This window comes from Sphingobium sp. ZW T5_29 (assembly GCF_044987515.1).
Lineage (GTDB): Bacteria > Pseudomonadota > Alphaproteobacteria > Sphingomonadales > Sphingomonadaceae > Sphingobium.
The window spans coordinates 54,810-99,152 of record NZ_JBJDRM010000015.1; the positions used below are offsets into that span (position 1 = coordinate 54,810).

Consider the following 44,343-nt stretch of genomic DNA (forward strand, 5'->3'; position numbering starts at 1 on the left):
CGCTGTTCAACACCAGCGGCCCGGTGAAATATTGGCGGACGATCGGCGACTGGCGCGGCACATCGGACGCGCCCCTCGTGCCGCCGGGTTTGAGTTCGCGCATCTCCAGAAAGGCAAGGCCGATCGGTTCCAGTGCCTGTGCCACTGCGCGCGACAGGCTAGCCGGGTCGCTGTCGTCAGTGCCCTGCGACGCGCCGTTGAGCGACAAGCGCACCGCCGTTCGGTCCGCGCCGATGGCGTCGGCCACCGCCTGGGTAATTTCCCGTAGCAGGCGAACGCGGTTTTCGACGCTGCCGCCGTAACCGTCGTCGCGCTGGTTGACGCCGTTGCGCAGGAATTCATCGATCAGATAGCCATTCGCGGCATGGATCTGCACCCCGTCGAAGCCCGCTGTCCTGGCATTGTGCGCAGCCGTCACATAAGTGGCGATCAGCGCCGGAATTTCCTCCACCGCCAGGGCGCGGGGCTGTTCATAGGGCAGATTGCCTTGGTAGCTATGGGCATGACCGGGCGCAGTGATCGGGCTGGACGACACCGGCTGTTGTCCCGTCACGCTGGAATGGACCAGCCGCCCCATATGCCAAAGCTGGGCGAAGATGCGACCGCCAGCATCATGCACAGCCTGTGTGACCGGCTTCCACGCTTCGACCTGCTGTGTGGACCAGATGCCGGGCGCATAAGGCCAGCCCAGTCCCTGTTGGGACACACCCACGCCCTCGCTGATAATAAGACCGGCGGATGCGCGCTGCCGATAATAATCCGCCATGATCGGTGTTGGTACATGGTTGCGCGTGGCACGGGCGCGCGTCAGCGGCGCCATGAGCACACGGTTGGATGCTGGGACGGCCCCCAGTTGAACGGGATCTAACAAGCTGGCCATATATTCCCCTATCAAGGTTGCAATAAGCAACTGAAATTGGTTGCCGCTGCCAGTTGGGATGCAGTCGACTGCCTTTCAAGCCCACATTATTTTTTGAAGCTTGGTGATGCTTTAAGGCAAGGAGATGGCAGATGCGAATGCACTCGCCAGCGTTGGGGCATCAAGCGTCTCAAGATGTGGCAGGCGGCCCAGGGACCTTACCTTGCCCAATAGTGGGATGATGCGCTCATTTTCCGTGTGCGGCTCGCCGATGAAGGCAATTCCAGAGATCGGCACCCCACGGCTTCGCAGCGCCTCTATGCTGAGCAGGCTGTGGTTGATCGTACCCAGTTCCGTGGGAGCGCACAGGATGACGGGCGCCCCCCAGTGCTGGAAAAGGTCGGCCATCAGCATGGTTTCGCTGACGGGGACAAGGACGCCACCCGCTCCTTCGATCACCAGTGGGCCGTCGACCTGAGGCAAGGCCAGCCGGTCGATTTCGATCTCGACGCCATCCAGGCGCGCGGCAAGGTGAGGGGACGCCGGTGTCACCAGTCGATAGGCTTCGGGCAGGATGTGAGACGCCGGAAGGCCGGACAATCGGGCCACCGTTTCCTTGTCGCCTTCCGGGTCGACACCCGCCTGAATCGGCTTCCAATAATGAGCGCCGAGCGCCCCAGCGAGACCGGCGGCAAAAACGGTCTTGCCGATCCCCGTACCCGTTCCGGTGACGATGAATATACTCACGCCAATATCCTTCGTAATTCGTCGCCCAGTGCCAACACATCCGCCCGTCCCGCATTCAGCGTCAGCGAAATGCGCAGGCGGCTGGTTCCCGGCGGCACTGTTGGCGGCCGGATGCCACGTATGTCGAAGCCTGCCTGCTGCAAGGCGGATGCCGCCGCCATCGCGCGTTTGTCATCGCCCAGGATGACCGGGATGATCTGGCTGCGTGGTTTGGGCAGGCCAAGCGGCGCGCAGATCGCTTCGGCGGCGTCGGTCTGCAACGTGCCAAGGCGCGCGCGCAGATCGTCGGCCTGCTCGATCCGGTCGATCGCCGCAGATGCCGCCACGGCCATCAGCGGTGACGGAGCGGTCGAAAAGATGAAGGCACGCGCTCGATTGATCAGATAATCGATCAGGATCCGCGGCCCGCAGATCAGCGCGCCTTCCACCCCCATCGCCTTGCCGCATGTATGGAGCGTCACGACATTATGAAGCCCGTCCAGGCCTGATGACAGCCCCCTCCCATTAGGTCCGAACACGCCGGTGCCATGCGCTTCGTCCAGGACCAGCATTGCGTCCTGTTTGGCGGCGAGCAAGGCAAGGTCCGCCAGAGGAGCCATGTCGCCATCCATGGAATATAGCGTCTCGACCGCGATCCAGATCCGCCCCTTTCCTCCGTCGGTACGCCAGGTGGCGATATGATCTGCGAAGCTCTGCACATCATTGTGGCGCGCGAAAACAGCCGCGGCTTTTGACATGCGGATGCCGTCGTGGACGCTGGCATGGATCAACTCGTCCGCGACGATCAGGTCGCCACGCTGGGGCAAGGTGGAAAACAGCGCCAGGTTCGCGGCGAAACCATTGGCCATGAACAACGCAGCCTGAGTGCGAAAAAATGCGGCGGCCTTCGCCTCCAACCCTTCATGTTCGGGCGCATTGCCCCGCAGCAGCCGCGACCCGCCCGAACCCACGGGCACGCCACGCGCCACCGCGTCGGCGACCGCTTGACCGATGATCGGGTCGGACGCCAGTCCCAGATAGTCGTTGGAAGCGAAATCTCTACCTGCTCGGGGAGCCAGCGCGCGCAGGCGACCGCGCTGCTCAAGCGATGCAAGTTGCGAGCGGAAGGGTTCGCTGGTCATGGGCGGCGTATAGGCCCGCATTATGGAGCGGGGCAAGCCGTTCGGCCCGCCCCGCCCACCATCTCGTCCCGCCCCGATAGGGGCGAGGTATTGCCCTAGCCCCCGTGCGCCAGTGCGGCCAGCAACAGCAGTGCGACGATGTTCGTGATCTTGATCATCGGATTGACGGCCGGGCCAGCAGTGTCCTTATAGGGATCACCTACCGTGTCGCCCGTCACGGCTGCCTTGTGCGCTTCCGATCCCTTGCCGCCATGGTTGCCGTCCTCGATATATTTCTTGGCATTGTCCCACGCTCCGCCGCCGGATGTCATCGAAAGGGCGACGAACAGGCCCGAAACGATCACCCCAAGCAAAAGAGCGCCCAGGGCGGCAAAGCCATTGGGCGTTCCCGCCACCGCCGATATCGCGAAATAGACGATGATCGGCGCCAGCACCGGCAGCAGGCTGGGTACGATCATCTCCTTGATCGCGGCGCGCGTGACCAGATCCACCGTGCGGGCATAGTCGGGGCGTGATGTCCCTTCCATGATGCCGCTATTGGTGGCGAACTGATCGCGCACATCCTTGACGACGTCGCCAGCCGCCCGACCGACGGCTGTCAGGCCCATTGCCCCGAACAGATAGGGCAGCAGCGCACCCAGCAACAGGCCGACGATGACATAGGGGTTGGACAGGCTGAAATCGACCGGCTCGGTCAGGCCAAGGGCTGAATTATAATATTTCAAATCCTCTGTATAAGCGCCGAACAGCACCAGCGCGGCCAGGCCCGCCGATCCGATGGCATAGCCCTTCGTCACCGCCTTGGTCGTATTGCCCACCGCGTCCAGCGCGTCCGTCTTCCGGCGAACGCTGTCGTCCAGATGCGCCATCTCTGCGATCCCGCCCGCATTGTCGGTCACAGGGCCATAGGCGTCGAGCGCCACGACCATGCCCGCCAGCGCCAGCATGGCGGTCGCTGCGAAGGCGATGCCCATCAGGCCCGCGAGCTGATAGGAAACAATGATGCCGACCACGATCACCAGGGTCGGCAGCGCGGTAGCCTCCAGGCTAACCGCCAGTCCCTGGATCACGTTGGTGCCATGACCGGTTTCCGATGCGCGGGCGATGCTGCGCACCGGGCGATAGTTGGTGCCGGTATAATATTCGGTGATCCACACGATCAGCCCGGTGATAGCCAGGCCGACCATCATCGACCAGAATAGCTGCATCCCGGTATAGCCGCCCATCCCGTCAAGATCGGTGCCGAAACGGGCGTCGATGTCGCCCAGCGTATATGCCGTCGCGGCGTACAGCGCCGGGATGGACAGGATGGCAGTGGTCCAGAAACCCTTGTAAAGAGCGCCCATGATCGACTGGCTCGAACCCAGACGGACCATATAGGTGCCAATAATCGATGTGATGATGCACACCCCGCCCACGATCAGCGGCAGCGCCATCAGCCGTTGCAAAAATTCATTATCCACCCCGCTGACCAGCAGGGCAGTCAGCACCATGGTCGCGCCGACCGTCACCACATAGGTTTCGAACAGATCGGCGGCCATGCCAGCGCAATCGCCGACATTGTCCCCGACATTGTCGGCAATGACGGCGGGATTGCGTGGATCATCCTCTGGTATGCCTGCTTCGACCTTGCCGACCAGATCAGCGCCGACGTCGGCCGCTTTGGTGAAGATGCCGCCGCCCAGGCGCGCGAAAATCGAAATCAGGCTGGCGCCAAAGGCCAGCGCCACCAGGCTGTCGATCACCAGTCGGTCATCGGGCGCATGGCCCGCAGGCCCTGTCAGATACCAGAAAAACAGGCTGATCGCGAGCAGGGCCAGCCCGGCGACCAACATGCCGGTGATGGCGCCGGCGCGAAAGGCGACGGTCAGACCGCTTTGCAGCGTCCCGCGCGCGGCTTCAGCCGTGCGCACATTGGCCCGTACCGAAATGTTCATGCCGACAAAGCCGGCTGCGCCTGACAATATCGCACCGATCAGGAAGCCGACCGCCGACGTTGTCCCTAGAAAGATGAAGACGATCGCCGCGACAACCACCCCGACCACGCCAATGGTCATATATTGGCGGCTCAGATAGGCCTTCGCCCCTTCCTGGATCGCCCCCGCGATCGCTTGCATGGTATCGTTGCCGGCAGAGGTCGCCAGCACCTGACGACTGGTGAATAATCCATAGAGCAGGGCCAGCAGGCCGCACCCTATGGCGATGTAGACAATCTGCATGGATAATCCTCTCCCCCTGTTATCCCTGTCATCGGCCGCTCCGCAGGGAATGACGGGCGGACGAATGGCGCAAAAGCGGGCGGCCGGAATTCATGCATCCGGCATCGGGCACCGCGTCAATCAGCATCGCAGGGGTCCAACACATATGTGGTCCAACCGGCTGAGAATGGGATGAGGGCAAGCTACAGGGCGAACGCCGCGCGTCAAGCCGTTACGGAACTGATGCGAATCAAGGCGTTGGGTGGCAGCTTACCCATGCTCCCAGCCGAGCCGCGCGGGCAGCGGGATGACGACGCCATCAATGCGGAGCGTAAGGCCGGATCCTGCTGCGAACGTCCCGACACGCAAAGCGCGCACTGGTGGCGTGATCCCGGCAGGCAGCGCGAACAGCAGCTCATAGTCGTCGCCCGCGCTGGCGGCGGCGATCTGGACAGCGGTGCTGGCCCCACGCGCAGCCTCTAGCGCGGGCGAAAGAGGGATGTCGTCGATGACCAGCGCCAGGCCACTGGCGTCGGCCATACGGGCCGCATCGATCAACAGTCCGTCGGAAACATCCATCATGGCATTGACCTGCGAAGCCAGCAGCGCGCCTTCGGCAAGGCGCGGGCGGGGACGGCGAAAGGCGTCGACCAGCGGCCCTGTTGCGGTGGGATCGGCGCGCAGCAGATCCAAACCGACGCCAGAATCGCCCACGGGACCTGTCAGGTAAAGCCGATCGCCGGGCTTCGCGCCATCGCGTGCGGGTACGGAGGTTGTCGCTTCGCCGATGGCGGTCAGGCTATAGCTGCGTGCGCTCCCCCTGGGCATTTGGACCGTGTCGCCGCCGACCAGCGGCATGGCATAGCGGCTGAGCGCTTCTCCCAGTCCCTGGAGAAAGGCGGCGTCCCACGCATCGTCGCCGGACAGGGCATAGTTGAGCAGGCAGCCCACTGGCCTTGCCCCCTTTGCCGCAAGATCAGACAGGTTCACCGCCGCCAGTTTCCAGCCGATGTCGGCGGGCGGATCAGCGGCAAGATAGTGAACCCCTTCCACCATGGTATCGCTGGTCAGGATCAGGCGGCTGTCACCTACTTCCAGCACCGCCACATCATCCTGCAGCCCACGGGCGGCAGGATCGTTCGCGAGCAGGCGAAGCAGGGTAAGGAAGCGGGATTCAGCAGACATGGCAGGCGCCGTCCCTTTCAAACCCTCGCGATTCTGCCTTCGCAGGGGCGGTGCGCATCAGGAAGCGATGCCGGACTACTTCCGCACATCCTTCGCCACCGCGTCCAGCAGCCCGTTGACAAAGCCTGCCTCGCGCTTGTCGTAAAAGGCGTGGGCGACATCGACATATTCGCTGATGACGGTGGGGGTGGGCACATCCGGGCGGGCGATCAGTTCATAGCTGCCCGCGCGCAGGATTTGCCGCATCGGCTTGTCCAACCTTTCCAGGCTCCAGCCCTGCGACAGGCGCGCTTTCACCAGGCCGTCAATCTCTTCCCGCCGTTTGTCTACTCCGATGACGAGATCGTCGAAGAAGCTTTCCTCCGCTTCGGCATAGGTGACGTCTTCGATCGTCGCGCCCAGCCTGTGCTGATGGAATTCATGGAGCAGGACACGGATCGGCGTGCCTTCCATCTCCAGCTGATAGAGCGCCTGAACTGCGGCAAGGCGCGCAGCGGAGCGGGATTTGGAGCGTTCGTTCATCGGGATTCCATATAGCCGATCGGGCGGAGCCTGTCGAAGCCCAGTCCTTCTTGAAAGTACAGCCCTTCGACAAGCGCAGGGCGAACGGAAGTTATTTGAGCCGCAATGCCACCGACGCGGCGTGCGCTGGAAGCCCCTCTGCCTCCGCCAGCGCGACCGCAGCCGGGCCGATCGCTCCCATTGCCGCCTTGTCCAGACTCAGAAAGCTGGTCCGCTTCATGAAATCGAGCACGGACAGGCCGGATGAGAAACGAGCGCGGCGGCCAGTGGGTAGAACATGGTTCGGACCGGCAACATAGTCGCCCACCGCTTCGGGCGTCATCCGCCCCAGAAAGATCGAACCGGCGTGCCGCACCTGTTTGAACAGGGCTTCGGGGTCATCGACGGCAAGTTCTAGATGCTCCGCTGCCAGGCGATTGACCAGCGGCATGGCCTCTTCAAAGTCACGGACCAGGACGATCGCACCATTGTTCGCCCAGCTGGTGGCGGCAACGGCCTGCGTCGAAAGTAGCGGCAGCCGCTGGTCGACTGCTCTGGCGACCGCATCTGCGAAGTCGGCGTCATCGGTAAACAGGATCGACTGGCTGGTCGGGTCATGTTCCGACTGGCTGAGCAGGTCGGCGGCGATCCATGCGGGGTCATTTTTCGCGTCGGCGACCACCACGATTTCGGACGGGCCAGCCACCATGTCTATGCCCACCACGCCATAAAGCTGCCGCTTCGCCTCGGCCACCCACGCGTTGCCCGGACCTGTGATGACATCGACCGGCTTGATGGTGTCCGTGCCATAGGCGAGCGCAGCCACGGCTTGCGCGCCGCCGACGCGCCAGATTTCTTCGACCCCGGCGATGCTGGCCGCAGCCAGGACCATTGGGTTGATGTCGCCATTGGGGGTCGGCGTCACCATCGCAATGCGCGAAACACCGGCCACTTTGGCGGGGATGGCATTCATCAGCAGCGAACTGGGATACGCGGCGCGGCCGCCGGGGACATACAGCCCTGCCGCATCGACCGGTCGCCAGCGTGCGCCGAGGCGAACGCCAACCGCATCGACTTCGTCGCTGTCCTGCGGCCTTTGCTTTTCGTGATAGGCGGTGATCCGGGCTGCCGCGAGTTCCAGCGCGTCGCGCAATTCGGTCGAAATACTGTCAAGCGCGGCGCGGCATTCGGCGGCGCTCACCCTCCAACCGCTGGCATTCAGGTCATGGCGGTCGAAGCGACTGGTATAGTCAGCCAGTGCTGCGTCCCCTTCGGAACGGACGCGTTTCAAAATCGCCGCGACATCACGCGACACATCTTCATCCGCTTCCCGCCGTGCATCGACCAAAGCGGTGAAGGCGGCTGCGAAATCGGCGGCGCGGCTGTCCAGCCTAAGCGGCATCCTTGCCTCCCACAGCCTTGCGGAAAGCTTCCACCAGCGGCGTAAGATCTGCCGATCGCATCTTGAAGGCTGCGCGGTTAACGATCAGCCGCGCGGAGACCGGCATGATGACATGCGTCTCAACCAGGCCATTGGCCTTCAGCGTCGCGCCCGACGACACCAGATCGACGATGCGCCGCGACAGGCCTAGCGAAGGCGCCAGTTCCATTGCGCCGTTCAGCTTCACGCATTCGGCCTGGATGCCCCGCGCTTCATAATATTTGCGCGTGAGGTAAGGATATTTGGTGGCGACCCGGACATGGCTCATCGCCGCCTCATCCTCGTCCAAAAGGCCTACTGGCTCTGCGATGGACAGGCGGCAGTGACCGATGTCGAGGTCGACCGGCGCATAAAGTTCGGAATAATCGAACTCTTCCACCACATCCGATCCGACAATGCCGATCTGCGCCGCGCCATGCGCGACGAAAGTGGCTACGTCGAAGGCGCGGACCCGGATGATGAAGATGTCTGGCCGGTTCGTCGCGAAGCGCAGCGCCCGGCTCTTCTTGTCGTGAAACTCCGCCTCCGGCTCGATACCCGCACGCGCGAGCATCGGCAGTGCTTCATCCAGAATGCGGCCCTTGGGAATGGCGAAGGTGATAGGACGAGTCATGACCGGCGGGCCTTACCGGCGCGCGCTGCAAAGGACAAGGATCATGCAGGCAGCGCCATGGCCGCGTGCGTTTCAGCGATCCAGCCGCCGCCCAGTACGCGTTCGCCAGCATAAAGCACTGCCGCCTGCCCCGGCGCGACCCCATATTCGGGCGCGTCGAAAACCAGGCGATCGCCGTCCAGCCGCGCGGGCACTGGCTTTGCCATCGACCGGACCTTTGCGGACAGCGGCCCGGAAAAATCCCCGCCCAGCCAGTTGATGCCGTCAAGGCGCGCCGCCGATACCGCCAGCGCCGCTTTCGGCCCGACGATGACGCGACGCCCTTCCGCATCCAGCCGCACGACATATAGCGGCTCGGCCTGTCCGCCGATCTCCAGCCCCTTTCGCTGGCCTACCGTATAATGGATCAGCCCCTTGTGCGTGCCCAGCAGGCGACCATCGACATGAACGATGTCGCCGCTTTCGTCAGCATCGGGACGCAGTTTGCGCACGATTTTCGCATAGTCGCCGTCGGGGACGAAGCAGATATCCTGGCTGTCTGGCTTTAACGCAACGGCTAGACCAAGTTCGGAAGCGATTTCGCGGACCTGCGGTTTGGGTAGCCCGCCCAGGGGAAAGCGTAGATAATCAAGCTGTTCCTGAGTGGTAGCGAACAGGAAATAGCTCTGGTCCCGCGCTGGATCGGCGGCGCGGTGAAGCTCTGCGCCCTGCGCGCCCTCAACGCGGCGAACATAATGGCCGGTGGCCAGGCAATCCGCGCCCAGATCGCGGGCGATCTGGAACAAGTCGGTGAACTTCACCCCCATATTGCATTTGACGCAGGGAATGGGTGTGCGGCCCGCCATATATTCTTCGGCAAAGTCAGCGATCACGGAATCGCGGAAGCGGCTTTCATAATCGAAGACATAATGCGCGATGCCGATGCGGTCCGCGACCGCGCGGGCGTCGCGGATATCCTGGCCCGCGCAGCAACTGCCTGTCCGGCCAACTGCTGCGCCGTGATCATAGAGCTGTAACGTGACACCGATGGTTTCCGCCCCAGTACGGGCGGCCAAGGCCGCGACGACGCTCGAATCGACGCCGCCCGACATGGCAACGACAATCCGCCGCTGTGAAAGCGGCTCTGACAGTTGGAACTGGGGCTGCATGAACGCGCATATAGGCGCGCGCGCGCCAGCATTCCAGCGGGATTCCGACCGCTCGCCGGTTCAGGCCGGAATGGCAGGTCGAGTTTACCGGACTTTATCCTTTCGCGGCTACACATAACGCCATGGATTTGAGTTTCATCCGGGCAGGCGGCCTGAAACCCGCTTATGCCAGACCGGTCGGCAGGCCGCATGCGCCTGTCTGGCCGATATTGCGTGCTGCGTCAGCGGCGGCGCAGGCGGCAAGTCCGACCGCGCAGGCGGTCGCCGTCGTCCTGCGGGGGCAGGAAAAGCCGGGCGACTGGATCCAGGAACTGGCCGAAATCTTCGCGCCCCGTTCCAGCGGCATGATCGACACCGCGCGGGGGATGGGGAGTTTCAACCCGTTGATCGCAGAGCATTTAAGAGTGGGACAAGGATGATGAAGGGGGCGTTTACCGTGGCGCTTTAGCCGATCTTCAGGGCTGACGCGCATACCGGTTGCCGCTGCTGAATTCGGCAACGCCAGTGCCGCTTTTTGAGGGTGAGAATGATAGAAAATCAAAAAATTCGACCTGCACAGGTCGTCGGGCCGCTTGGAGAACCTCTGACGCTGGATAGCCTGCCGTCTGCGGATACGACTCGCTGGGTCGTGCGTCGCAAGGCCGAGGTAGTCGCTGCCGTGAATGGTGGCCTCTTGACCGTGGATGAAGCCTGCACACGCTATTCGCTGACGCTGGAGGAATTTGCCGGATGGCAGCGTGCGGTGGACCGTTCGGGCATGCACGGACTGCGCGTGACCCGGATCCAATATTACAAATCGCTCTACGAACGGCAGCAGAAATACTGACCCGCTCCAGCGTCGCGCAGGGCGCGTCGAAGTGAAAAAAACAAGCCGCCGGACATGATCCGGCGGCTTTTTCATATCGCGAGCCGCTGTTTTGCGGAATCGTTTCTCATCCAGAAATAATTTTACGGAACGCTAAGCCGACTTCTCCGTTGAACAGGACAGCCACCCGCTGGGGGCGCTTGGTGCAAGGAGAGTGTAAGATGGGTATCATTTTGTGGCTTGTTGTGGGCGGCATTATCGGTTGGCTCGCCAGCATGGTGATGCGTACGGACGCGCAGCAGGGCATCTTGCTGAACATCGTCGTCGGCATCGTCGGGGCCTTCATTGGCGGCCTGATTTTCAGCGGCGGTTCTATCAACGACGGCCTGACGCTTTACAGCTTCCTGGTTTCCCTAGTGGGTGCCATCGTCCTGCTCGCCATCGTCAATCTGGTGCGTCGTGGGTCGATGCGCTAACTGATTGAGCCTTGCTGGCGGGTAACAAGGGCTGCGTCCTCGTGACGCGGCCCTTTTTTACGCGCATTTCGGTCAGGCCCGTCGCGCGAACCAACGATAAAGAGCCAACACCGCTATTGATCCCAGAACTGCCGCAATGAAGCTGGCATTTTCCTCGGGCGCATAAAATCCCAAAAAACGACCGACATAAGCCGCCAGCATCGCCCCCGCTATGCCGAGCAGCAGTGTCACGACACAGCCACCCGGATCACGCCCTGGCATCACCAGTTTGGCGATCGCGCCCGCGAGCAGGCCGACGATGATCCATCCCAGCATTTCCATTGCTTTTCTCCACCCCCTGCTTGGTTCATAGCGCCATAAATGCGCCGAATTGGCAAGGGAATGCGCCGTCTCCGATCAACCGTAACGATCTTGCTCGCCGGGTTGGCAGCATGATATTGAGGGGTTGAGCAGGGTGATATATTTATATAATACAGCTTGGTGTCAGGCAGCGCCGTCTGAAAATGGAAGCAGGATGAATTACGAGACTCATCTCGCCGGGGATATTCCGGCGCACGTTTTCGACGACGATCGGCCACGGTCCGGGCGTCGGCGCGGGCTGATCATCGGTGCTGCGGTCGCCATCCTGTTGATTGCGCTTGCCGCGTGGATGGCCTTCCGGGGAACGGGGCCGGCCCCGGCTGCCGTGGAACAGGCGCCTGTTGTAACCGTGATCGTTCCGGGCCGGTCGATGGTCGACCAGACGGCGAGTAGCACGGGCTCGTTGGCTGCACGGGTCGAAATGCCGGTAGGCGTGGTTGGCGAAGGCGGAGAGGTCAGGCGCGTTCTGGTTCAGCCAGGTGATTGGGTGCGCGCAGGGCAGGTTCTGGCCGTGATCGAACGATCCGTCCAAAGCGAACAGGTCCGCTCGCTCGCCGCTCAAGTGCAGGTTGCCCGTGCCGACGCGAAATTGGCTCAGGCTCAACTCGACCGGGCAAAAGCCCTGGTCGCCCGTGGTTTCATCAGCCAGGCCGACATTGATCAGCGCACAGCGACGCGGGACGCGGCCAACGCACGCGTGAACGTAGCCGTTGCGCAATTGGCCGAACAGCGCGCCCGCACCGGGCGGCTGGACATCCGCGCCCCTGCCGCAGGCCTGGTGCTGACGCGAGATGTGGAGCCTGGTCAGATAGTTGGGTCCGGCAGCGATGTTTTGTTCCGCATGGCTAAGGGTGGCGAGATGGAGATGCTCGCGCAGATCAGCGAGGGCGATCTTGCGACCTTGCGCGTTGGCAACCGCGCCACCGTCACGCCAGTGGGCGGTACGGAGCAAATTGCCGGGCGCGTCTGGCAGGTCTCTCCGGTTGTCGATCCGCAAACCCGGCAGGGCATAGCGCGTATTGCCATTCCCTATAATCGCGCGATCCGGCCTGGCGGTTTTGCATCCGCTACGATCGTCAGCGGGACCGCAACCTCCCCGATGCTGCCTGAATCCGCTGTGCAGACCGACGCGAAGGGGCATTATGTCTATGTCGTTAACGCCGATAATCAGGCGGTTCGACGGGATGTTAAGGTGGGGCAGGTTTCTGGAAAGGGCGTTGCCGTCACCGACGGGTTGACCGGGGCTGAACATGTGGTGCTGTTAGCCGGCGCCTTCCTCGCTCCTGGCCAAAAAGTCAGGCCAGAGCTACGCAAGGCAAGCTGAAGTAAGCGCACCTTCACGTGCGCATGGTGGAACAGGGCGAGGAATCCGTCATGAGTTTTCGCAATATGTCCGCCTGGGCCATCCGTAACCCGGTGTCGCCGCTCGTGCTGTTTATCGCGCTATTGCTGGCGGGCATGGTCAGCTTCATGCGGATGGACGTCAATCAGCAGCCGGACATCAGCTTTCCCGTGGCGCAAGTGATGGTGCTTCAGCCCGGTGCCGCGCCGTCCGAACTCGAAACCCAGGTGACTCAGCGTGTCGAAGCTGCCGTGCGGGGTATCAGCGGCGTCGATGAAATCACTTCCGTCGTGTCGGAAGGACAGTCCATTTCGACAGTCCAGTTCGAGATTGGAACGCCGGTCGATCGCGCCGTTGCTGACGTCAAGAACGCCGTCGACCAGATTCGCAGCGATCTTCCCGAAGGAATATTGGAGCCGCAGGTCACCCGTCTCGATTTTGACGGCACACCGATGGCCTATTTCAGCGCGGAAGCCACCGACATGACGTTGGAGGAATTGTCCTGGTATGTCGACAACACGGTGGCCAAACGGTTGCTGGCGGTGCCTGGCATGGCGGCTGTCACGCGGGGCGGGGGCGTCAGCCGGGAAATCCGCGTCATATTGGATCCGGCAAAGATGCAGTCGCGTGGCATAACGGCCAGCCAGGTCAATCAGCAATTGCAACAGGTGAACGTCAATTCCGCTGGCGGCCGCACTGAAATCGCCGGGGCTGAACAGGCGATCCGCGTACTCGGCAACGCCGCCAGCGCCTATGCCCTGGGACAGACGCAGATCGCCATTCCGGGCGGCCGCACGGTCAAGCTGGCTGACCTGGCTGAAGTCCGCGACATGTATGCCGAACAGCGGTCGCTGGCATTGATGAACGGGCGACAGGTCACCAGCTTCAGCCTTGGAAAGGCGAAGGGCGCGTCGGACGTGACTGTGTTCGAAGAGGCAAAGGTTGTTCTGGACCAGCTGCGCAAGGAAAATCCCAAGGTTCGCTACAAGCAGCTTTTCAGCACTGTCGACTATACCAAGAGCCAATATCATTCGGCGATGGCCGCCATGATCGAAGGTGCGATCCTGGCCGTCGTCGTCGTATTCCTGTTCCTGCGTGATTGGCGAGCGACGATCATCGCCGCCCTCGCCATTCCCCTGTCGGCGATTCCTGCTTTCTGGTTCATGGACATGATGGGCTTCACGCTCAACATGACCTCGCTTCTGGCGCTCAGCCTCGTGGCGGGTGTGTTGGTCGATGATGCGATTGTCGAGATCGAGAATATCGTCCGCCACATGCGCATGGGCAAAACCGCCTATCAGGCCGCGATCGACGCCGCTGACGAAATCGGGCTGGCGGTGCTGGCGACGACGATGGCGATCGTTGCAGTCTTCCTGCCGGTTGGGCTGATGCCTGGCGTGTCGGGTCAGTTCTTCATCCAGTTTGGCATGACCATCGTCGTCGCAGTGCTGCTCAGCCTTGCCGTCGCGCGCCTCATTACTCCCATGGTCGCGGCCTATTTCCTGAAAGCGCACGGCCAGGAAAGCCATGGCGAAGGCTGGCTGATGGACGTCTATATGTCCGTCCTGCGTTGGTCGCTGGATGAACGTCAGGCGATTGCGCATCGGGCACGGGGCGGCCGGGCGCGACTGGGCGCGTGGCTGCGCGATCATCGGATATGGACATTGGGCATGGGCGGGGCTGCGTTTGTTGCGACCCTTTTTGCTTTCGGCACGTTGCCCATGGCTTTTCAGCCGTCAATCGATACCGATTTCAGCCATGTGAAGATCGAAATGGTGCCGGGCAGCACGCTGGAACAGACAACAGGCGTTACCGATAAGATCGCGGATATGCTGGCGGCCGACAATCGGGTGGTTGATTCGGCATTTTCCGACATCTACACCACGGGCGCTGACATTTATCTGACCCTGAAAAAGGACCGGCCCATGTCGTCGGTCGAATGGGAACGAAAAACGGCGCCGAAATTCCAGAAGGTGGCTGACGCCCGCGTCAACTTTCAGTCCCAGTCAGGCGGTGGCTACGGCCGTGACATCATCATCATGTTTGGTGGCGACAAACCTGAATTGCTGGATCAGACGGCAAACCGGCTGGTGGCCGAAATGGCCGGGGTGAAAGAAATCCGCGCGCCTCGTGTGCAGGGCGACATGAGCCGCCCGGAAATCCTTATCAAGCCACGGTTCGACCTTGCTGCCAGCCTGGGTGTCACGACGGCTGCACTCAGCCAGACCATTCGCGTCGCGACAATCGGGGACATCGATCAGAACAGCGCCAAATTCTCCCTGTCGGATCGACAGATCCCGATCCGCGTCGCGGTGGAAGAGGACAGCCGCAGGAGTATCGCAACGATTGAAAATATGCCGGTGCCAACCGTGAACGGTGGGTCCGTCCCGCTAAAGGTCGTCGCCGACATCGAATTCGGAGCGGGGCCGACCCAGATCCGCCGCTACAATCAGGCGCGCCGTATCGTAGTGGGCGCCGATTTCGCACCCGGCATCGTCAGCAGCCAGGCAATGGCCAAAATCAACGCTTTGCCGACGATGAAAGCGGTGGATCAGGGCGCGATCCCTGGCATCCAGAAAATCACCACTGGGGAAACCAAATGGCAGGCGGAGCTGATCAAGAATTTCATCGTCGCCGTCATTTCCGGCATCCTGCTGGTGCTGGCCGTGCTGACGCTGCTGTACAAGCGGCTGATGCCTCCATTCGTCAATCTGGGGTCACTGCTGCTGGCTCCGTTGGGCGGAGCGATAGCACTTCATCTGACCGGCCACCCAATTTCCATGCCGGTGCTGATCGGGCTGCTGATGCTTCTGGGCATCGTCGCCAAAAATTCGATCCTGGTGATCGATTTTGCGCTGGAAGAAATTGAGAAGGGCGTCCCGCGCTTCGATGCGATTGTCGATGCTGGGCATAAGCGGGCGCAGCCGATCGTGATGACGACAGTCGCCATGGTAGCTGGCATGGTGCCCACCGCCCTGTCATTGGGTGGGGACAGCGCCTGGCGCTCCCCCATGGGCATCACGGTGATAGGTGGCTTGCTATTGTCCACCCTGCTGACCCTGGTGATCGTCCCGGCGACCTTCAGTCTGGCGCTGCAGTTTGAAGGATGGATGGGGCCACGCCTCAGCCGCCGCTTGCTGACATATAAGGAAGGCGACGACAGTGCCCACGCAGGCGGTACGCAACCTGCAGAATGACCAGGTTGAATGATTGCGCTGAAAATCGGGTCTTCCCGTGAAAAGAAGTGCTTGCCTGAACGAAACGGCGGCGTAACCGTTGGTCGGCCATGAAGCTGCTTCCCGCATCCCTGCCACCTGTCGGCGGCCCGGCCCACCCGGCTCGGCGGATGCGGATGGTGGCGACGGGCATGCTGCTGGCTATGGCGGCACTGTTCATCGTCGCCCGGTCCACGGTTCACCTTCATCCCGCCATCGGCTTTATTCAGGCGTTCGCTGAAGCCGCAATGGTCGGCGGCCTCGCCGACTGGTTTGCCGTCACCGCGCTTTTTCGCCATCCGCTGGGCCTTCCTATCCCGCATACGGCGATCATCCCGCGCAACAAGGACCGGATCGGCGATACGCTGGCGCTGTTTCTGCGCGATAATTTCCTGACCCCCGCCGTTGTCGCCCGGCGGATGCAGCGGTTGGACGTAGCGGGCGCGGCGGGGCGGTATCTCGCCAGCCCATCGGGCGGCGACGGTCGACTGCGCGAAGGCGCATCGCGGCTCGCCGCCGACATGCTGGAAGCGCTGGACCAGGAACGGCTGGGCGGCATGGTGAAGGGCGCAATCGCACAGCGGCTACGCGTGATGAACCTTGCCCCGCTGATCGGCCAGTCACTGGAGGCGGCAATGCGCGATGGCCGTCATGCGCCGGTCATGGACGGCATCATCCATTGGGCTGACCGCACATTGGAAGCCAACGACCACCTGATCCGCCAGATGGTGCATGAACGGTCCGGCAAGATCTTGCGCTGGACCGGGCTGGACGAAAATGTCGCCAACGCGATCATCGACGGGCTGCGGCGATTGCTGGCCGATATGGCCGATGATCCCGGCCACAGCCTGCGGCTGAAAGCGGAGGAGGGCATGGCGAAGCTGGCCGCCGATCTGCAACATGACCCGGCGATGCAGGCGCGTGTGGCCCGTATCCGCGATGAAATTGTCGACAATCCGGCGATGCAGCGCTGGATCGATGGGTTATGGGAACAGGCGCGATCCGGCCTGCTGCGCGCTGTGCGTGACCCTGGCAAGGCGATGGCGGGACGGCTGGGTGAAGCGTTGCGGCAACTGGGCGGCACGTTGCAGGACGATGCCCGGCTGCGGTTGCTCGTCAACCGTTTCGTGCGTCGGGCCGCAGTGGGCGCGACCGCCGCCTATGGCGATTCGATCGTCACACTGGTCAGCGAAACCGTGCGCGGATGGGACGCCGGGACGATCACCAGCCGTCTGGAAAGCGCGGTAGGCCGCGACCTGCAATATATTCGCGTCAATGGCACATTGGTGGGCGGCCTTGTCGGGTTGGCCATCCATACTGCCGATACGCTGTTTTAGGGCGATCGCGCCTTTCGACGCAATGATATGGACTTCGCCCGCCCTCGCGGGTCAACTCACGCCATCTGGCAAGGCAAGGGACGCTTTCATGAAGATTTTCCTGTTGGGCGCGGCAATATGCGCGCTGACGACCGGCGCTTCCATCGCCCAAGCGGACCCGCAGTCGGCCAAAGCGACCAAACCAACCTATGGCAGCTACGGTTTCGATACGAAGGGCATGGACCCATCGGTCAAGCCGGGCGACGATTTCTATCTCCACGCCAATGGCGGCTGGGCGAAGGCGACGCCGATCCCGCCCGACAAATCCAACTATGGTGCGTTCAACGTGCTGGATGACCTGTCGCGCGAAAGGACGCGCGGCATATTGGAGGCGGCGAGGGCGGATCATTCCAGCAAGATCGGCCTTGCCTATGCAAGCTATCTTGACGCTGCCACGGTTGAAAAGAAGGGGCTGGCGCCGATCAAGCCGTGGATCGCGAAAATCAAGGACATTCGGGACAAGGCGGACTATGCCCAGGTCGCAGCGCAGGCCGCGCGAATGGGGGTTTCAGGGCCTTTCGCCTTCTATGTCGGGCAGGATGACAAGGACCCCGAAAGTTACATATTGAACATGCGCCAGGGTGGCCTGGGTCTTCCCGACCGCGATTTCTACCTTCAATCCGATGACAAGATGGCGGCGATCCGAACCGCCTATGTCGCGCATCTCGAACAGATGCTGACCCTTGCCGGTGAGAGTGATGGTAAAGCGCGTGCCGCCGCACTGATGGCGTTCGAAACTGAATTGGCCAAGGTCCATTGGACCCAGGTCGACAGTCGCGACGCTGACAAGACCTATAACAAGATGACCCTGACCGACCTGCAAAAGGCAGCGCCGGGTTTCGATTTCGCCGCTTATTTTGCCGCCAACCGGCTACAGCCCGCCACTCTGCTCGTCGCGCAACCCAGCGCCGTCACGGGGGAGGCTGCGGCCATCGCGAACGCGCCGATCGGCGTCCTTAAGGATGCGCTGCTGCTGCGTAGCCTGCACGCCTATGCGACCTATCTGCCCGACCGGATCGCGGATGCGGACTTTGCCTTTTACGGCACGGTCCTGTCGGGCACCCCGCAGCGGGAGGAGCGTTGGAAACGCGCCGTCGGCTTCGTCAAGGACAATATGGGCGATGAAGTCGGCCAGGCCTATGTCGCCCGTTATTTCCCCCCGGAAACGAAAGCGGCGATGGATCAACTGGTAAAAAATGTGATCGCCGCCATGGGCCGCCGCATCGACGGACTTGCGTGGATGAGCGACCCCGCCAAGGCACGCGCGCACAAGAAACTGGCCGCCTTCACGCCCAAGATCGGATATCCCAGCAAGTGGCGCGATTATTCCGGGCTGATGATCAGGGCGGATGATCTTTACGGCAATGCGCGACGCGCCAACGCGTATGAGTTCGATTATCAGATGGGTAAGTTGGGCAAACCGATCTACCGCTGGGAATGGCAGATGACGCCGATGGAGATCAACGCTTATGCCGATTTCGGCATGGTGGAAATCGTGTTCCCCGCCGCCATTCTCCAGCCGCCTTTCTTTGATCCCCATGCCGATCCGGCGGTGAATTATGGCGGTATCGGCGCCGTGATCGGGCATGAGTTGAGCCATCATTTCGACGATCAGGGCGCGAAATATGATGAGACCGGAAAACTCAACCAGTGGTGGAGCGATGCCGATGTCGTCGCTTTCAAAGGGCTGACGGACCGGCTGGTAAAGCAATATGACGCCTATGAACCGCTGCCCGGCGCGCATGTGAAGGGCGACTTCACCCTGGGTGAGAATATCGGTGATCTTGCCGGGGTGGCGGTCGCGCTGGACGCTTACCACGCCTCGCTAGGGGGCAGGCCTGCGGCTGTGATCGATGGGACAACGGGCGACCAGCGTTTCTTCCTTGGTTGGGCGCAGGTGTGGCGGCGCAACTATCGTGAACCCAATTTGCGGCAGCGCCTGGTGACTGACCCGCATTCCCCCGCTCAATATCGCGCCGATATCGTCCGCAATTTTGACGAATGGTATGCGGCATTCAAGCCGCAAGCTGGCGAGAAGATGGTCCTGTCGCCACAGGATCGCGTCAAAATCTGGTGACGGGAATCAAGTCTGTTTCCATGCCGCAACGATTCGGCGGCGCGGCGGAATGTGGGCTGGCGAAGACCAGTTGAAATCTCCGGTCTCGCCACCCTCGGAAAGCCACGCTCTGCCGGATCACGCTTTATTCGTCACCATCTCTTTCCCAGCTTGGATGCCGGTAAAGCAAAAAGGAGAAGCATGTTGACGGGTTTCTATTCCCCTAAGTTGTTGAAGGCTGGCCTGGCGTCGGCGGCATTGTTCGCTTCGGCTCCCCTCCTCGCTCAGGAAGCAGCGGCTCCGGCTGCGCCAGCTGCCCCGGCAGCCCCGTCGGCAACCGCGTCGAGCTTTAGTGAAGCCGAAATCAAGCAGTTCGCCGCCGCGGCGGTTGAAGTGACGAAGATTCAATCGGACAGCAGTATCGCTGCCGCCGACAAGCAGCCCAAGATGCTCGCCGCCCTGCAGGCGTCCGGCATGCCGCCTGAAAAGTTCAACGCCATCGGTCAGGCTGCGGCTACCGATCCCGCCTTGCAACAGCGTATTCAGGCCGCAGCCCCGGCCCAGCCCGCGTCACCGGCTGCCCCTGCAAGTCCGGCAGCCCCAGCCCAGCCAGAATAAGCGCGGTTTCGATAGGGGAGGCGCTTGGCCTGTCGCGCTGGCTGTTCTAAGCGTGCGGCCATGACCTCCCCTCTATGGCACCCTTTCACTCAACACGGCCTTGGCGAGCCCATTCCCAAAGTGGTTCGGGCGCAGGGTGCGTTATTGCATCTGGAAGACGGCCGGACCCTGATCGACTGCATATCCAGCTGGTGGGTGACGACCCACGGCCATTGCGATCCCCGTATTGCAGCGGCCATCGGCGCGCAGGCCCAGACGCTCGATCAGTTGATCTTTGCCGCCTACACTCACGATCCTGCCGAAGAAGTGGCGCAAGGCCTGATCGATCTCGCTCCGCGCGCCGATGGCCGCGATCCCTTGTCCCACGTCTTTTTTTCCGACAGCGGATCGACGGCGGTGGAAGTGGCGCTGAAGATGGCGCTGGGCTATTGGCACAATCGCGCTCTTGATGGCCTGTCGGCCCCCCGCCATCATATCCTTGTTCTGGAACATGGCTATCATGGTGACACGATCGGGACGATGTCGATGGGTGAGCGCGGCGTCTACAACGCTGCCTGGACACCGTTGCTGTTCGATGTGGGGACCATAGCCTTTCCGCATCAGGGTCAGGAAGCAAAGACGCTGGCGGCGCTGGACGCCGCCTGCTCTGCCCCGGAAAAGCCCGCCGCCTTCATCGTCGAGCCGCTCATCCTTGGGGCAGGGGGCATGCTCATCTATTCGCCTGCGGTGCTGCGCGAAATGGCGGCGATCTGCGCGCGTCACGACGTTCTTTTCATCGCGGACGAAGTCATGACCGGCTGGGGCCGCACCGGTACGCTGTTCGCGTGCGAGCAGGCCGGGGTCGTGCCCGACATTATGGCCGTGGCGAAGGGGATAACCGGCGGATCGATAGCACTGGCCGCGACGCTGGCGACGCCGCGAATTTTCGACGCGCATCTGTCGACCGATCGCGCACGGCTTTTCTACCATTCGTCCAGCTATACGGCCAACGCCATCGCTTGCGCTGCCGCAGCCGCCAACATTGCCATCTGGCGGGAAGAAGACGTGCTGGGCCGTATCGCAGCATTGTCGCAGGGCCTGGCGCAGCGACTCGCAATTCTGGCGCGGCATCCCGCCTTCGCCAATCCGCGCCAGCTGGGTACGGTGGTCGCGATCGATCTGGTTGCGTCCGACGCTGGCTATCTGTCTGATCTTGCGCCGCGGCTGCGCGCTTTCTTCCTGGATCGCGGTATCTTGCTCAGGCCTTTGGGCAACACCATCTATCTCCTGCCTCCCTATTGCCTCGATTCAGATCAGCTGGATTCGATCTTTGAAGCGCTCGCGCAGGCAGGCGATTTCTTTGCCGGTTCAGCCTGACTTTCAATTTATGCTTTTTGGCGCTATGGCGGCGCGATTTTTCGACTTTCCAGGATATTATGGCAAAAGAAGAACTGCTTGAAATGCGCGGACAGGTTGTGGAGCTTCTCCCCAACGCAATGTTCCGCGTGCGGCTTGAAAATGATCACGAGATCCTCGGCCACACCGCCGGCAAGATGCGCAAGAACCGCATCCGCGTGCTGGTGGGTGACGAAGTGCTCGTGGAACTGACGCCCTACGACCTTACCAAGGGTCGGATCACTTACCGCTTCAAATAGCCGCTTTTCGGATGCGGCTTATCCTTGCTTCGGCTTCTCCCAGACGGTGTGAACTTCTGGGCCAGATCGGCGTGTCGCCTGATGTGGTTGATCCCGCGGATTGCGACGAAACACCCCGGAAAGGCGAGCTGCCGACCTGCTACGCTCAGCGTGTGTCAGCTGAAAAGGCTGCGCTGGTCGCGGCCCGACACCCTGGTGCGCTGGTGCTGGCGGGGGACACGGTCGTGGCTGCCGGTCGGCGTATCCTGCCCAAGGCGGAAACGGAGTCCGACGCGCGTCAGTGTTTGGAACTGCTTTCCGGTCGCCGCCATCGCGTGTTGAGCGCCATCAGCCTGATCGATGGCGATGGAAAGGCACGCCACCGCCTATCGGTCAACATCGTCACCTTCAAGCGGCTGGAGCGTGTCGAAATCGACGCCTACATCGCTGCGGGGGAATGGCGCGGCAAGGCGGGCGGCTATGCGATCCAGGGGCGGGCAGCTGGCCTCATCCGCGCCATTCAGGGCAGCCACAGCGCAATCATGGGGCTTCCCCTTTACGAAACCCGCGCGCTGCTAAAGGCAGCGGGCTATCCATTGGACTGATCTATGGCGCAGTGGCTGTATGAAGAAGGCATCGGCGAATGCCGCGCTGCCAGGATTGAAAAGGGCCGTCTGGTCGAAGCGTTGATCGAGCGCGAAAATGACGCCGCCCGTCCTGGATCGGTGATGCAGGGCAAGCTTGTCCGCACTATCATCCCCAAGCGGCGGGGCATTGCCCGCCTGATCAATGGCGAAGAAGTCCTGGTCGAACCCATCCCGCCCAAAATCGCGGAAGGGGCGAGTGTCTTCATCGAAATCTTGCGCGAAGCAATCCCGGAGGAGGGGCGCGCAAAACTGGCGAAGGGCCGTATCGCCCTGCCCGGAACGAAGGCGCATCCGGCCCCCAGCCTGCTCCAGCGGATACGCGCCACCGGCATCCCCGTCACGCCGTGCCCGGCGCATGAGGAAGACCAGCTGGAAGCGCATGGCTGGAGCGAGTTGATGGAAGAAGCCATGTCGGGCGAAGTGGGGGCAGAAGATGCCGCCCTGCGCATATTCCCGACACCGGCAATGATCCTGATCGACGTGGATGGGTCTCTCCCCCCGGCAAAACTTGGTCCCAAGGGCGCGAAATTGGCGGCGCAGGCGATCCGTCGCATGGGTCTGACGGGATCGATCGGCATCGACCTGCCGACGATGAACAACAAGGATGAGCGCGCCATAGCGTCCGCGCAAATCGACAAATATCTGCCGCTTCCCTTCGAACGCACGGCGGTCAACGGCTTTGGCTTCATTCAGGTCATTCGCCGCCGTGAACGCATGAACCTGATGGAACTGCTGCGCGCCGACCCGGTCGAAACTGCGGCGCTTGGGCTGCTGCGCCGTGCCGAACGGCATGGGCAGGGCGGCGCCGCCGTCATCACCGCTGCCCCGGCGATCATCGACCGGCTGCACAAGGCGAGCGAGTGGATCGAACAGCTCGCCCGTCGTCGTGGAGGCGCAATCAGCTTGAAGGCAGACCCCGGCCTTGGCATATCGGCAGGCCATGTCGCGTAAAGCCTCTACCTGCCCGATCTGCGGCCAGCCTGCCACAGGCGAGGCGCGCCCCTTTTGCGGCAAGGCCTGCCGCGATCGCGATCTTCTGCAGTGGCTGGGTGAGGGCTACAGCGTCCCCGGCGCGCCTGCTGCGGACGAGATGTCAAAAAGCGACGATTATGGGGTGGACAGCACCCCGACTTGATGCCTATAGGCACGCCTCTCGACAGGCCGGAGCCTCTGCCCGGCCACCCTGCCCGGGTAGCTCAGTTGGTAGAGCATGCGACTGAAAATCGCAGTGTCGGCGGTTCGAATCCGTCCCCGGGCACCATTTGTTCTTTTTCTACCATCCAGCAGCATCCAGCCAGGTCCAGAAAATGGCTGAAAACTTGGGTTTTTGACTAACCCATCGTCCCCGCACGTCCCCGGGGGTACACTGGCAGCCACCCCTCGGTGATGGTATTTTGATGGTATTCCGAAAAATACCATCACGGAGATACCATCATGGCGCTCACCGTCACGGCAATAAATGCAGCAAAACCAAGGGATAAGGCCTATAAACTGGCCGATAGTCTGGGGCTGTATCTGCTCGTCGCTCCGTCCGGTGGCCGCCTGTGGCGCATGAATTACCGCTTCCTTGGCCGACAGAAGACCCTCTCCTTCGGGAACTACCCGGACGTGTCTCTCGTAAGGGCCAGGGAGAAGCGGTCGGAAGCCCGGGAGGCGCTGGCCGATGGCCGGGATCCTGCCGAGGTGCGCAAGGAGAAGATCCGCGAGCAGCGGGCCAAGGCGGAGGAAACCTTCCAGGCCATCGCCGATGAATGGTTCGGTCGGCTGGAGCTTGAAGGCAGGGCACCCAAGACCCTCCAGAAGATGCGGTGGCTGCTTGATCTGGCGTACCCGCTCATCGGCAACCGGCCGATCGCGGATATAGCGGCACCGGAACTGCTGGAGGTCCTGCGCAAGGTGGAAGTGCGGGGCCGGTACGAGACAGCGAATCGCCTCCGCAGCACGTTCGGGACGATCTTCCGCTATGCGATCGTCACCGGTCGCGCTCAACGTGACGTTTCGGCAGATCTTCGTGGAGCGTTAATTACCCCCAAAACGCAGCATCGCGCTGCGATACTGGAGCCCAAGGCGTTAGGAGGTCTCCTTCGCGCCGTCGACGCTCATGAGGGCCAGCCCGCGGTTCGAATCGCCCTGAAGATGCTGCCGCACATGTTTCCCCGGCCCGGCGAACTCCGGATGGCCGAATGGAAGGAGTTCGATCTGGAAACAGCGGTCTGGACGATCCCAGCCGAGAAGACGAAAATGCGGCGTCCTCATAAGGTACCTCTCACCGATCAGGTTCTAGCGATGATTGCCGAGCTGGCGCCCATCACTGCCGATGGCAAATTTCTGTTCCCCAGTATCAGGTCTGTCGAACGGCCGATCACGGACAACACCCTGAACGCTGCGCTGCGTCGACTAGGCTTCGGAAAGGAGGAGGTTTCAGCCCACGGGTTCCGCGCCACAGCCAGCACGCTTCTAAATGAGATGGGTAAGTGGCATCCAGATGCTATCGAGCGACAATTGGCCCACGTCGAATCCAACGATGTCCGCCGTGCCTATGCCCGCGGCACCCATTGGGACGAGCGCGTCAAAATGATGCGGCATTGGTCGAATTACCTCGATAGCCTACAGATCGGAGGGACGATCCTGAAGGCAAACTTCAGGCGGAAGTGAGACTACTTCCTGCTACAAATTGCCCCCGCCTGCCTACCACCGCGCCAAGGCGGAGAGGGGAATCATTCCCGGATGAACCGCTGAACGTCGCGTTCCGCTGAAGCCTGCCATTCCCAAGCCGAATTCCGCCACGCATCACTCGCGCCTTCTCTGCCGCTTACCTGCTTGGACGCCGCGCCCATAACCGGACACTCGCTGAAGGCCGTGATCGACCAAGAGGAAAGACCAGGTTTGGGACGAAGCCGCCGTTAGCCGGTGTGACCGCGAACGACAGGTCTTGCCAAAAGCGCACGTCCAAGTGCTGTGGAGGCCCCGGCGCTGATGAAAGCGTGAAGAGACTTCGGGTCCATCCGCCTGAACTATTGGCAGCAATCGTTATTTGCAGTGGAGGTGGGATCGAATCTGACTGGCAGCACGTCAGGTCGGATACCGGGCCTGAAGCTGAGCGAGCGCGGTGTGAACCGAAGTCATCGCGGTGCGGCTGCAAAGCTCGATAGCAATGCCGGTGATCCCGACGTAGCTTGCGCGCACGAACACATCCCGCGGCAAACCCACAGTAAGTCGGACCCCATGTAACCCGCATTCTATAGATCAAGCCTGCATGCGAAAGCGGCTTTTCCGCGATCAAATTGGATATTCATTATCTCCATGCCGAGCCGGGCCGGGCCAAGACCAACAGCCGCTTCCCTGCTGCCGGCTATGCAAACAGGTTAAGAGGCATAGTCAGCAATGCTGAGCGGGAAACCTGCCTCGATGAGATGGCGAGCACCGAAATCCTAAAATCGTGGCTTCAACCTCGACTTAAAACTATGACCCCTGCCTATTTTACACATAACATATCGGGCAGGCTCAGGATGTACGCCCTTGAGCATGTCATCTCACGTCAGTGCGTCAAATTGTTGGAGCGTCGATGTGTTGTTGGCCTGTGGTCGGCTTTGAGACGGGATTGGGTCCATGAAAAGTGGTAGCAAAATGACGACCCGCATCAGCGGTTCCGCAAACCGTAAAAAGAGGTCGATATATCTTTATCGAAAGAGAGTTGAAGGCCCTAATTCTTGCCTCCATGGGGCTGTGAGTTGCCCGAGACGCGGGGCGGCTCAAGCTACGCGAAGCTATGCTTTGGGCGTGGATTCACCGAATATCTGAAGTTCGCTATGCTCGATGCACCGAATATGATGCAAGCATGTCATTTTATTTTCCCCTCCCCCATCAAAACATATGGCAATATAAAATGAAGCCCTGTATATAGTTTTCAGCGAACTTGCCTAAATCCCTATAGGGATGGGCCGGTAATCGGTCGGCAGTCCGAGGTCGATAATGATCGTAAAAAGGGGAGGTATGATGAAATTTCAGGCAAGCAAGATTGCGGTGACGTTGTCGGGCGCGGCGCTATGGGCGCTGGCAACCGCCGCAGCGGCGCAGACGGACAATACAAGCGGAACAGCCGGCGCTGAGGGCCCGGGCGTTTCCGATATTGTGGTCACTGCGACCCGTCGTAGCGAGAATGTCCAAGACATTCCTGTCACGGTAACGGCAATTTCCGGCGCGCAGCTCGAAAATCTACAGATCAAGCAGTTTTCCGATATTCAGATTTTGTCGCCTGGTCTCTCCTTTGAGAATCGCGGTGCTCAGGGCAATGTGACGTCGATGCGCGGTATCAGCAGCACGGTCACGACATCAGCCCCGGCGGCGGTCGTGATCTATTTCAATGAAGTTCCGGTGAACGATTTCGTTGCTTTCCAAAGCATCTACGACGTGGGCCAGATCGAGGTTTTGCGCGGACCGCAGGGCACGTTGCGCGGCGTGGCAGCACCTGTCGGTTCCATCACCATCGGCACGCGTCGACCTGACCTCAACGAAATTGGCGGTACGGTGATCGGAACGGTCACTGATCAGCCGAATTACAACGGCCAATTCGCCGTCAACTTCCCGATCGTCAATGACAAGCTTGCTGTCCGCTTCGCCGGGCTAATGGATCAGAACACGAACGGTTATCTGAAAAACAAGCGTACCGGCGCGGAATCGCGCATTGATACGATGAGCATGCGCGCCTCGCTGCTGTTCAAGCCGATCGAGACGCTGAGCATCTTCGCGTCCTACCAATATCTACATAACGAGTCGGACACGCTGGAGCGCGTGGAAGGTCCGGGCCTCGGATATAACGGACCCGTCATTTCCAGCGGTCGAAAGGATATCGCCGTTCAAGAACGAGCGACCCCGCGCGAATTCACCTCCCACGTCGCGTCGGTTAACGCGCGGCTGGAACTTGGAGATGAAGCGGCGATTAATTATGTTGGCGGATACACGCAGTTCAAGTCGCTGACCCGTTTGCAGGAAGGTGACACGGATGTCGGCAACGCCGTCCTGAATTATTCGGCGCCGCAGCTTTTTTCTGTAGACACCCATTCCTGGAGTCATGAACTGCGCGTGGACTCGTCCGGGCCGGGTCGTTTCCTGGATTATGCGTTCGGCGTTTTCTATCAGAAAGGCTCGCCAGATCAGGTCACGAACGTGGGGGCGAACGGCGGCGCGATTGGCTATGCCAGTCTGAACCCTCCGACCGGTCCTGCAACGTTGCTTGGCAACGACATCCTGCTCCCTGAAACCCGCGTCGAAAAGTCAGCCTTTGCCAGCGCGACCATCCATCTGCCCACACGCACGGACATAACCGTTGGCGCCCGCCGTCTCCAGTTCAAGCGAGACCAGGGCTTTATTCTGACACAGACGACGAACGGTATCCCCAATACGCCGACGCCTTTGTTGAATGAGTCATCCAGCAGAAAATTCAATGAATGGGTATTTGACGCCCGAGTGGTCCAGCATCTCGACGACGACAAGATGGTGTATTTCTCCTACGGTCGTGGTTTCCGTGGTCCCGGCGCCAATCGTGCCGTTCCTATTCCATTGATCGCGGCCTTGCAGACGTTGCCGGCCGAAAAGAGCAATGCCTACGAAGTCGGCTTCAAAGGCGATTTCTTCGATCGTCGGGTGCGGTTCAATTTTGATGTGTTCCAGCAGGATTTCAAAGGCTTCAACGCTGTCGCGGGTGATGTACCTTATTGTCCTTTCTACGCACCGCCACAGGTCATCTGCCAATTTGGGTTGGCGCAGTCTGGCCAGATCGTATTTGGCGGTGATGCCCGTGTTCGTGGATTTGAAGCGGAACTGTCCGCCAATATCAGCGATCGTTGGATGCTTTCTGGTAATGTGAGCTATGCCAATGCGAAGTTCAAAAATGCGCTGGTACCCTATCGACCGGATCTGAACGGCGATGGCATTCCTGACACTAACGCCGAATTCGGTGCCGGTGCGACCGAATCCATCTACTTCGCGCGCTCCAACGGTCCCATTTCGGATGTCCCCAAATGGAATTTCACGGTTCAGTCGGAATATAACCATCCGATCGGAAACGAAGCCCAAGCCTATGTCCGTGGGCTGTTCACGTACAAGGGTAAGCGCGCGGATGTGTCGGGGGCAAACAGCTATGCTGCCGAACCGATTATGAACCTGTATGTGGGCGTTCGGGAATGGATACCGGGCCTCGACATCACGGTATTTGCACGGAACCTCTTCGATACGCGTAAGCGGACTTTCCTCGGGGCGCCGATCAATTTTGGCGAATTGCCTACGGGCTATTCCTCGGTGAATTACACTGCGCCTCGGGAAGTCGGCCTGACCGCTCGCTTCGCCTTCGGCGGCGGCTGATTTCGCTACCAATAAGGAATGGAATAGCGGCTGGATGACGGCCTGATCGCAACACTATCCTCCCTGCCGGGTCCCGTTTGGGCCCGGCATTTTTTTCGCTTCGCAGAGGAAACTTTTTCAGAACCGAGCCGACGAGGAAGCTTTCTATCCCAGAAACCTCAGTCGGCGATCGATCAACATAATGAAAGGAGAGCGTCGTGGCACGTCTGGCAAATAAGATAGCGATCGTTACTGGAGGCGCCCGTGGCATGGGTGAAGCGACGGTGCGTCAGTTCGTTCGGGAGGGCGCCAGGGTCGTGATTGCCGACCTGCTGCCGGATGGCGAGGCGCTGGCCAAAGAACTCGGCGATGCCGCTATTTTCGAACGGGCGGATATATCCCGTGAAGAGGACTGGCAACGCCTCCTATCGGCGAGCGAGAAGGCCTTTGGCACGCCCGACATTCTCGTCAACAATGCTGCCATGCAGCGTTTCCGGTCGATCCTGGAGTGCGATATCGAGGATTTTCGCCAAGTGCTCGACGTCAACCTGATCGGCACCTTTTTAGGCCTCAAAATCGTCGGTGGGGCAATGGTGCGGCAACGGCGCGGATCGATCATCAATATTTCGTCCGTGGACGGCATGCGCGGGGCCAATGGCTATGCTGCTTATTCGACCAGCAAGTGGGGTGTACGCGGCCTGACCAAAGTGGCGGCATTGGAATTCGGGCCGCGCGGTGTCCGAGTGAATTCCGTTCATCCCGGCGGCGTCTACACCGTCATGGGCAATCCGGTGGACACGCCGATCGCCGACATAGACAAGGGGTTCGGCATGGTGCCTGCCCAACGTATCGGGCAGGCGCATGAGATCGCGGCGGCAAGCCTTTTCCTTGCCAGCGACGAAGCCTCCTACATCATGGGGGCGGAGTTGGCGGTCGATGGGGGCTGGGGTGCCGGCTTCTATAATATGATGCTCTCTGGCGCACCGGATGATGTGGAATATGGGTCGCGCACGACGGCGCATGGTACGAACGACTTTCTCGACAACGGGCTGCGCGCCAAGGAAGGTTTAGGAGCATGACCGAACTACAGGCTCTGCTGGACGAACGCGAGATCAGCCGCGCGCTCAGCCGTTTCGCCCGCATTCTTGACGAAAAGCGGTGGGACGACCTGCCCGATGTGTTCGCGACCGATCGGAGCTTCGAATATGGTGGCGGCGAAAAGCAGGGCATGGCTGCGCTCGAAGAGCAAATGCGCCAGTTCCTCGATGTCTGCGGGCCGACCCAACATCTGATAGGCAGCCTGCTGATCGATGTCGATGGCGACCAGGGGACGAGCCGCGCCTATGTGCAGGCCCGCCATCAGCGGCGTGATGATCCAGTGGGCGCGATCTTCGACTCCACCGGTGAATATCGCGATCGTTGGGAACGGCGGCCAGAAGGCTGGCGGATCGTCCGACGTGACGCGATATGGTTCCTCCATTCGGGCGATCCCATGATATTGGCCGTCAAGGATGGTGATCTGGGATGACCGACCCGCAGTCCCTGGCCCCAGATTTTGCGCGACGCTACGGACCGCGCGCACTCATATTGGGCGGTTCGGAGGGTATCGGCCTTGCCTTTGCTGAGCGCCTGGCAGCCGCTGGTCTGGACCTGACACTGATTGCACGATCGGGGGAAAAGCTGGAGGCCGCTGCGAACAGCATCACGGCCAGCCATGCCATTGACGTCCAGACACTTGTGTTGGACCTTACTGGAAGGGATGTTGAAGAACGCGCCGCGGAGATCGTCGCCGCGCAGGATTATGGTCTGGTCATCTACAATGCCGGGGCGACGCACGGGGTTGGTCTGTTTCTGGAACAGCCCGCCGACCGCGCGCTCAATCTCGTCCGGCTGAACTGCGCTACGCCCCTTGCCTTTGCCCATCCGGCATTGTCTGCGATGCGGCGGCGTGGGCGTGGAGGACTGATCCTCATATCCTCCATGTCCGGTATGGCCGGTAGCGGCTATGTCGCCGCTTATGCCGCTTCCAAGTGCTTTGAGATCGTCCTGGCGGAGGGGTTGCATTGGGAAATGGCCCGTGAGGGGGTGGATGTGATGTGCGCCGTCGCAACATTGACCGACACGCCTGCGATGCGGCGATCGGGCATGGTCGAGATCGACGGGCTGGTGCCGATGGAGGCAGATGCGTTTGCCGGCGGCGCACTCGATGCGCTGGGTTCAGCGCCGATATGGTACGCCGTGGGCGAAGCGGCGGCAGATGCGATGCGGGGGAATAGGCGGACTGCAAACACCGCCAACGCTTCGCGCATGTCGGCCCAGCTTTGGGGCATCGACGCCGAGAGGCCTATTCAGGGCTGACCGGACCGTGGCAGCGAGGCAAGCGGTTCGTTATGCGGACCGGCGACTACCGGCCCGCATCACGCGCGCGTTAGAGAGCGTTGCGCCGGGCGATGGCGCCCAGATGGCTGGCGCTCGGCTTGGGCGTACGCTTGAACGTGGTGCGATCGACATCGACCAGGCCGAAGCGCTGCTTGAAGCCTTCATTCCACTCCCAATTGTCGAGCAGGGTCCAGTGGAAATAGCCGCGCACGTCGGCCCCGGCGTCGATGGCAGCCTTCAGGCCGGTGAGCGCGCCATTGATATAGTCGATGCGCCGTGGATCATCGTCGGTAGAGATGCCGTTCTCCGTGACGTAGATTGGCACCTTGACCTGACTGGCGGCGTAGCGAACGATATTGCCGATGGCGGGGGGATAATATTCCCATTTGCTCTTGGTGAATTCGGCGCCCGCATCCGCCTTGCGCGGTCCCTTCGGCCCGATGAGGTAGCGCGTATAGCCCTGCACGCCGAGGAAGTCGCTGCGCCCGGCGGCCGCCAGCCATTGCGAATAGACGTCTTTGCGCTTCTCCGCGACCTTCGCTTCCCCGCCATCGACGGCTTGATCGTCGCCGATCGATACGATCGCGCCGACGGGGAATGTGCCTGGCCCTGCCTTCATCGCTGCCATGGAAAGTTCATGGGCCTTGATCATCGCGGGCACGGCCACGGCGGGATCGCTGAACAGAAAGGACGAAAATTCGTCGCTGCCAACCTTCTTGGCGGCAAGCTTCATCAGTGGCGCAGACATCGATGCCATGTCCATGGGCTGGCCCGTGGCGCTCATCATGTCGGGCGACCATTTGACCACCAACGGCGCATTAGGCTCGTTAAAAGGTACGGCCATGCCGATCAGGTCGCCCATATGCTTGCCCACGCGCTCGGCATAACGTGCGAACAGGTCTGGCGCATCTGGCTTGTTCCATGCTCCCCTGGCGGCGAACCAGCGTGGCGCGGAGAAATGGTTGAGCGTGACGTTGGAGACAATGCCTGCATCACGGCAGGCGGCGATGCAACGCCGATAATGGTCGAGTTCGGCCAGCGAGAAATGCCCTTCCTCCGGTTCGACCCGCGACCATTCGATCGAGAAGCGGTAGGCGTTGAGGCCAAGCGCTTTGAGGATCGCCACATCCTCGTTCCAGCGGTGATAGCTGTCACAGGCGTCACCCGACCTTTCGGCGAACGGTGACGGTTTCATGTTTTCGACGACCCACAGGTCCGCCGCGACATTATTGCCCTCGGTCTGATAGCCGGCGCTGGACGCGCCCCACAAAAAACCTTCCGGGAATTGGTCGCCCGCTTTTGACCCACGCGGCGCCGCACTGGCGCTATTAGCCGCGACCAGACCTGCAGCCGTGGCGCTTGCGCCAACCAGGAGACGCCGCCGATTCAATTCCTGCCCCAGATTCATGTTTTTCTCCTAATATTTGCCTGTGTCAGCATAAAACTGATCATTCATTGATATCTTTCTCGACTCTGCGATCGCAGCGCGTGTTTCTGCCGCGCGACCTCGCCAGCGATCAATTTGGCAATTCAACGTCTGGGTCCGGTCGGTTTTCGAGGCAGGTGGCGCGATTATCGTGATTGACCTTATAGCCAAGAAAATAATATCATATTGTCATTATTGGCAAGGCGCTATCCCTTAAATGCGGGCCGGGGCGATCTGCTGTCGGGGAGGAAATTTATGAAACGCATCTGCAAGTCGCTGCTGCTCGCCGGAGCGGCATTCACCGCTTCATCGGCCATGTCCCAAGATGCTCTCCTCACCGGCTTTCGCGATCCGCCGGCACAGGTTCGCCCGCGTGTGTGGTGGCACTGGTTGAACGGTGCTATCTCCGAAGAGGGCATCAAGCGCGATCTCGACTGGATGAAGCAGTCGGGGATTGGCGGCGTGCAGATCTTTTACGGTGGCATGCCGAACAATAATGGCATCGTCACGCCGCCCGTCCGGTACATGTCTCCCGAATGGAAGAATGCCATGCGGGGTGCGGTTCGGCAGGCTACGGATCAGGATATGGAGGTATCCGTCCCGACCTCAGCGGGGTGGAGCGAAACCGGTGCGCCGTTCGTCAAACCGGCAGATGGTATGAAGAAATTCGTCTGGAGCGAGACCGATATGGCTGGCGGGCGAAGGTTCCTCGGCGCTCTGCCTCGTCCATCCGACGTTCCCGGTCCTATCGGCTCGGTGGATTTTGGCGAAAACATCCTGTTGAACGGCGAGGTCGGTCCCACCCCGCCGCGCCTCTATGTGGACAGCCGCGTTTTTGCCTATCGGGTGCCTGCGGGCGAGAATAGGATGCCGCTGCCAAAGGTCACGACCGCGCAGGGCGCGGTTGCGGTAGCCGCCCTGTTCGATGGCCAGCCGGTCAAGGCGATCGACATCGACCGTCCGACCAAGGCCAAGCCGGCATGGATTCGCTTCGACTATCCTTCGCCCGTCACGGTCAGGTCCCTGACGATCGTTCTGGCCGGTAAGAAGCCGGAGATTGCCGTCTCGACCCAATTGCCCGCGCAGCTTGAGGCCAGCGACGACGGCGTCACTTTCCGCAAAGTCGCCGATATAGTCGCGGGCGCTTTTACCCAGAATACGAACAGCTTCACCCCTGTTACCGGCCGTATCTTTCGCGTGGTCTTCAACGCGCCTCCGGGTGGCTTCCCCGCAATCGACATGGCACCGGGCGCGCTTTTCATGCCGGGGCTGCCAATGGGCGCCCCATCGCCCAAGCTGACGATTTCCGAGATGGCGCTTGGCGCAGAAGCGCGGATTGATCGTTTCGAGGAAAAGGCAGGTTTTGCTTCGGTGGCGGACTATTATGCGGTGCCGACACCCGATGTGGCGCCGAAACTTGTCATTAAGAAAGCCGACATCCTGGATCTGACAGGCCGAATGCATGCCGATGGCACGCTGGACTGGACGCCGCCGCAGGGCCGTTGGCGCGTGGTACGCCTCGGCTATTCGCTGACCGGGCATATGAATAGCCCAACCACTGCCGAGGCCACGGGCCTGGAGGTCGACAAACTCAGTGCGCCGCGCGTGCGCAGCTATATGAACCAGTATCTGGATGAATATCGTTCTGTGTTAGGCGCGGACCTGTTCGGCAAACGCGGCCTGCAAGCGACCGTGAACGACAGCATCGAGTCCGGCTACCAGAACTGGACGGATGACATATTGGAGCAGTTCGCAAAGCGGCGCGGCTATGACGCGGCGGCTTGGCTGCCGGTGCTGACCGGGCGGGTAGTCGAAAGCGCGGCAGCCAGTGACGCGTTCCTTTATGATTTCCGCCGGACGCTCATGGATCTGCTCGCCGAAGCGCATTATGGCACGATCGCAGGTGTCGTGAAGGAACGTGGCCTCATTGCTTATGGCGAGGCGCTGGAGGCGGGCAACCGGCCGTCATTGGGAGACGATCTCGCCATGCGCGCGCACGCCGATATTCCGATGGGCGCGATGTGGATGTTCCGGGCCGACAAGGAGCCGAACCCCGCCCATGTCGCCGATATCAAGGGCGCTGCGTCGGCCGCACATCTTTACGGACGTCCGCATGTCGGCGCGGAATCCCTGTCGTCCATGTTCCAATATTGGTCCTACAGCCCACGCGATCTCAAGCATGTCGCTGATACCGAATTCGCGCTGGGGGTGAATCTCCTGTCGATCCACAGTTCGGTGCATCAGCCGCTGATCGACAAGGCACCGGGCATAACCCTCTGGATCTTCGGCCAGCAGTTCAACCGTCATGAAAGCTGGGCAGGGCAGGCTCGTCCCTGGGTCGACTATCTCGCCCGTACCTCCTGGATGCTGTCGCAAGGGCGCTATGGCGCGGATGTCGCCTATTTCTACGGCGAGGAAGCGCCCATCGTGACGCTGGCGGAGCAGGGCAAGCTGCAGAGCCTCCCGGTCCATTATGGCTATGACTTCGTGAACGCAGATGCGCTCCAGTCGCTGACGTCGGTGCAAGACGGCGCAATCGTGACGCCTTCGGGCATGCGCTATCGCCTGCTGCAACTGGGCGGATCATCACAGCGCATGACCCTGCCGACACTGCGTCGCATCGCGGAACTGGCAGAAGCGGGCGCGACGATCCTGGGCGACAAGCCGTTGTCCTCGCCCAGCCTGGCCGACGACCCCGTAGCCTTCAAGGCGCTGGCGGATCGACTTTGGGCAGGATCAGGAGATACGCCCGTCGGCGCAGGTCGGGTAATGGCGGGTATATCGGCGGAAACGGCGCTGGCCCGAATCGGCGTCGCTCCAGATCAGGAAGTGTTGGGCGTCGCGAATACGTCCGTTCGTTTTCTGCATCGCATATTGGATGACGGCGACCTCTGGTTCGTTGCCAATCCCAAAGCCGGGGCCTTCGCGGCTGATGTCGCCTTTCGGGTGACGGGACGGGAGCCTGAATTGTGGGATGCCGATACCGGAACGAGCCGTCCGCTCTCCTATCGCGTCGAGCAGGGACGCACGATCGTGCCCATAAAACTGGACGGCAGCGGATCGGCGCTGGTCCTGTTCCGCAAGCCCACGACTATCCTGTCTCGCACTGTAGCACCGCCGGTAGAACGCGTGCTGGCACCGGTAGAGGGTGACTGGTCCGTGTCGTTCCAGCCGGATCGCGGCGCGCCTGCTGGCGCTGTCCCCATGTCCACTGGATCATGGACGCAGAGCGACGATCCGGGCATTCGGTATTTTTCGGGCGTCGCGACTTATGCCAAGACGATCCGCGCCCCGCGCGCGGGGCGGGGCAGCCGGATACTTTTGTCCCTTGGTGAGGTCAATGACGTCGCCGAAGTGTGGGTGAATGGCCGCAACATCCGCACTGTCTGGAAGGCGCCTTACCGTGTCGATGTCACTGACGCATTGAAAGCCGGCAACAATATGATCGAGGTAAAGGTTGCCAATCGGTGGGTCAATCGCCTGATCGGTGATGCCCAACCTGGTGCGACGAAGGTCGGTTGGACCGTGACGCCAACATACTCCCCGCGCGCGCCGCTGCTATCCTCAGGCCTGATCGGACCTGTTTCGTTGATCGAGGCAAGCGATAAATAGGTCGCTGCACCATGGGCAATGACTTGGTATTGCCCATGGTGCAATCGTCAGGAGCGCCCTGTCAGCCCGCATCCACACGCAGGCGGGACAGCCGGATTTCAGCGATGCGCCATGCGCCGTCAATACGGACATAACGTTCGTGATAGTGGCCATAGCCGTGCAACCATTTGAACGGCAGTTCCGAGCCTTCCTGCACCCAAAGCTTGTCTTCCATCGCCCAGATGCCTGTAGCGCTGTCAGGGGTCTCGATTATGATCTCGGGCATATGGCCGTGATGGACGGTTTGGATATGCTGCAATATGGGTGCGAGCTTAGACACATAGGCGGCGGCGCCATGCGTCAGCAGACTTTCATCCCGATGGTTGGTCGAATCCCGAAAATCTGCGATCAGATCGGGTGCGAAAGTTGCCTCCAGCCCCGCCCAATCCTTATTGTCCATGGTCCGGAAATAGCGCGCCTTGAGCGCGTGAATCTCAAAAATAGCGGCGATCTTCTCTGCATCTGTCATGATGGGTATGCCTTTTGTCAGGACTGGAATTACCATGTCACCTTGTTAGCCGTCTCGATGGCGGCGTCCACGTCTGCGGTGAGCAGGACACCCCGCTTTTCCGCATCGCGCGCCGACTTCGCGAAACGCTGATGATAGACTTCGGGCGTGCCGTAGAGTTGTTTCAGCCGCTCGGTCGTGAAGGGGAAGGTGCGTCCAGAACCGCCGAAACAATCGCCGCGCCAGTCATAACGCGCAACCGGAACATCGACCCAAGGTGTGCGCAGGCCCCCCTTCACGTTGCCGTTGGCGTCGAAAAAGTCTGCCGGTTCGAGCGCGAATGTCTTTGGTCCCGTAAAGGCGGGTAGCTGCGCGAAGCTTGGGGCGGCCTTGCCGGTCCTGATCCATTTGTCGATCGCGACGATTGCAGCGCCGGACACATATTGCACCGGCAGGTTGTTGGCGAAGTCGGGCGGACAAGTGGCGGTTGCCATGCCGAAATCCCGTTGACTGGCCGCGGCGACGCGAATGGCATAAGGGCCGGTCGTATGGGTACTGCCTGCAGGTGCCCAGAAACGCAGCATCTTGCCCTCCGGTCGCGCCCCCCGCTCGGCAGATGCTGTAGTGGTATTGAGAACGATGACCGGCACCGCAACGTCGGTCCTCACGACCGGCGGCGGCGTCGCGACGCCCGAGAGCTTCAGATGCGCACCCGTGTGCAGGTCCTGGAGAAAGAAGCCATCGAACACTTTGGCGGTGGGCTGGACGGCATTTATGTAGATCGCCAACCGTTCGCCCGCGACGGTGTTCCCGGCGGCCATGATCCGCTGCACCTTCAGCCCCGCGAACGGGTCTGCGCCCCCCTCAAATGTCTGCGTCTTGAGGGCCCGTGCGACCTGCGTCAGTATGTCGTAGGACATGTCGGTCGACGGCACCGACAGGGTGCCGTAACGCGCCGCGTCCCACCGTGCGAGCGTCGTCACCATCGGGAAGGTCCGACCCGCATAGGTAATCGAAGTCGGCTGATTGGCGTCGTCAATCCCCTCATGATGCATGGAGATGCCGACCCAGCCGAAGCCGCTGCGAAGAAGGGTTTCCGCATTCCACCGGTAATTGGTGTCGCGTTCGGTGCCGAAATATTCCTGCATATATTCGACGACGATGGTGCCATTGAACTTGGCGGCGGGCGGCCTGCGCACCAGAATGCGGGTCTTGTAGGATAGATCGTCCCCCGGGGTGACCTGCCAGCGGCCGTTATTGCTCAGCACAGGCGTGGTTGGCTTGAAAGGATGCGCCATGCCCGACACGAAATACTCCGCCTCGGTATAGCCATAAGGTGCCAGATCGACGATCGACTGGGCATAAGGGAAGCCCTTCGTCCCGCCTGTCACCGGCCCCTCAATCGTCACTTGCCGGGCAGCTTGCGCCGGATCGGTCTGTTGCGTGGGCGCGGACATGGCGCTCGAGCCATAGGCTATGGCAGTCACGGAAATGGTAGCGGCAAGCCACGCTGTCTTGAATGTCATATGCTTCTCTCCCTCGTCATTTCTTCTCTGGCAATGCAAAGGCCACGATGCTGTTGCGTCCTTCGGCCATCATGGAACCCGATGTCATCTTGGCGATGGCGGGATCGTAGGATGCCGCAGCAAGCGCGATGAATTGCCGTCCATGCGCTCGATAGATGGCCGGAACACCGCCGGGCACGGAGGGCAAAGGCCCCTGCCACAGGAGCCTGCCGTCCTTCATGTCCCAGGCACGCAGCTTCCGGTCCTGCGTCCCGGCAAACAACAGGCCACCACCAGTCGCCGCCAGCGTCCCACGCGGGAACAGGGTTCCCGAATTGGGCAATCCGGGCAGTTCGCCAAAGGGTACCTGCCACAGCTTGCGGCCAGTGTTCATGTCGTAGGCCGTCATGGTCGACCAAGGCGCGGCGTTTGCCGGCAGCATCTGCTTGCTGAACAGAAAATTATAGCCGGTCTTGAGCTTGATCGGTCCACTTTTGGCGAGGGCACCGGGCGTAGCTGCGCCATCAGGTCCGGCTGCCGGAGCAGACGCGGTCGCACGATCCACATCCAGCTTGGCGAAGCCCAGAAATGCGAGCAAATCCTTCATATCCTGCGGCTTCAGAATGAAGCTGGGCATCGTTGCTCGCCCCCGGCTGATGACGTTCCGAACCGCAGCGGCTGGCAGGCGGGAAGCGATGCCCTTCAGTGCAGGGATGGCGGGTGGCTGGCCTGCACGGTCATCCTTGTGGCAGGCGGCACAATTTTGTGCGTAGACGGCCGCCCCAGGGTTGTCCGCCTCCGCGCCGGTGAAGAAAGAGCGCGGCTTATCCGATGGCGGCTCCATGCGCAGAATGGCCGGCACCTCGATGGAGACGACGAAGAACCGACCTGTACGCGGATCGACCGCGCCGTTACCCCAGTTGGTGCCGCCAGAGCTGCCCGGCATCTGCAACGTGCCCTGCACACTGGGTGGGGTGAATATGCCCTCGTTACGCAGTCCTGCGATCGTGCCTTTGATCCGCTGCCGTTCGGACGGATCGAGATAGGCTGCAAGATCGACGGTGGTCATCCGCTGGCGGGCGAACGGCTCCGGCGCCGTCGGAAAAGGCTGTGTGGGGGACGCCTGCTCACCCGGAATGTCGCTTTTGGGAACAGGCCGTTCCTCGATCGGGAAAACAGGACGGCCCGTGCGTCGTTCGAAGGTGAAGATATAGCCTGTCTTCGTGGCGATTGCGACGGCATCCACTCGCTTACCGTTGCGGTTGAGCGTCAGCAGCTTTGGAGCTTGGGGAAGGTCATAGTCCCACAGATCATGGTGCACAGTCTGGAAATGCCAAAGCCGTCGCCCCGTCCGCACATCGAGCGCCACGAGCGAATTGGCGTAGAGATTGTCCCCGCCGCGGTTGACCCCGTAAAAATTGTAATCGGCCGAGGCGAGCGGCACGAACAAGATGCCGTTGGCCATATCCAGTGTCATCTCGCTCCAGTTGTTGACGCCACCGACCTCTTTCCATGCCTGCTTGGGCCAAGATTCATACCCCGGCTCACCGGGATGCGGAATGGTATGGAACGTCCATCTAAGCTTGCCAGTCCGGACATCGAACGCCCGGATATGTCCTGGAGGACCATTCCATTCGTCCCCGCCAGTGGTTCCCACGATGATAAGATCGTTGAATATTCGGCCCGGAGATTGCGATTCAATGCGCTTGATCGCTGCCGGATCGCGATCGAGCCCCTGCTTGAGATCGATCGATCCCTTCTCGCCAAAGTCTTCCACCGGCTTGCCGGTCACTGCATCGATTGCGAACATGCGATCGTTGCAGTTGTAGAAGATCCGCCGACCACGTCCGTCCGTCCAGCTACTCAGCCCCCGCATCCGTACGCCCGGCGCTTCGACGCGCCAGATTTCCTTCCCGCTGCTGGGGTCAAGCGCCAAAAGGCCGCCACTCCATGGCACGTACAACCGGCCGTCGACTATAAGGGGGTTTCCATTCGACTGGCCATTGCCGGGCAAGGGATAGGTCCATGCCACTTTCAGGCTGGAAACATTGCCCACGGTGATATCGGCAAGAGGGGAATATTGCGCAGAGTCAGGGCCCCCAAGATAATCGGACCACTCCCCTGCGCTGACCTCCGCAGGCGACATATGACATCCGCCAAGCAGCAGCCCTGAGGTAGCGAAGCTTATGAGATAATTGTTGCGCCACGCCGAATATCTCACTGCGCCCCTCCTGAAAATCATATCGCCGGCTTTTGCCGCTGTATTGAACGCCCGTCCCTGATCAAAAAATGCCCGTCAACGGCCACTTAAAGGACCGTTTTGCATGATAAAATGATTAGTACTATCTATTTTATAAATTGCAAGCGTTGTGTTGCGCGAGACGGCATGGCATTGATTTATGCGGCGGTCGCAAAAAGCATGTACGCGACTACATGCCTGAGCAAACGGCCGAAGTAGGCGGCAGATAGGAGTTGATAATTGGTCGCATTGCCCATCGTAGCTCGACCGACCGGTAAGCGGGGAAGGCCGTCTCGCGACGGAGAACGCGCGATAACCGTCTCGATCCTCGACGCGGCACTCAAGCTGTTTCTTGAGTTTGGGTACGGGGCGACATCCATGAAGCGGATCGGCGAGGTCGCGGGCGTCGCGCCCAATACGCTATATGCTCGCTATCCCGACAAGGCAGATCTTTTCAGGGCGATCATCGAATGGAAGGCTGCTCTCTGGAAGGTCACCAATCCGCCGCGCTTCGCCCCTCCAGGATCAACCCTATATGATGTGCTGAAGGTCGCCATAATCGCAATGTTGGAAGCGATGGATCGCGATGACATCAGCGCTATTGGCCTTCTTCTTGCTATGGAGGCAGGGCGCTTTCCCGAACTCGCGCTTATTTATCATGAGGTCGTCACAACGGCAGGCCATTATGGTTTGCCGGAATCCATTCAGTCCTGTGGCGATTGCGATCTCTCTGAACAGGAGGCGGGTGACATTGCGCGGACGGTTATCGAATGCATAGTGGGTCACACCAAGCTTCAGGCCTTTGACGGGACGAATGTCGAGCCTCATCGAAAGGCCGCAGAGCGGATAGCGAGTATTTTTACGAGACGGTGGGGCCAGCCTCGCGACAGGTGACTCCGTCTATCCAGTTCCGCTTCTGCACGCCCTGCCGGATTCTCTTTCCAACATCAGGCCAGGTTTCGCGAGGCTGAAGATCGAGGGCAGCAAAGTTAACGTCACATTCGTAATATGGTTAAAGGATCTGGGCCTCATCTCTTCGTGGCGGCGAGGTAGCTTCTTCGATGACGACATTTGCATGAATATGTTCGGTAAGTGAACTCGATCGTATGTTTTCGCCGCTGCTTCGGTCAAATAAATGAACGAACAACAGGTGCCGGGCTGAAATCCTTGTCGGCTGGACGGGCCATATTGACGCGCAGCGAACTGTCCACCTCTTAGAAGGCGAGCGGCAGGTTTCAGTATTGAATCTGTCCTTCAGAAACTCTCTACCGGATGACGTAAGTTGGTCGACACCTGCCGCACGGCCCTGTCGGAAAACACATGGCGGGCCGCCGCTATCACCTGTTTGTCGTATCTCTGGGAAGATGCGAGTTGGGAGCCTGCCTTCAAAGCCGCTATAATCGACCTTTGTCGGGACATCGCCATCGATGCTGCGACAGCCGAACTAGTCCTGGTTCCGATCGCAACCTGCGTCGTGCCATGCCTTCATTCCGCTGCGATGGAGAATTATGAGCCGCGTGCGGCTATATAAGCGCCGGTTCCTATGACAATGACCGCAAACAGTCTTTCCAGCAGGCCCTTGTTTCGCGCGAGCCGGTGTCCGGACCCGATGCCTGCCACAGCGCCGCCTACACCCCCCGCGATGAGCAGGCCGGAAAGTGGCCAGTCCACATAGCCCGAAAGAGCATAGGACGCAGCCGTCGTCATCCCCAGTGCAGTGACGACGACTAGCGAGGTGCCGACCGCATTGCGCAACGGCATGGCGGTGGCGGCCATCAGGCCCGGAACGATGAGAAATCCCCCGCCGATGCCGAAGAAGCCGGCAGCCGAGCCAACAGCCAGTCCAGTCAGTCCGAGGCGAGGCAGAAGGACTGACGCGGAAGCGAGCGTGAGCCGAACATCGGGGGCCTCGTCTTGCCGCCGCCTGCGCAGCATCGACATGCCCACCCCGATCATCAGCAGGCCGAAAAGCATCAGCAGTTGCTTGCCGTCGAACGCCTTGCCCACTTCCGCACCCAGCGCCGCGCCCATGACGCCGGCGATCGCGAACACGCTGGCGCACCGCCATTTGACCATCCCGGACCGCGCATGCCCGGCAAGGCTGGTGAGGGCATTGACCGTCACTGCCAGCGAAGCGGTGCCGATCGCCGCATGAACCGAAGGGACGCCAACCACATAGATCAGCAGCGGCGCAGCCAGGATTGAGCCGCCACCACCGACCAACCCGAGCACGAGGCCGATCAGCGCGCCAGATCCCAGCGCGGCTATCGTCTGGATATCGGTCATGTCTCGATCAGGCCGATGCACGGTTCCACGGCATAATGCGCAGCAGATTGGCCATGCCGCACCACCCGGTCGCACCAGCCATGAGTAGCCCCGCGCCGACGAACCCAGGCAATGCGAAGAACAGAGGATCGAGCAGCCATCCGAGTGTGGCGCCAAGCAGGATCAACGATCCAGCGGCAAGTTGCACCTGTCGCATCATCTCAAGAGGCCGCCCTTTGTCGCCGGCGGTGCCAAGACCACGACCACGCCAGCCCTCGATCCCGCCCTCAAGCATATAGCATGGCGCGTTGCCCGCCGCTGCCGCCAGCATGGCCGCGTTGGCGCTGGTCCGCATGCCGGTGCGGCAGTGGAAGATCAGCGGCCCCGCTGGCAGGGGCTCCGCCCCCAGCTTGGCGAGCGGCAGATTGACCGCGCCCGCGATCCGCTCACGGGCATATTCGTCGGGATCGCGGATATCGATCAGCGTCGCGCCGCTTACCAGCGCCGACCTGGCACCCTCGGGCGTAATGGATGAAATGGTCATCGGCCTTACTCCTGGCAGTAGAGTTGATAAAGGGTGGCAAGCAGCGTTTCGGCACGCGGATCGGCGATCCGATACCAGAGAGTCTGGCTTTCACGGCGGAAGGTCACGAGGCCCTCGTCGCGCATCCTGGCCAGATGCTGAGACAGCGCGGATTGCGACAGTCCGACATCCTCGGCCAGATCGCCGACCGTTCGCTCGCCATGTTCGACAAGCTTGCACAGCACCATCAGCCGACGGCCGTTGCCGAGCGCCTTCAGCATATCTGCTACTTCAGCCGCCTTGCTCTCGAAGGTGGCGAGATCGATCGGGGCTTTGAGCATCGGACATTCCTCGCATTAGACCTTGCTAATGTATCAGGGTTTGCTACATTAGCAATAGCTAAAGGAGTGTCTATGTCGTCCATGCCGATAATCGAGGCCTTCTTCGATGAGGCCACCAACACAATCAGCTACCTCGTTGCCGACCCCGCCACGAACATGGCTGCGGTGATCGATCCGGTGCTGGATTTTGATGCCGCGAGCGGTGAGGCCGATGTCCGGTCGGCGCGGCGCATTCTCGATCACGCCGCCGCTAAGGGTTGGCGGATCGCGATGGTGCTGGAAACCCATGTCCATGCCGATCACCTGTCCGCCGCGCCGTTCATCAAGGCGCAGACCGGCGCATGGATCGGCATCGGTGAACATATCCGCGACGTGCAGCGCATCTTCCGCCCGGTGTTCGCACTGGACGATCTGGTTGCGGACGGCTCGGATTTCGATCGCCTGTTCACCGATGGCGAGCGCTTTGTGCTCGGCAACCTCGTGATCGAGGTGATGCATGTGCCCGGCCATACGCCTGCCGACATCGCCTATCGCATCGGCAAGATGGCGTTCGTCGGCGATACGCTGTTCATGCCGGACTATGGGACCGCGCGCGCGGATTTCCCCGGAGGCGATGCCCGCGCGCTCTACCGCTCGATCCGGCGTGTGCTGAGCCTTCCTGCGGAAACGAGGCTGTTCCTGTGCCACGACTACAAGGCGCCGGGGCGTGATGACTATCGCTGGGAGACCACGGTCGACGAGCAGCGCCGGCACAGCGTTCATGTCCATGACGGGATCACCGTAAGCGCTAAAACACCCCCACTCGGCGGCATTCAGGCGGCCTGATCGATGACGGCGCTGGCGGCGGCGCGGCTATCGACCCAGTTGTAGGGGAGCAGATCATCGATCGGATCTGCGTCGCCGCGC

The 44,343-nt window shown here is 61.1% G+C and carries 38 protein-coding genes and 1 tRNA gene (1 of these 39 cut by a window edge); 22 read left to right on the plus strand and 17 right to left on the minus strand.

The features are described 5' to 3' along the window. The 9 genes from ACI3KQ_RS13515 to mnmA all read right to left on the minus strand — a co-directional run. A protein-coding gene (locus tag ACI3KQ_RS13515; RefSeq protein WP_404958436.1) for an alkene reductase crosses the window boundary here: on the minus strand, window positions 1–880 show its 5' portion. It extends 203 nt beyond the left edge of the window; the window shows 880 of its 1,083 coding nt (coding positions 1–880); its start codon is at window positions 878–880; its stop codon lies off the left edge, out of view. A 111-nt stretch (window positions 881–991) separates the two neighbouring features. Then, a complete protein-coding gene (bioD, locus tag ACI3KQ_RS13520; protein ID WP_404958438.1) occupies window positions 992–1,606 on the minus strand; it encodes a dethiobiotin synthase in 615 nt (204 codons plus the stop codon). Continuing rightward, window positions 1,603–2,727 carry an 8-amino-7-oxononanoate synthase gene (locus ACI3KQ_RS13525; RefSeq protein WP_404958440.1) on the minus strand — a complete coding sequence of 375 codons (1,125 nt, stop codon included), beginning with the start codon at window positions 2,725–2,727 and terminating at the stop codon, window positions 1,603–1,605. Before ACI3KQ_RS13525 ends, bioD begins: the two co-directional genes overlap by 4 nt. A gap of 95 nt (window positions 2,728–2,822) precedes the next feature. Continuing rightward, a complete protein-coding gene (locus ACI3KQ_RS13530; protein ID WP_404958441.1) occupies window positions 2,823–4,946 on the minus strand; it encodes a sodium-translocating pyrophosphatase in 2,124 nt (707 codons plus the stop codon). 249 nt (window positions 4,947–5,195) lie between these two features. Next, a complete protein-coding gene (gene thiL, locus ACI3KQ_RS13535) occupies window positions 5,196–6,110 on the minus strand; it encodes a thiamine-phosphate kinase (protein WP_404958443.1) in 915 nt (304 codons plus the stop codon). Window positions 6,111–6,185: 75 nt separating this feature from the next. Further along, on the minus strand, window positions 6,186–6,632 hold the full coding sequence (gene nusB, locus ACI3KQ_RS13540) for a transcription antitermination factor NusB (RefSeq protein WP_404958445.1): 447 nt from the start codon (window positions 6,630–6,632) through the stop codon (window positions 6,186–6,188). A 91-nt stretch (window positions 6,633–6,723) separates the two neighbouring features. Then, window positions 6,724–8,013, minus strand: coding sequence for a histidinol dehydrogenase (hisD, locus tag ACI3KQ_RS13545; RefSeq protein ID WP_404958447.1), 1,290 nt, complete (start codon window positions 8,011–8,013; stop codon window positions 6,724–6,726). After that, complete coding sequence (hisG, locus tag ACI3KQ_RS13550; RefSeq protein ID WP_404958449.1) at window positions 8,003–8,665, minus strand: ATP phosphoribosyltransferase; 663 nt, start codon at window positions 8,663–8,665, stop codon at window positions 8,003–8,005. Before hisG ends, hisD begins: the two co-directional genes overlap by 11 nt. A gap of 41 nt (window positions 8,666–8,706) precedes the next feature. Continuing rightward, a complete protein-coding gene (gene mnmA, locus ACI3KQ_RS13555; RefSeq protein WP_404958451.1) occupies window positions 8,707–9,813 on the minus strand; it encodes a tRNA 2-thiouridine(34) synthase MnmA in 1,107 nt (368 codons plus the stop codon). Between the two features lie 122 nt (window positions 9,814–9,935). Between mnmA and ACI3KQ_RS13560 the strand changes: the two genes are divergently transcribed. The 3 genes from ACI3KQ_RS13560 (at window position 9,936) to ACI3KQ_RS13570 (ending at window position 11,094) form a co-directional block, all read left to right on the plus strand. Then, a complete protein-coding gene (locus tag ACI3KQ_RS13560; protein WP_404958453.1) occupies window positions 9,936–10,232 on the plus strand; it encodes a hypothetical protein in 297 nt (98 codons plus the stop codon). Window positions 10,233–10,339: 107 nt separating this feature from the next. Next, a complete protein-coding gene (locus ACI3KQ_RS13565) occupies window positions 10,340–10,639 on the plus strand; it encodes a DUF1153 domain-containing protein (RefSeq protein ID WP_404958455.1) in 300 nt (99 codons plus the stop codon). A 200-nt stretch (window positions 10,640–10,839) separates the two neighbouring features. Then, entirely contained in the window at window positions 10,840–11,094 is a 255-nt protein-coding gene (locus ACI3KQ_RS13570; protein ID WP_167304188.1) for a GlsB/YeaQ/YmgE family stress response membrane protein, read from the plus strand. A gap of 72 nt (window positions 11,095–11,166) precedes the next feature. Here ACI3KQ_RS13570 and ACI3KQ_RS13575 read toward each other — a convergent pair whose 3' ends face one another. Next, window positions 11,167–11,415, minus strand: coding sequence for a GlsB/YeaQ/YmgE family stress response membrane protein (locus ACI3KQ_RS13575; protein ID WP_404958457.1), 249 nt, complete (start codon window positions 11,413–11,415; stop codon window positions 11,167–11,169). A gap of 193 nt (window positions 11,416–11,608) precedes the next feature. Between ACI3KQ_RS13575 and ACI3KQ_RS13580 the strand changes: the two genes are divergently transcribed. From ACI3KQ_RS13580 to ACI3KQ_RS13655, 16 genes are all read left to right on the plus strand, one after another. Then, a complete protein-coding gene (locus ACI3KQ_RS13580; protein ID WP_404958459.1) occupies window positions 11,609–12,778 on the plus strand; it encodes an efflux RND transporter periplasmic adaptor subunit in 1,170 nt (389 codons plus the stop codon). Window positions 12,779–12,828: 50 nt separating this feature from the next. Continuing rightward, a complete protein-coding gene (locus ACI3KQ_RS13585) occupies window positions 12,829–15,993 on the plus strand; it encodes an efflux RND transporter permease subunit (RefSeq protein ID WP_404958461.1) in 3,165 nt (1,054 codons plus the stop codon). Between the two features lie 89 nt (window positions 15,994–16,082). Continuing rightward, window positions 16,083–17,348: a DUF445 domain-containing protein gene (locus ACI3KQ_RS13590; protein WP_404958463.1), complete on the plus strand. Its 1,266-nt coding sequence runs from the start codon at window positions 16,083–16,085 to the stop codon at window positions 17,346–17,348. 88 nt (window positions 17,349–17,436) lie between these two features. Continuing rightward, window positions 17,437–19,464, plus strand: a complete 2,028-nt coding sequence (locus tag ACI3KQ_RS13595) for a M13 family metallopeptidase (RefSeq protein WP_404958465.1) — start codon at window positions 17,437–17,439, stop codon at window positions 19,462–19,464. Between the two features lie 180 nt (window positions 19,465–19,644). Beyond that, window positions 19,645–20,061, plus strand: coding sequence for a DUF4168 domain-containing protein (locus ACI3KQ_RS13600; RefSeq protein WP_404958467.1), 417 nt, complete (start codon window positions 19,645–19,647; stop codon window positions 20,059–20,061). 60 nt (window positions 20,062–20,121) lie between these two features. Next, the gene (locus tag ACI3KQ_RS13605) at window positions 20,122–21,417 is read left to right on the plus strand and encodes an adenosylmethionine--8-amino-7-oxononanoate transaminase (protein WP_404958469.1); all 1,296 of its coding nucleotides are present in this window, start codon (window positions 20,122–20,124) and stop codon (window positions 21,415–21,417) included. A gap of 59 nt (window positions 21,418–21,476) precedes the next feature. Beyond that, entirely contained in the window at window positions 21,477–21,695 is a 219-nt protein-coding gene (gene infA / locus ACI3KQ_RS13610) for a translation initiation factor IF-1 (RefSeq protein WP_003049127.1), read from the plus strand. Between the two features lie 11 nt (window positions 21,696–21,706). Beyond that, complete coding sequence (locus ACI3KQ_RS13615) at window positions 21,707–22,279, plus strand: Maf family protein (RefSeq protein WP_404958474.1); 573 nt, start codon at window positions 21,707–21,709, stop codon at window positions 22,277–22,279. Between the two features lie 3 nt (window positions 22,280–22,282). Beyond that, window positions 22,283–23,272, plus strand: a complete 990-nt coding sequence (locus ACI3KQ_RS13620) for a ribonuclease (RefSeq protein WP_404958476.1) — start codon at window positions 22,283–22,285, stop codon at window positions 23,270–23,272. Further along, window positions 23,262–23,456 carry a DNA gyrase inhibitor YacG gene (gene yacG, locus ACI3KQ_RS13625; protein ID WP_404958478.1) on the plus strand — a complete coding sequence of 65 codons (195 nt, stop codon included), beginning with the start codon at window positions 23,262–23,264 and terminating at the stop codon, window positions 23,454–23,456. The genes ACI3KQ_RS13620 and yacG overlap by 11 nt, the downstream gene beginning before the upstream one ends. A 50-nt stretch (window positions 23,457–23,506) precedes the next feature. Next, a tRNA-Phe gene (locus ACI3KQ_RS13630) sits at window positions 23,507–23,582 on the plus strand. 173 nt (window positions 23,583–23,755) lie between these two features. Then, a complete protein-coding gene (locus tag ACI3KQ_RS13635) occupies window positions 23,756–24,976 on the plus strand; it encodes a tyrosine-type recombinase/integrase (RefSeq protein WP_404958480.1) in 1,221 nt (406 codons plus the stop codon). Window positions 24,977–26,314: 1,338 nt separating this feature from the next. Further along, complete coding sequence (locus ACI3KQ_RS13640; RefSeq protein ID WP_404958482.1) at window positions 26,315–28,681, plus strand: TonB-dependent receptor; 2,367 nt, start codon at window positions 26,315–26,317, stop codon at window positions 28,679–28,681. Window positions 28,682–28,878: 197 nt separating this feature from the next. Beyond that, window positions 28,879–29,739, plus strand: a complete 861-nt coding sequence (locus ACI3KQ_RS13645) for an SDR family NAD(P)-dependent oxidoreductase (RefSeq protein WP_404958484.1) — start codon at window positions 28,879–28,881, stop codon at window positions 29,737–29,739. Then, on the plus strand, window positions 29,736–30,188 hold the full coding sequence (locus tag ACI3KQ_RS13650) for a nuclear transport factor 2 family protein (protein ID WP_404958486.1): 453 nt from the start codon (window positions 29,736–29,738) through the stop codon (window positions 30,186–30,188). Before ACI3KQ_RS13645 ends, ACI3KQ_RS13650 begins: the two co-directional genes overlap by 4 nt. Further along, window positions 30,185–31,018, plus strand: a complete 834-nt coding sequence (locus ACI3KQ_RS13655; protein ID WP_404958488.1) for an SDR family NAD(P)-dependent oxidoreductase — start codon at window positions 30,185–30,187, stop codon at window positions 31,016–31,018. The genes ACI3KQ_RS13650 and ACI3KQ_RS13655 overlap by 4 nt, the downstream gene beginning before the upstream one ends. 70 nt (window positions 31,019–31,088) lie before the next feature. Here the strand turns inward: ACI3KQ_RS13655 and ACI3KQ_RS13660 are convergent, their stop codons facing one another. Next, window positions 31,089–32,447: a glycoside hydrolase family 1 protein gene (locus ACI3KQ_RS13660; RefSeq protein ID WP_404958490.1), complete on the minus strand. Its 1,359-nt coding sequence runs from the start codon at window positions 32,445–32,447 to the stop codon at window positions 31,089–31,091. Between the two features lie 273 nt (window positions 32,448–32,720). On the opposite strand from ACI3KQ_RS13660, the gene ACI3KQ_RS13665 reads away from it, so the two are divergent. Continuing rightward, complete coding sequence (locus ACI3KQ_RS13665) at window positions 32,721–36,077, plus strand: glycosyl hydrolase (RefSeq protein WP_404958492.1); 3,357 nt, start codon at window positions 32,721–32,723, stop codon at window positions 36,075–36,077. A 61-nt stretch (window positions 36,078–36,138) separates the two neighbouring features. On the opposite strand, the gene ACI3KQ_RS13670 is transcribed toward ACI3KQ_RS13665, so the two are convergent. From ACI3KQ_RS13670 to ACI3KQ_RS13680, 3 genes are read right to left on the minus strand one after another with little or no spacing between them, the layout of a single operon-like run. Beyond that, window positions 36,139–36,585: a nuclear transport factor 2 family protein gene (locus ACI3KQ_RS13670; protein WP_404958494.1), complete on the minus strand. Its 447-nt coding sequence runs from the start codon at window positions 36,583–36,585 to the stop codon at window positions 36,139–36,141. 29 nt (window positions 36,586–36,614) lie between these two features. Further along, window positions 36,615–38,090, minus strand: coding sequence for an alpha/beta hydrolase domain-containing protein (locus ACI3KQ_RS13675; protein WP_404958496.1), 1,476 nt, complete (start codon window positions 38,088–38,090; stop codon window positions 36,615–36,617). Window positions 38,091–38,106: 16 nt separating this feature from the next. Further along, window positions 38,107–40,215, minus strand: a complete 2,109-nt coding sequence (locus ACI3KQ_RS13680) for a PQQ-binding-like beta-propeller repeat protein (protein ID WP_404958498.1) — start codon at window positions 40,213–40,215, stop codon at window positions 38,107–38,109. A 342-nt stretch (window positions 40,216–40,557) separates the two neighbouring features. On the opposite strand from ACI3KQ_RS13680, the gene ACI3KQ_RS13685 reads away from it, so the two are divergent. Beyond that, window positions 40,558–41,202 carry a TetR/AcrR family transcriptional regulator gene (locus tag ACI3KQ_RS13685; protein WP_404958514.1) on the plus strand — a complete coding sequence of 215 codons (645 nt, stop codon included), beginning with the start codon at window positions 40,558–40,560 and terminating at the stop codon, window positions 41,200–41,202. Between the two features lie 612 nt (window positions 41,203–41,814). On the opposite strand, the gene ACI3KQ_RS13690 is transcribed toward ACI3KQ_RS13685, so the two are convergent. The 3 genes from ACI3KQ_RS13690 to ACI3KQ_RS13700 are packed head-to-tail and all read right to left on the minus strand — an operon-like array spanning window position 41,815 to window position 43,437. Further along, window positions 41,815–42,594, minus strand: coding sequence for a sulfite exporter TauE/SafE family protein (locus ACI3KQ_RS13690; protein WP_404958500.1), 780 nt, complete (start codon window positions 42,592–42,594; stop codon window positions 41,815–41,817). Window positions 42,595–42,601: 7 nt separating this feature from the next. Next, window positions 42,602–43,117 carry a rhodanese family protein gene (locus tag ACI3KQ_RS13695; protein ID WP_404958502.1) on the minus strand — a complete coding sequence of 172 codons (516 nt, stop codon included), beginning with the start codon at window positions 43,115–43,117 and terminating at the stop codon, window positions 42,602–42,604. Window positions 43,118–43,122: 5 nt separating this feature from the next. Next, the gene (locus tag ACI3KQ_RS13700; protein WP_404958504.1) at window positions 43,123–43,437 is read right to left on the minus strand and encodes an ArsR/SmtB family transcription factor; all 315 of its coding nucleotides are present in this window, start codon (window positions 43,435–43,437) and stop codon (window positions 43,123–43,125) included. Window positions 43,438–43,509: 72 nt separating this feature from the next. Between ACI3KQ_RS13700 and ACI3KQ_RS13705 the strand changes: the two genes are divergently transcribed. Further along, window positions 43,510–44,262 (plus strand): MBL fold metallo-hydrolase, encoded by a 753-nt coding sequence (locus ACI3KQ_RS13705; protein ID WP_404958506.1) that lies wholly within the window; start codon window positions 43,510–43,512, stop codon window positions 44,260–44,262. Window positions 44,263–44,343 lie beyond the last annotated feature (81 nt).

Excerpts from the sequence above, each read along its gene's own strand:
- ACI3KQ_RS13525 (WP_404958440.1), bottom strand. The coding sequence starts at position 2,727 with ATGACCAGCGAACCCTTCCGCTCGCAACTTGCATCGCTTGAGCAGCGC.
- ACI3KQ_RS13530 (WP_404958441.1), bottom strand. The coding sequence starts at position 4,946 with ATGCAGATTGTCTACATCGCCATAGGGTGCGGCCTGCTGGCCCTGCTC.
- thiL (WP_404958443.1), bottom strand. The coding sequence starts at position 6,110 with ATGTCTGCTGAATCCCGCTTCCTTACCCTGCTTCGCCTGCTCGCGAAC.
- nusB (WP_404958445.1), bottom strand. The coding sequence starts at position 6,632 with ATGAACGAACGCTCCAAATCCCGCTCCGCTGCGCGCCTTGCCGCAGTT.
- hisD (WP_404958447.1), bottom strand. The coding sequence starts at position 8,013 with ATGCCGCTTAGGCTGGACAGCCGCGCCGCCGATTTCGCAGCCGCCTTC.
- hisG (WP_404958449.1), bottom strand. The coding sequence starts at position 8,665 with ATGACTCGTCCTATCACCTTCGCCATTCCCAAGGGCCGCATTCTGGAT.
- mnmA (WP_404958451.1), bottom strand. The coding sequence starts at position 9,813 with ATGCAGCCCCAGTTCCAACTGTCAGAGCCGCTTTCACAGCGGCGGATT.
- ACI3KQ_RS13560 (WP_404958453.1), top strand. The coding sequence starts at position 9,936 with ATGGATTTGAGTTTCATCCGGGCAGGCGGCCTGAAACCCGCTTATGCC.
- ACI3KQ_RS13565 (WP_404958455.1), top strand. The coding sequence starts at position 10,340 with ATGATAGAAAATCAAAAAATTCGACCTGCACAGGTCGTCGGGCCGCTT.
- ACI3KQ_RS13570 (WP_167304188.1), top strand. The coding sequence starts at position 10,840 with ATGGGTATCATTTTGTGGCTTGTTGTGGGCGGCATTATCGGTTGGCTC.
- ACI3KQ_RS13575 (WP_404958457.1), bottom strand. The coding sequence starts at position 11,415 with ATGGAAATGCTGGGATGGATCATCGTCGGCCTGCTCGCGGGCGCGATC.
- ACI3KQ_RS13580 (WP_404958459.1), top strand. The coding sequence starts at position 11,609 with ATGAATTACGAGACTCATCTCGCCGGGGATATTCCGGCGCACGTTTTC.
- ACI3KQ_RS13585 (WP_404958461.1), top strand. The coding sequence starts at position 12,829 with ATGAGTTTTCGCAATATGTCCGCCTGGGCCATCCGTAACCCGGTGTCG.
- ACI3KQ_RS13590 (WP_404958463.1), top strand. The coding sequence starts at position 16,083 with ATGAAGCTGCTTCCCGCATCCCTGCCACCTGTCGGCGGCCCGGCCCAC.
- ACI3KQ_RS13595 (WP_404958465.1), top strand. The coding sequence starts at position 17,437 with ATGAAGATTTTCCTGTTGGGCGCGGCAATATGCGCGCTGACGACCGGC.
- ACI3KQ_RS13600 (WP_404958467.1), top strand. The coding sequence starts at position 19,645 with ATGTTGACGGGTTTCTATTCCCCTAAGTTGTTGAAGGCTGGCCTGGCG.
- ACI3KQ_RS13605 (WP_404958469.1), top strand. The coding sequence starts at position 20,122 with ATGACCTCCCCTCTATGGCACCCTTTCACTCAACACGGCCTTGGCGAG.
- infA (WP_003049127.1), top strand. The coding sequence starts at position 21,477 with ATGGCAAAAGAAGAACTGCTTGAAATGCGCGGACAGGTTGTGGAGCTT.
- ACI3KQ_RS13615 (WP_404958474.1), top strand. The coding sequence starts at position 21,707 with ATGCGGCTTATCCTTGCTTCGGCTTCTCCCAGACGGTGTGAACTTCTG.
- ACI3KQ_RS13620 (WP_404958476.1), top strand. The coding sequence starts at position 22,283 with ATGGCGCAGTGGCTGTATGAAGAAGGCATCGGCGAATGCCGCGCTGCC.
- yacG (WP_404958478.1), top strand. The coding sequence starts at position 23,262 with ATGTCGCGTAAAGCCTCTACCTGCCCGATCTGCGGCCAGCCTGCCACA.
- ACI3KQ_RS13635 (WP_404958480.1), top strand. The coding sequence starts at position 23,756 with ATGGCGCTCACCGTCACGGCAATAAATGCAGCAAAACCAAGGGATAAG.
- ACI3KQ_RS13640 (WP_404958482.1), top strand. The coding sequence starts at position 26,315 with ATGATGAAATTTCAGGCAAGCAAGATTGCGGTGACGTTGTCGGGCGCG.
- ACI3KQ_RS13650 (WP_404958486.1), top strand. The coding sequence starts at position 29,736 with ATGACCGAACTACAGGCTCTGCTGGACGAACGCGAGATCAGCCGCGCG.
- ACI3KQ_RS13655 (WP_404958488.1), top strand. The coding sequence starts at position 30,185 with ATGACCGACCCGCAGTCCCTGGCCCCAGATTTTGCGCGACGCTACGGA.
- ACI3KQ_RS13660 (WP_404958490.1), bottom strand. The coding sequence starts at position 32,447 with ATGAATCTGGGGCAGGAATTGAATCGGCGGCGTCTCCTGGTTGGCGCA.
- ACI3KQ_RS13665 (WP_404958492.1), top strand. The coding sequence starts at position 32,721 with ATGAAACGCATCTGCAAGTCGCTGCTGCTCGCCGGAGCGGCATTCACC.
- ACI3KQ_RS13670 (WP_404958494.1), bottom strand. The coding sequence starts at position 36,585 with ATGACAGATGCAGAGAAGATCGCCGCTATTTTTGAGATTCACGCGCTC.
- ACI3KQ_RS13675 (WP_404958496.1), bottom strand. The coding sequence starts at position 38,090 with ATGACATTCAAGACAGCGTGGCTTGCCGCTACCATTTCCGTGACTGCC.
- ACI3KQ_RS13680 (WP_404958498.1), bottom strand. The coding sequence starts at position 40,215 with ATGTCGCCTGCGGAGGTCAGCGCAGGGGAGTGGTCCGATTATCTTGGG.
- ACI3KQ_RS13690 (WP_404958500.1), bottom strand. The coding sequence starts at position 42,594 with ATGACCGATATCCAGACGATAGCCGCGCTGGGATCTGGCGCGCTGATC.
- ACI3KQ_RS13695 (WP_404958502.1), bottom strand. The coding sequence starts at position 43,117 with ATGACCATTTCATCCATTACGCCCGAGGGTGCCAGGTCGGCGCTGGTA.
- ACI3KQ_RS13700 (WP_404958504.1), bottom strand. The coding sequence starts at position 43,437 with ATGCTCAAAGCCCCGATCGATCTCGCCACCTTCGAGAGCAAGGCGGCT.
- ACI3KQ_RS13705 (WP_404958506.1), top strand. The coding sequence starts at position 43,510 with ATGTCGTCCATGCCGATAATCGAGGCCTTCTTCGATGAGGCCACCAAC.